At 36.6% G+C, this 57,671-nt stretch carries 59 protein-coding genes (2 of these 59 running past the window's edge); 31 read left to right on the top strand and 28 right to left on the bottom strand.

Annotation, left to right across the window (positions count from 1 at the left end):
* Both IPH52_09335 and rsgA read right to left on the bottom strand, forming a co-directional pair.
* Positions 1-316, bottom strand: partial view of a serine/threonine-protein phosphatase gene (locus tag IPH52_09335; protein MBK7055243.1) — the beginning only. It extends 1,124 nt beyond the left edge of the window; only the first 316 of its 1,440 coding nucleotides appear in the window; it begins with the start codon at positions 314-316; its stop codon lies off the left edge, out of view.
* A gap of 34 nt (positions 317-350) precedes the next feature.
* A complete protein-coding gene (gene rsgA / locus IPH52_09330; GenBank protein ID MBK7055242.1) occupies positions 351-1,355 on the bottom strand; it encodes a ribosome small subunit-dependent GTPase A in 1,005 nt (334 codons plus the stop codon).
* 62 nt (positions 1,356-1,417) lie between these two features.
* Between rsgA and IPH52_09325 the strand changes: the two genes are divergently transcribed.
* Positions 1,418-3,241 carry a histidine kinase gene (locus IPH52_09325; protein ID MBK7055241.1) on the top strand — a complete coding sequence of 608 codons (1,824 nt, stop codon included), beginning with the start codon at positions 1,418-1,420 and terminating at the stop codon, positions 3,239-3,241.
* Positions 3,242-3,304: 63 nt separating this feature from the next.
* Positions 3,305-4,582, top strand: coding sequence for a 1-acyl-sn-glycerol-3-phosphate acyltransferase (locus IPH52_09320; GenBank protein MBK7055240.1), 1,278 nt, complete (start codon positions 3,305-3,307; stop codon positions 4,580-4,582).
* On the opposite strand, the gene IPH52_09315 is transcribed toward IPH52_09320, so the two are convergent.
* On the bottom strand, positions 4,579-6,051 hold the full coding sequence (locus tag IPH52_09315) for a porin (GenBank protein MBK7055239.1): 1,473 nt from the start codon (positions 6,049-6,051) through the stop codon (positions 4,579-4,581). The two genes, IPH52_09320 and IPH52_09315, sit on opposite strands and share 4 nt — an antisense overlap.
* A 215-nt stretch (positions 6,052-6,266) precedes the next feature.
* Positions 6,267-6,800, bottom strand: coding sequence for a hypothetical protein (locus tag IPH52_09310; GenBank protein MBK7055238.1), 534 nt, complete (start codon positions 6,798-6,800; stop codon positions 6,267-6,269).
* A 248-nt stretch (positions 6,801-7,048) separates the two neighbouring features.
* On the opposite strand from IPH52_09310, the gene IPH52_09305 reads away from it, so the two are divergent.
* From IPH52_09305 to IPH52_09295, 3 genes are all read left to right on the top strand, one after another.
* Complete coding sequence (locus IPH52_09305; GenBank protein MBK7055237.1) at positions 7,049-8,185, top strand: leucine-rich repeat domain-containing protein; 1,137 nt, start codon at positions 7,049-7,051, stop codon at positions 8,183-8,185.
* Between the two features lie 72 nt (positions 8,186-8,257).
* Positions 8,258-8,527, top strand: a complete 270-nt coding sequence (locus IPH52_09300; GenBank protein MBK7055236.1) for a hypothetical protein — start codon at positions 8,258-8,260, stop codon at positions 8,525-8,527.
* Positions 8,502-8,849 (top strand): hypothetical protein, encoded by a 348-nt coding sequence (locus IPH52_09295; protein MBK7055235.1) that lies wholly within the window; start codon positions 8,502-8,504, stop codon positions 8,847-8,849. Before IPH52_09300 ends, IPH52_09295 begins: the two co-directional genes overlap by 26 nt.
* Before the next feature lie 49 nt (positions 8,850-8,898).
* On the opposite strand, the gene IPH52_09290 is transcribed toward IPH52_09295, so the two are convergent.
* Positions 8,899-10,521 carry a copper chaperone PCu(A)C gene (locus IPH52_09290; GenBank protein ID MBK7055234.1) on the bottom strand — a complete coding sequence of 541 codons (1,623 nt, stop codon included), beginning with the start codon at positions 10,519-10,521 and terminating at the stop codon, positions 8,899-8,901.
* Between the two features lie 100 nt (positions 10,522-10,621).
* On the opposite strand from IPH52_09290, the gene IPH52_09285 reads away from it, so the two are divergent.
* On the top strand, positions 10,622-11,224 hold the full coding sequence (locus tag IPH52_09285) for an SCO family protein (GenBank protein MBK7055233.1): 603 nt from the start codon (positions 10,622-10,624) through the stop codon (positions 11,222-11,224).
* Positions 11,225-11,278: 54 nt separating this feature from the next.
* Here IPH52_09285 and IPH52_09280 read toward each other — a convergent pair whose 3' ends face one another.
* The gene (locus IPH52_09280) at positions 11,279-12,088 is read right to left on the bottom strand and encodes a hypothetical protein (GenBank protein ID MBK7055232.1); all 810 of its coding nucleotides are present in this window, start codon (positions 12,086-12,088) and stop codon (positions 11,279-11,281) included.
* 112 nt (positions 12,089-12,200) lie between these two features.
* On the bottom strand, positions 12,201-12,710 hold the full coding sequence (locus IPH52_09275; protein ID MBK7055231.1) for a hypothetical protein: 510 nt from the start codon (positions 12,708-12,710) through the stop codon (positions 12,201-12,203).
* Between the two features lie 229 nt (positions 12,711-12,939).
* Between IPH52_09275 and IPH52_09270 the strand changes: the two genes are divergently transcribed.
* From IPH52_09270 to IPH52_09260, 3 genes are read left to right on the top strand one after another with little or no spacing between them, the layout of a single operon-like run.
* On the top strand, positions 12,940-14,862 hold the full coding sequence (locus IPH52_09270) for a hypothetical protein (protein MBK7055230.1): 1,923 nt from the start codon (positions 12,940-12,942) through the stop codon (positions 14,860-14,862).
* A 6-nt stretch (positions 14,863-14,868) separates the two neighbouring features.
* A complete protein-coding gene (locus tag IPH52_09265; protein ID MBK7055229.1) occupies positions 14,869-15,042 on the top strand; it encodes a hypothetical protein in 174 nt (57 codons plus the stop codon).
* Positions 15,043-15,053: 11 nt separating this feature from the next.
* The gene (locus IPH52_09260) at positions 15,054-17,420 is read left to right on the top strand and encodes a PAS domain S-box protein (GenBank protein ID MBK7055228.1); all 2,367 of its coding nucleotides are present in this window, start codon (positions 15,054-15,056) and stop codon (positions 17,418-17,420) included.
* Here the strand turns inward: IPH52_09260 and IPH52_09255 are convergent.
* From IPH52_09255 to IPH52_09240, 4 genes are all read right to left on the bottom strand, one after another.
* A complete protein-coding gene (locus IPH52_09255; GenBank protein MBK7055227.1) occupies positions 17,410-17,811 on the bottom strand; it encodes a response regulator transcription factor in 402 nt (133 codons plus the stop codon). The genes IPH52_09260 and IPH52_09255 overlap by 11 nt on opposite strands.
* Positions 17,811-18,518: a Crp/Fnr family transcriptional regulator gene (locus IPH52_09250; protein ID MBK7055226.1), complete on the bottom strand. Its 708-nt coding sequence runs from the start codon at positions 18,516-18,518 to the stop codon at positions 17,811-17,813. Before IPH52_09250 ends, IPH52_09255 begins: the two co-directional genes overlap by 1 nt.
* A gap of 254 nt (positions 18,519-18,772) precedes the next feature.
* The gene (locus IPH52_09245) at positions 18,773-19,423 is read right to left on the bottom strand and encodes a response regulator transcription factor (GenBank protein MBK7055225.1); all 651 of its coding nucleotides are present in this window, start codon (positions 19,421-19,423) and stop codon (positions 18,773-18,775) included.
* 45 nt (positions 19,424-19,468) lie between these two features.
* Complete coding sequence (locus IPH52_09240; GenBank protein MBK7055224.1) at positions 19,469-19,882, bottom strand: PAS domain-containing protein; 414 nt, start codon at positions 19,880-19,882, stop codon at positions 19,469-19,471.
* A 478-nt stretch (positions 19,883-20,360) separates the two neighbouring features.
* On the opposite strand from IPH52_09240, the gene IPH52_09235 reads away from it, so the two are divergent.
* The 5 genes from IPH52_09235 (at position 20,361) to IPH52_09215 (ending at position 24,325) form a co-directional block, all read left to right on the top strand.
* On the top strand, positions 20,361-20,606 hold the full coding sequence (locus IPH52_09235) for a PAS domain-containing protein (protein ID MBK7055223.1): 246 nt from the start codon (positions 20,361-20,363) through the stop codon (positions 20,604-20,606).
* Between the two features lie 158 nt (positions 20,607-20,764).
* Positions 20,765-21,481, top strand: coding sequence for a DUF4041 domain-containing protein (locus IPH52_09230; protein ID MBK7055222.1), 717 nt, complete (start codon positions 20,765-20,767; stop codon positions 21,479-21,481).
* A 482-nt stretch (positions 21,482-21,963) separates the two neighbouring features.
* On the top strand, positions 21,964-22,887 hold the full coding sequence (locus IPH52_09225; GenBank protein MBK7055221.1) for a hypothetical protein: 924 nt from the start codon (positions 21,964-21,966) through the stop codon (positions 22,885-22,887).
* 65 nt (positions 22,888-22,952) lie between these two features.
* Positions 22,953-23,807: a peptide chain release factor N(5)-glutamine methyltransferase gene (gene prmC / locus IPH52_09220; protein ID MBK7055220.1), complete on the top strand. Its 855-nt coding sequence runs from the start codon at positions 22,953-22,955 to the stop codon at positions 23,805-23,807.
* Positions 23,808-23,881: 74 nt separating this feature from the next.
* Positions 23,882-24,325 carry a peroxiredoxin gene (locus IPH52_09215; GenBank protein MBK7055219.1) on the top strand — a complete coding sequence of 148 codons (444 nt, stop codon included), beginning with the start codon at positions 23,882-23,884 and terminating at the stop codon, positions 24,323-24,325.
* A 201-nt stretch (positions 24,326-24,526) separates the two neighbouring features.
* Here the strand turns inward: IPH52_09215 and IPH52_09210 are convergent, their stop codons facing one another.
* On the bottom strand, positions 24,527-24,889 hold the full coding sequence (locus tag IPH52_09210) for a hypothetical protein (protein ID MBK7055218.1): 363 nt from the start codon (positions 24,887-24,889) through the stop codon (positions 24,527-24,529).
* A 79-nt stretch (positions 24,890-24,968) separates the two neighbouring features.
* Entirely contained in the window at positions 24,969-25,457 is a 489-nt protein-coding gene (sixA, locus tag IPH52_09205) for a phosphohistidine phosphatase SixA (protein MBK7055217.1), read from the bottom strand.
* Positions 25,458-25,528: 71 nt separating this feature from the next.
* Here sixA and IPH52_09200 point away from each other — a divergent pair, with 71 nt between their 5' ends.
* Genes IPH52_09200 through IPH52_09185 form a run of 4 tightly spaced genes read left to right on the top strand, consistent with a single transcriptional unit; the run spans position 25,529 to position 28,156 of the window.
* Entirely contained in the window at positions 25,529-26,443 is a 915-nt protein-coding gene (locus tag IPH52_09200) for an ABC transporter ATP-binding protein (protein ID MBK7055216.1), read from the top strand.
* Entirely contained in the window at positions 26,440-27,267 is an 828-nt protein-coding gene (locus IPH52_09195) for an ABC transporter permease subunit (GenBank protein MBK7055215.1), read from the top strand. Before IPH52_09200 ends, IPH52_09195 begins: the two co-directional genes overlap by 4 nt.
* Positions 27,264-27,737: an RNA pyrophosphohydrolase gene (locus IPH52_09190; protein MBK7055214.1), complete on the top strand. Its 474-nt coding sequence runs from the start codon at positions 27,264-27,266 to the stop codon at positions 27,735-27,737. The genes IPH52_09195 and IPH52_09190 overlap by 4 nt, the downstream gene beginning before the upstream one ends.
* Complete coding sequence (locus IPH52_09185) at positions 27,737-28,156, top strand: bacitracin resistance protein BacA (protein MBK7055213.1); 420 nt, start codon at positions 27,737-27,739, stop codon at positions 28,154-28,156. Before IPH52_09190 ends, IPH52_09185 begins: the two co-directional genes overlap by 1 nt.
* Before the next feature lie 80 nt (positions 28,157-28,236).
* Here the strand turns inward: IPH52_09185 and IPH52_09180 are convergent, their stop codons facing one another.
* The 6 genes from IPH52_09180 to thiS form a co-directional block, all read right to left on the bottom strand.
* Entirely contained in the window at positions 28,237-28,545 is a 309-nt protein-coding gene (locus IPH52_09180) for a hypothetical protein (GenBank protein ID MBK7055212.1), read from the bottom strand.
* A 122-nt stretch (positions 28,546-28,667) separates the two neighbouring features.
* Positions 28,668-30,062, bottom strand: a complete 1,395-nt coding sequence (locus IPH52_09175) for a radical SAM protein (protein ID MBK7055211.1) — start codon at positions 30,060-30,062, stop codon at positions 28,668-28,670.
* A 6-nt stretch (positions 30,063-30,068) separates the two neighbouring features.
* A complete protein-coding gene (gene pdxH, locus IPH52_09170; GenBank protein MBK7055210.1) occupies positions 30,069-30,725 on the bottom strand; it encodes a pyridoxamine 5'-phosphate oxidase in 657 nt (218 codons plus the stop codon).
* A 105-nt stretch (positions 30,726-30,830) separates the two neighbouring features.
* Positions 30,831-31,694: a WecB/TagA/CpsF family glycosyltransferase gene (locus tag IPH52_09165; GenBank protein MBK7055209.1), complete on the bottom strand. Its 864-nt coding sequence runs from the start codon at positions 31,692-31,694 to the stop codon at positions 30,831-30,833.
* Positions 31,695-31,705: 11 nt separating this feature from the next.
* Complete coding sequence (locus IPH52_09160) at positions 31,706-32,230, bottom strand: thiamine phosphate synthase (protein MBK7055208.1); 525 nt, start codon at positions 32,228-32,230, stop codon at positions 31,706-31,708.
* A gap of 140 nt (positions 32,231-32,370) precedes the next feature.
* Positions 32,371-32,565 (bottom strand): sulfur carrier protein ThiS, encoded by a 195-nt coding sequence (gene thiS / locus IPH52_09155; protein ID MBK7055207.1) that lies wholly within the window; start codon positions 32,563-32,565, stop codon positions 32,371-32,373.
* A gap of 51 nt (positions 32,566-32,616) precedes the next feature.
* Here thiS and IPH52_09150 point away from each other — a divergent pair, with 51 nt between their 5' ends.
* Together IPH52_09150 and IPH52_09145 are read left to right on the top strand one after the other, a co-directional pair.
* Complete coding sequence (locus IPH52_09150; protein ID MBK7055206.1) at positions 32,617-32,916, top strand: hypothetical protein; 300 nt, start codon at positions 32,617-32,619, stop codon at positions 32,914-32,916.
* Positions 32,917-33,121: 205 nt separating this feature from the next.
* Positions 33,122-33,553: a hypothetical protein gene (locus tag IPH52_09145; GenBank protein MBK7055205.1), complete on the top strand. Its 432-nt coding sequence runs from the start codon at positions 33,122-33,124 to the stop codon at positions 33,551-33,553.
* 49 nt (positions 33,554-33,602) lie between these two features.
* Here IPH52_09145 and IPH52_09140 read toward each other — a convergent pair whose 3' ends face one another.
* Positions 33,603-34,064, bottom strand: coding sequence for a peptidylprolyl isomerase (locus tag IPH52_09140; GenBank protein MBK7055204.1), 462 nt, complete (start codon positions 34,062-34,064; stop codon positions 33,603-33,605).
* A gap of 144 nt (positions 34,065-34,208) precedes the next feature.
* On the opposite strand from IPH52_09140, the gene IPH52_09135 reads away from it, so the two are divergent.
* Both IPH52_09135 and nadB read left to right on the top strand, forming a co-directional pair.
* Positions 34,209-36,029 carry a S41 family peptidase gene (locus IPH52_09135; GenBank protein MBK7055203.1) on the top strand — a complete coding sequence of 607 codons (1,821 nt, stop codon included), beginning with the start codon at positions 34,209-34,211 and terminating at the stop codon, positions 36,027-36,029.
* Positions 36,026-37,624 carry an L-aspartate oxidase gene (gene nadB / locus IPH52_09130; GenBank protein MBK7055202.1) on the top strand — a complete coding sequence of 533 codons (1,599 nt, stop codon included), beginning with the start codon at positions 36,026-36,028 and terminating at the stop codon, positions 37,622-37,624. Before IPH52_09135 ends, nadB begins: the two co-directional genes overlap by 4 nt.
* 137 nt (positions 37,625-37,761) lie before the next feature.
* Here nadB and IPH52_09125 read toward each other — a convergent pair whose 3' ends face one another.
* Entirely contained in the window at positions 37,762-38,775 is a 1,014-nt protein-coding gene (locus tag IPH52_09125) for an N-acetylneuraminate synthase family protein (GenBank protein ID MBK7055201.1), read from the bottom strand.
* Between the two features lie 110 nt (positions 38,776-38,885).
* On the opposite strand from IPH52_09125, the gene IPH52_09120 reads away from it, so the two are divergent.
* From IPH52_09120 to IPH52_09095, 6 genes are all read left to right on the top strand, one after another.
* Positions 38,886-39,443, top strand: coding sequence for a penicillin-binding protein activator LpoB (locus IPH52_09120; GenBank protein MBK7055200.1), 558 nt, complete (start codon positions 38,886-38,888; stop codon positions 39,441-39,443).
* Between the two features lie 43 nt (positions 39,444-39,486).
* A complete protein-coding gene (locus IPH52_09115; protein MBK7055199.1) occupies positions 39,487-39,807 on the top strand; it encodes an ATP-dependent Clp protease adaptor ClpS in 321 nt (106 codons plus the stop codon).
* 106 nt (positions 39,808-39,913) lie between these two features.
* Positions 39,914-40,666: a glycosyltransferase family 2 protein gene (locus tag IPH52_09110; protein ID MBK7055198.1), complete on the top strand. Its 753-nt coding sequence runs from the start codon at positions 39,914-39,916 to the stop codon at positions 40,664-40,666.
* 42 nt (positions 40,667-40,708) lie between these two features.
* A complete protein-coding gene (locus tag IPH52_09105) occupies positions 40,709-41,566 on the top strand; it encodes a hypothetical protein (GenBank protein ID MBK7055197.1) in 858 nt (285 codons plus the stop codon).
* 117 nt (positions 41,567-41,683) lie between these two features.
* A complete protein-coding gene (locus IPH52_09100; protein MBK7055196.1) occupies positions 41,684-41,998 on the top strand; it encodes a type II toxin-antitoxin system Phd/YefM family antitoxin in 315 nt (104 codons plus the stop codon).
* Positions 41,995-42,405: a PIN domain-containing protein gene (locus IPH52_09095; GenBank protein ID MBK7055195.1), complete on the top strand. Its 411-nt coding sequence runs from the start codon at positions 41,995-41,997 to the stop codon at positions 42,403-42,405. Before IPH52_09100 ends, IPH52_09095 begins: the two co-directional genes overlap by 4 nt.
* 10 nt (positions 42,406-42,415) lie before the next feature.
* Here the strand turns inward: IPH52_09095 and IPH52_09090 are convergent, their stop codons facing one another.
* Positions 42,416-44,617 (bottom strand): hypothetical protein, encoded by a 2,202-nt coding sequence (locus IPH52_09090; protein ID MBK7055194.1) that lies wholly within the window; start codon positions 44,615-44,617, stop codon positions 42,416-42,418.
* 259 nt (positions 44,618-44,876) lie between these two features.
* Between IPH52_09090 and IPH52_09085 the strand changes: the two genes are divergently transcribed.
* On the top strand, positions 44,877-46,268 hold the full coding sequence (locus IPH52_09085) for a hypothetical protein (protein MBK7055193.1): 1,392 nt from the start codon (positions 44,877-44,879) through the stop codon (positions 46,266-46,268).
* Between the two features lie 6 nt (positions 46,269-46,274).
* Here the strand turns inward: IPH52_09085 and IPH52_09080 are convergent, their stop codons facing one another.
* Positions 46,275-48,728 (bottom strand): DEAD/DEAH box helicase, encoded by a 2,454-nt coding sequence (locus tag IPH52_09080; protein ID MBK7055192.1) that lies wholly within the window; start codon positions 48,726-48,728, stop codon positions 46,275-46,277.
* A gap of 296 nt (positions 48,729-49,024) precedes the next feature.
* Positions 49,025-49,525 (bottom strand): DUF1564 family protein, encoded by a 501-nt coding sequence (locus IPH52_09075; GenBank protein ID MBK7055191.1) that lies wholly within the window; start codon positions 49,523-49,525, stop codon positions 49,025-49,027.
* Between the two features lie 372 nt (positions 49,526-49,897).
* On the opposite strand from IPH52_09075, the gene mnmG reads away from it, so the two are divergent.
* Together mnmG and IPH52_09065 are read left to right on the top strand one after the other, a co-directional pair.
* The gene (gene mnmG, locus IPH52_09070) at positions 49,898-51,790 is read left to right on the top strand and encodes a tRNA uridine-5-carboxymethylaminomethyl(34) synthesis enzyme MnmG (protein MBK7055190.1); all 1,893 of its coding nucleotides are present in this window, start codon (positions 49,898-49,900) and stop codon (positions 51,788-51,790) included.
* Between the two features lie 36 nt (positions 51,791-51,826).
* Positions 51,827-51,994, top strand: a complete 168-nt coding sequence (locus tag IPH52_09065; GenBank protein ID MBK7055189.1) for a Fic family protein — start codon at positions 51,827-51,829, stop codon at positions 51,992-51,994.
* A 77-nt stretch (positions 51,995-52,071) separates the two neighbouring features.
* On the opposite strand, the gene IPH52_09060 is transcribed toward IPH52_09065, so the two are convergent.
* The 4 genes from IPH52_09060 to IPH52_09045 form a co-directional block, all read right to left on the bottom strand.
* On the bottom strand, positions 52,072-53,268 hold the full coding sequence (locus IPH52_09060; protein ID MBK7055188.1) for a hypothetical protein: 1,197 nt from the start codon (positions 53,266-53,268) through the stop codon (positions 52,072-52,074).
* A 180-nt stretch (positions 53,269-53,448) separates the two neighbouring features.
* Positions 53,449-53,841, bottom strand: a complete 393-nt coding sequence (locus IPH52_09055) for an EF-hand domain-containing protein (protein ID MBK7055187.1) — start codon at positions 53,839-53,841, stop codon at positions 53,449-53,451.
* 79 nt (positions 53,842-53,920) lie between these two features.
* Positions 53,921-56,308, bottom strand: coding sequence for a SpoIIE family protein phosphatase (locus tag IPH52_09050; protein MBK7055186.1), 2,388 nt, complete (start codon positions 56,306-56,308; stop codon positions 53,921-53,923).
* A 144-nt stretch (positions 56,309-56,452) separates the two neighbouring features.
* Positions 56,453-57,671, bottom strand: partial view of a hypothetical protein gene (locus IPH52_09045; protein ID MBK7055185.1) — the 3' portion only. It continues 329 nt past the right edge of the window; 1,219 of the gene's 1,548 nt are visible here — the last part of the coding sequence; its start codon lies beyond the right edge, outside the window; it ends in the stop codon at positions 56,453-56,455.

Genomic DNA, 57,671 nt, shown 5'->3' with positions numbered 1-57,671 from the left:
AGGTAAGAATTAAATTTTTTGCGGTGGTATTTTCAAATTCACCATCATCTAAATGTTCTTTGTATAATTTTTCGAAGAAAGAAGGTCCGGAGGGAAATTCTCCGATTTCGTCATGAACGTCTTGCAATTGACTCAATAAAAAATCTTTGTAGGTATTCCCCTCTGCCATTTTACGCGTAAGAGTCTGGTGACTTTTTTTAAGCTCTCTTTCAATTACTCTTCCATATTCTTTCATTAGCCGCTTAAAGACCATCTCCCGTAAGGTTTGATCGTTTAGCTCTTCGTTTAAATTATGTAGATAGGCTAGATTACTCATGTGTTTGTTAGACTCTTTTTTTAGATTTCATAGTCTATTCTCTATCCCAGTGCCGATTGTTTTTTTGTTTTCGAAGTTTTCCGCTCTTTAAATTGCCAACGCGTATTCGATAAGGAATCTCAAGTCCTTCTAGCATTGACTCCAAGCTTTTTAGTCTTTCATCTTCTAGCTTGTCTAATTTTTCTAGCATGATACAGTCATTACCCGCATTGCAACATCCACCTACTCTGCATTTTTTTTTGAACTTGTTGATTTCGGGAAAAGTAGAAAGAATTTCTCCTTTACTAAGATGAAGAAGTCCCCACTCTTTGATTCCGGGCGAGTCAATGAGTATGGTTGTTGGGTTAACTACGATTATGCTCGAATTGGTAGTAGTATGCTTTCCCTTCTGCGTTGAGTGGCTAATGGTATTTGTCTTCTGCTCTGCGTTGTTTGTGATTAGGTTAATTAGGCTTGATTTTCCAACGCCAGAATTTCCTACCAGATAAGTAATCTTATCCTGTAGAGCCGCAAGTAATTCCCGAACTGAATCTAAATCCGTGCATGTAATCGGATAGACTTTGTAACCCAATGATTCATATTTTTCTACTCTACTAGCAAGTTCTTCTTCCGTGACTAAGTCTTTTTTATTAAAAATAATAATCGGAGTTACATTGGAATGATAACAGGCTGTGATGCTTCTATCTATGAAGCCATCTTTTGTTTCAGGTCCTGAGAGAGATGCTATGATTGCAACAAAATCTACATTAGCGCATAAGATGTGTTTGTCGGAATTGCTACTCTGACGGGTTAAAAAGCTAGTTCTGTCTTCTTTAGATAAAATAACCCAGTCCGCTCTTTCTGTGATCTCATTCTCAGCTTGAATTCTATCACCCACAACAAAAGGATGCCGGTCATCTGATTTATTGAGACGTAATTTCCCCTTCAGAGTGGCTCGTTTAAAACCTAGCTTGGGAGAATAAATTTCGTAGTAGGCTCCATAAATTTTTGAGACTAAAAAATTTTCTTTGACAGTAGAACTCGGTTTTTCTAAATTCATACAGCCTGCTCTATACTATGAAATTGAAAGACAAAATAAACAGCCCCATTCTTGTAACTTTTTTGACTCTTGTATTTGTCACAACGATTCAATATTCGCTTTTGTTTTTTTATACCGGCTATCTTGGATTTCATCCTACCTTTATCCAATCTGGTATTGAAATTTCTATCATATTTTTACTCAATCTCGTAGGTTATTCAATTACGCAAATTTATCGAAGAAAAGCCGAAAAAAAGAGATTCGAAATCATTCTACGAGAAGAAAGAGAGCGAATCAAAGAGATTGCCTATATCACAGGTCTCGGCAACTTAAAGAATCAATTATTTAGAATGAATCAAACGATTCGAATTTGTGAAGCACTCAATGAATTTCTGATCGAAATTTTCAATGTAAAGCATTCTACTATTTACCTCTGGTCAGAAGAACAAGGAGCATTTCTGCCTCATCCAATTTTAGAAAATAAAAATCGTTTTGCTGTCTATGATTCTTTCATGCTCTGGCTAACGGATAACGACCAAGTTTTAACGCGGGAACATTTTAATAAAGCACCCGGCTATGCAAAAATCAAAACAGATGCATTACGAATTTTAGATTCTCTAGAAGCAGAGACTGTAATTCCACTTACACTCAATGCAAGTCTTCTCGGTGTAATTTTTTTAGGAAATAAAAATGATGGCACACCTATAAAAACAGAAGAGTTAGACAGACTTTACGAAATTAAATCTACTTCTGTGATGTCTTTGTCTAATGCGATCTTTTATGCAAGATCTACTGCTCTCACTGAAAATCTAGAAAACAAAGTAAAAGAAAGAACCAAAGCTTTAGAAGAAGCACAATCCCAACTTATCATGTCAGAGAAAATGGCTTCTCTCGGTGTAATGGTCGCTGGTATCGCGCATGAGATTAATACTCCGGCTGGAGTCATTAACGGTGCCGCGGATAACATGGAAGTAAACCTACACCATTTAATTTTACAATTTCCAGAAGCAGTAGATTTTTTTCGAGATCCAGATTTTACAAAAACATATATTGAAATCGTGGATGGAATTTTAGCGGATAATAGCCGTGATACGCTAGACCCAAAAGAAAGATTCAAAAAGAAACGAGAGATTCGAGATAGAATTACAAGTCAGGGAATGAGCCCAATGCTTGCCGATGATTTTGCAAATTTTATAGTAGAAAAGAATTTCTTTAAAAGCGAAGAAGTTCTCTTAGGAATTGTAAAGACAGGTGGAATCAAAATCCTAGAACTTCTCAATCACACAACAGGCATTAACCGCAACTTGAAGAATATAAAATACGCAATCAAGAATATTGTTCGAATTGTTCGTGCCTTAAAATACTATTCCCACTTAGACCAAGCAAGTCACGCAGAAGCAGATTTAATCGAAGGAATCGAAAACACTCTCATCATATTTCATAACCAATTAAAAATGGGAATTACAATTGAACGAAATTTACAACCAATCCCGGTCGTGCCCTGCAATCTAGATGAACTGAACCAAGTCTGGACAAATATCATCCAAAACGCAATCCATGCGATGAAAGGAAAAGGAATTCTAAAAATATCTTCCTATCTAGAAGAGCCATATGTGTGTATTGAAATTCAAGACAGTGGAACAGGAATTAAACCCGAAATTCTAGATAGAATTTGGGATCCGTTCTTTACTACTAAGGATCAAGGCGAAGGCTCTGGGCTTGGTCTTGGAATTGTCAAAGGAATCATAGAAAAACACAAAGGGAAAATATCAGCTACGTCGATTCCGGGCGAGACAAAGTTCAAGATTCAACACTACCATTTTGTCTTGGTGGGCAATTCGGTGGGGGTGGGGGGACCCCTTTTTGTGAAAAAAGAAACTTTCTCTTTGAAAGTGAACAAAAATTAAAGTTGACTCGAAGTTCAAAAAAAATTTGCATAGTCTTTGTAGTATTTACAAGAGGATCACTAAATGGAACCATTCATACCCGCAGGCTTTAATCTCGCACTCAACTGGACTGCCGATTTATTATTTCCCGTTTTACTTCGGGCTGTTCAAAATATCAATGAAGTAGTTATCACTGACGAAGACAAAGCAATGCTTCGCAATTTAAAAAAGGATAGATTACTTTTTTTCACAAACCACCCAACAACCGCTGAACCGCCTATCGCATATCATATTGCTAACTTGATGGGAACAAGGTTCAAGTTTATGGCTTCGAGACAAGTTTTCGAATGGAATGGTGGAATGGTCGGAAAAGTCATTTCTGGAATTGGAGCTTTTTCTGTAATCGCTGGTATTCCAGATAGAGAATCTCTAAAAGCGGCAAGAAGTGCATTAGCCGCTCGTGAAGGCAAATTAGTATTATTCCCTGAAGGAGAACCAACCAGTGGGGAAAATGACAATCTAATGCCATTCCAACCAGGTCTTGCTCAACTCGGATTCTGGGGATACGAAGATGCAAAGAAATTAGATCCAAACGCAGATGTAACGGTATTACCTGGATTTATGAAATACATTGTAGATGCTACTGAAAAAGAAATTAGATCTGATCTAGAAGACTCTGTAAAGAAAATCGAAAAACATTATAGCATTGATCCAGGTCGTAAAAATATTCTACGTAGGTTTCTCACCATTGGCCGCTACATGATGGAAGAAGCTGAAAAAGAATATTCTATCAAAGACGGCGACAAACACGACTTTGACTATCGCGTTGGTCGTATTCGTCACGCGATCTTAGACAATTGCGCTGATAGATTCCAAATCAAAGGTTACAAGAGAGACGATGATGCAATTCATAAACTACGCCACCTATTTGCTGTGATGGAAATGGTTATGATTAAATATCCAGATGAAACTCTACCAAAACTTACTCCACAAGAAGTTGAATGGTTCAAAAGAGAATGCGTTAAAGCGTTTGACTTTATCGTGATTAAGGGTGATTATCTCGCGTCTAATCCAACTCCTGAGCGTTTCTATGAATGGCTTGCTCGTTATGAGTCTTATATCTTTGGAAAAATTCCGCGTGCTCTCGGTGGGGAAGCTGCTCATTTGCCGCGCAAAGCTTATATCACTTTCAAGAAACCATTTCATCTTTCTGAATACTACGGCGAATACAAAACGAAAAAGCGCGCTGCGATAGATACTATGATGGCTCGTCTTCGTGTTGATATGCAAGAATTACTTGATTCTTCTATGTATTTATCACGCCCACTCGTAAAACCATTCGACACTGAAAGTTTAGTTTAATACTTAAATGTCATCGCTGAGATGAACATTTTTTCATGGCGGGACAAATCGGAACTATCCGCATAATCGAAGATAGGATCCATTGACCGCCTGTATTTTAATTCAAATCGTAGCATAGCATATTCATTCGGAATATAATCTAGATTGAGCGAAATCGCACTTACTTGAAATCCATTTGGTTTCTTTCCGGGATGATAACCGTTAGTCGCAAAGACACTACTTTGTTTCACAACAGGAACGTTAGCTCCTTCCTTATCTACATACCGTTCTAATCTTCCTGCAATTCTCCATTCATTGAATAATTTATACACAACCCAAAGAGTTCCATCATACCAATGTTTGTATGCACCAGAACGCTGATTATAATACGGATAAGTTGTATTAACCTCCGGTGAAATAAATGGATTGTATACTTTTGAAATTCCACTCAGTTGAAATCCTATATCAAAGGAAGCCGCAATAGAAAATCGATCGGTCACATCAAAATGATAAATAAAGTTTTGGTAGTAACGAGTCTTTCTTGTATAAGGAGTGTAATCTTTAAAAGGATCAGTAGGATTTTTTATATCTTTGGAATACATATTGATAGTTTGCCCGATAGCGTCTGTCTTTGATGGAGCATTCTCTTCATTCCCTATAAAATTATTATAGGTAAATTTCATCTTCTCTGTAATCTTATATGCCACTTGCATTCCCAAAGCTTTGTCCTTGTTGTTATCTGTTATGTTCTGCCAACCATTCATGATATGAAGCTGAACAGAAAGCTTATCAGTAACGTCATGCGATAGACGAATTCCAGTTGAATAATAAGGCACGTTATCGAGAACGATTGCGCGGGTATACACCCAGTTATATGATGAGACCCATGCTTCAAACCCAATATTTCCCATATAAATCCCACCATCTAACCAAGTTCTTTTTCCAAGTTTAATTCCTACATAAGCCTCCTGAATATTTCTGACTGAGTTTTGGTTAGAATACGGTTGATTCTTTTCATTGCTATAATTTGCATTTACAGAAGTTCCTGTTTGCAAGGCAAGTCTCGCTCTAAATCGTTCCGCATCTAACTTTCCTTCAATATGTGCGAGGTTAATGGCAAACGTATTGTTTTGAATCGCCTGTGTTGTGTAATTCTGTGCAGTCGCACTTGGTCGATTCATATTCATATTATAATAACCATCTACAAAGACACCAAAATCAATCGGCAACTTCATATTAAGTTTATTGGGATCAATTTTTACTTCTTGCTCTTTGTCCTTTGGGTTTAACACTTCATTATCCGCAATAGGCTTAGAATCTTTTGTTGAAGTAGTCTCCATTGTTTTCGATGATTTGCTTTCTTCTGGCACGAGAGTATTGTCTTTCGGTTTTCGAGGAGTAGCCTCTTGCGATACAATGGTAGTAGTAAGAAAGAAAAGAAGAAAACAAATTTTAAATACGTTTATCTTTAAACTAAAAAAATAATTCATAGAAATTATGAACTCCAACTTCAAATAAAAAAATACTATTTTATTTTGGAAAAGAAATATGTAAATGTAATTCCAGAGTTATTAATCCTATTAAGATAGTTTGTTGCACTCTCGTCTTTGTTGCCATATAGCAGTTAGTATCTTTGATAGTATTCTTGGTATATAGGGGTGTAAAGCAAATGCGTATAAATAGAGCAATTTGTTCAGAAGAAAACTTATCTCCTTCTAATTTCGTAAAGAGTGATTGGACGAGACTTGCTCGTTTCATCTACCGTCTGACGTTTCTTTCTATCCGACTTAAAACCTTTAATCACTTCTAAGCCTCGAGAACGATATTCAGAATTTATATCTGAAACTCTCGGAGGACTCGTTTTGGGATTTTTTTCGACGAACTGGTTTATCTCTTCTTGTTTCACTTTGCCATTTGCCGTTATAATATCCCTTCCGGTTTCCAAATCATTCTTCGGCTTTGTATCGAGAGAAAAATCATACAAGAAATTATCATAGTCCTCTTCAATAATTTTAGATTCTAATTCTGGTTCAACGTCTTTAGAGGTAAATTCTTCGTAATCTTTGACACCCTGCATCACAATGGTTTTCTTCGCGTGAACCACCAAGTCCTCTCTTTTACAAACGCAGGGTGCGAACTTCACTTCATAGGATGTGTCGCTTAACGGTATAATCTCTTTCGTCTCTTCCGAGGAGCAGTTTAGGAGAACTAGGATTGAAGTCAGATAAATATATTTCATAAGTTACCCATTAAAATACAGTGTGAAATTAATGAAACTATCTCTCACAGAGAACACAGAGTCCGCAGAGAGCATTCATTCTTTCCTTTGTGCTCTTTGTGTGCTCTGTGAGAAAAGGGGATTTCAAAAGAAAGTCCATTTCTAATCATTATGCCCTATTCAAATAAATCTATTTCCTTAAAAAGTCAAGGCGAATTATTCTTTACAAAATTGCTGTTTTTGTCAAATTATTGCATAGTCGAGGAAATATGAAATCTATACTCTTTTTTCTAATAGCGCTAGTTAGCGCAAACCAATTAGTATTCGCTGATGCTTCCCTCTTTGATGCAAATGAATTAAAGAAAGAAAAACTTTTCTCTTCTTTAGAGGAAGGCATGCGTAGTCCAGAAAAAGTCTACAGGCTCAATCTAAGCAATACTCGTTTAAATGAAATTCCAAAAGAGATTGAAAAATTCATACATCTACAAGAACTCAGCCTATCCTCCAATAAAATTGAATTCATCCCTGACGAAATTTGTAAGCTAAAGAAACTCCAAAAAATAAATCTTAGCTATAACAAAATAAAGCTATTGCCCGCTTGTATTTCCGAATTAATAAATTTACAAGAACTGAATCTTACGGCTAACGAGATGATGGCACTCTCTTCAGAAATTGGAAGTCTCAAGAAATTGGAAAGTTTTTTTCTATTTGAAAATACGATTGCAGAAATTCCAAAAGAAATTGGTCAGCTTACAAATCTAAAAAACCTAGACATTAGAAAGAATAAACTAAAAGAACTACCCGAACAAATCGGAGAATTAAAAAATCTACAAACATTCAATCTAGCCTCCAACCAAATCACAAAACTTCCGAACGGATTCGGTGGATTATCCGCTCTTCGCTTTCTGGACTTGACTTCTAATAAATTAACAATGCTTCCTGAATCTTTCGGCAATTTAAACAACTTGGAGGATTTAAACTTGAGTTCCAATCATCTAGGACTTCTACCAATTACTTTCGGCAATCTCTCTGAATTAAAAAAAATGAACCTGGATAAAAACTCTCTCATATCTATTCCAAAAGAAGTCTCCAAGCTAAAAAATCTACAGAGAGTATATCTCAATCAAAACAGTCTGGATATTTTTCCAGAAGGATTCACTTCCTTAAGTGAACTTCAATCCATTGAACTCAGTCACAATCGTATTTCTACTATCACTGACTCTATCGGCTCCATGCAAAGATTGCAGATACTCAATCTTAGCTTCAATAAAATCACTTCTCTCCCTGAATCCATCGCTGACCTAAAGAAGCTAACAACATTTTACCTCAAACGAAATCCTTTCTCCAAGCCAGAGCAAGAAAAAGTAAAAAAACTCATGCCTAACTGCAAAGTCTATTGGGATTAGATTTGTTGTATAATGTGTCATTGGAAAAAATTTCTGCTTGAATTTCTAAAAATAAAGATATAATTTGACCATATGGTGACAATAAGCAAACAGCAAATGGCAGAATGGATTTTATTGGATTATATGGCAAGAACCCATTCTCTAAAAGAAAAAATTTCTGTTTATGTAAAGAAATACAATACTAATTTTGAGGACTTTGAAACACAAATCAAGACTAGCTCAAAAGAAGATTTCGAAAAATGGGATGATTACATTGAATGGAAAGCATTTCACAATTTTTATACATCCTATCTAAAACAAATAGAAGAAGTGAAGAATGGAAATTTTCAATTGGCTGAGTAATAATGAATTCATTACAGACTATCAGATTTTAGAATATTGGACAAAGACAAATGAGTCTTATCTCAAACTAAAAATTAATTTCATTGATAAATCAGAGCTTCATGTCAGAGAACATTTAGATTCTGAATTGAAAACTTATTCTTATCATTGGCAGAATTCAGAAAAAATTCTTATTGTAAGGTGGGATAATGCACCACATCACCCGGAAATATCTTCCTTTCCACATCATGTGCATGATGGTTCCGAGGAAACTGTAAAAGAAAGTCATGATATAACTATCGGTGATGTGATGAAATATATTTTTAATAGGATAAAAGGATAAGAATTATTTACCACAACTGAACTCTTAAGTAAATATTCTTACCATCCATTTAAAAACTATATTGAGCAAATACATTGAAGATTTGTCGTGTTGCCAATTGAGGTCCATTTAAGGTTTGCCACATAGGCTTTCCTGCTTCTACACCAAATCGAAATCCTTGCAGAATTCCACCTGTGACTAAGAAATTCACTCCAAGAAGAGCATCTGTTCGCATTCCTCCTTGTCTGTAAGGATCATTCTGGGGATCCATCTTTGGATCGAGAGATGTATCAGAGCCGGAGAGGTTAAGCCATCTTTGCTTCTGCATTCTAAACGAAACACTCCATGAATCAAAAATTAAAAACGAAAACCAAAGAGAGCTTTCATATCTATTTCCAAAACGATAATGGCTATCATTCTTTCCAACTCTCAGGGTTGCCTGTGAGAGGATACCCCAGCTTAGCCGCTTATGATTTCCGATATAACTAAATTGTGGCAATAGACTAAATGTTCCAGAGCCGGGTTGCATATTATAGGGAACCTTTTGTTTTCCCATCATAGGCATCCAATCTCTTTCATCGATAGAGCCAGTCGGAACACCAAGTCCCATTCCCCCAAATAAAGCATGTCTTTCGTTGTGAAAGAAACGATAGGCGGCACTGAAGCTAACATCGCCTAGCCCCGCGGAACTCATAGGAGCCTTATCTAAATTACTCGAAAGCAGTGTCATCTTATTATTCACAACAGGAACCATGAACATGAGCATCCAGTTTTCGGAAACGTTAGTCATCACGCTTGCCATATGCATTTCCATTATCATATCCGTTGGCACAGACATATAATTATAAGAATTTGCATTTAAAATGGGAAATGTATTTCCAAGTGGAGAGCCTGTAATCAAACTTCCAGAAGGCATTTGCACTGAAGGGTCATTGTATTTATAATAGAGAGTTGCATATTCGTTTAAAGAATTTTTTCCATTCTGAAGTCCCCACATATTCATTCCCATATAACGATAATCAAGCATCCACTTTCCTACTTCATGCATATGAGGAGCCATGATCCCCGCGGGAGAAATTGCATCTGCTCTATTGTGCATCGCATGAGAGGCATGTCCCTGGTGTTTTGCATGATCTACTACATTGGATTGAGTTTCCTGATGAGAGTGTGCCTCTTGCGGCTCATTGCCATTAGCCGATGTAGCAACATTAGAATCAGGTGAATGATTGTGATGATCGTGATCCATTGAAGATTTGTCTGCTTCGGAAACATCCTTAACGAGAAGTTCCATCTTTTCTTTTTGTCCATTGTCGAAATAAAAGGAAAACGCTTTCTTATCCTCTTTCTTTAACGCAGACTTGAGTCCAATGAGCATTATATGAAAACCGCCGGGCTTTAACTCTACAGAGCTATTGGCTGGAATTAGGATACTATCTATTTGACGCATCTTCATTACTCCTGCATCCATTGTCATATTGTGCATTTCAACCGAGTTAGAAACATCGGATTCAACTTTCACAAGTTTGACATCTTTATTGGTTCCATTCTTTACGCTTAAGAAAGCTACCGAGTTGGGGCTAACAGCAGGGACAATCTTAATGTAAGCATTTTCTATTGAAATACCTTTCTTACTATCTCTTGCAAAAAGCGAAATAGACAGTAGTATAAGTGAAAATGTAAATATTCTTTTCATAAATATTCCTTTATAATTTTTAATCACAGTAAATTGAATTACTGTTGTAGAAAATATCTTTCTTGAGAAACTGGCTTTCATTTTTAAAGAGAGGAAAACAATGATAAACCAAACATTTAAACTTTATTCTCAAAACCTTTATACGATGATGATTCTATTCTCTATTTCTTGCCTTTCCTTTATCGGATGCAAAAAAACAAATGAGATAGAATTGAAATCTGCACCCGTTGGTGGAGATTTTACACTGCAATCCAATACCGGCAACTATTCATTAACCCAATCGAGAGGCAAAGTAGTGTTAATCTACTTCGGATTCACTTCTTGTCCTGATGTTTGTCCAACGACTCTTTCCAATATTGCACAGGCATTCAAAGGACTTGATTCTAAAGAGATTATGAAAGTGCAAACATTGTTTATCTCCGTTGATCCCGAAAGAGACAAACTTGATAGACTCCAAGAATACGCAGCCTTCTTTCATCCACAAATCCTTGCTCTCACAGGCTCTCTCGAAGGACTACAACGAGTAGCCGCTCTCTACGGAGCTTACTTTCGAAAGGAAAAAGTCTCCTCTAGTATGGAATACACAATGGATCATACCTCTACAGTCTTCGTTGTAAATCAAGACGGCAAATGGGTAGACTCCATTCCTCACGGCACTTCTCCTTCCGATTTCAAAAAAACAATCCTCAAATACGTAAAGTGAGACTTTTAAAAGATTGCCACCGATGAACACCGATAAAGTTACGGTTAATCGTTTTTATTCTGTCTCAGAAAGAATATTGCCGACGGTGAAGGATGTAACGGTAGCGTTATTCAATACGAATCCAATCTTGGAGCCGGTTGAGAAACTTGGAACGTTCATCATTACCATGATGGGGTAATTCATCATACTCCCCCGCTCTACACTGGTTACATCCGAGCAAGCTTTTTCCCATCCATTCATATAACTCATTCCTGTGTTAGTATACTGAAAATCCAAACAATAGGTATACGTCGTATTTGCCGCAAATGTTGAAGTAGTAGCGGCGCTTCCTTTGCTCACAGACATATACATTCCATCTGTAGATTTCTTAAACTGTGGAGTTGAACCAACAGCAAGACGATAAGTAGGACCGGAAATACTTGGAGTTGTTCCTGAGCCGTATGCAATTACATCAAGACTAGAAGTCGAACTATTCAGTTTAAAAGTTACCTCTACATTAGTTCCGCCCCTTGCTGTTGCGATGGAAATATCTCCTGTAGAGGCTAATAAAGATGAGCTACTTGTTCCAGTTGCACCCGTTGTGACTGAAGACGCTGTAAGTCCAATGCCAGTAAAATCAGAAGCTCCACATCCACTGACTTTATACTGTGTCCTAGTTGGATTGGTTACCTGGGATAATTTGCTTGTTATTCCCGCAAGAGTTGCTGTCGCACAATTCGCATTAGCCGTAGATGTTGATCTAGATGCTAATAAAACTGCAAGTATACCTGTATTGTTGGTTGTGTCTTTTCCTTGCATTACTCCTCCGCAATTTGTTAAACAAAATGCAGATACGATCGTTAAAATAATAATTGATTGATACATATAATTTCCTTTGTAAGAAGTCATAGCTCGACTTCTCTAATTCATAATAAATTTGCCTTTCAAAACTTGACTAATACGTATTTGGCGCAATACGCTAAGTAATATCGGAAGGTTATATGCGTGGGGGTTTATCAGGAATAGGCGAAAGACCGGTTAGTAAATCATCCCGATCCATTAAAATTAAATAAGATAATTCGATATAGGGAAGAAATGAAATGGTCTGAAATCCAAGAAAGCTCGGATTGATTAACTGGGAATGAATAATATTGGAAGAATTCTTTTTTTTAGAGCAACTGCATTTATGAACTTCCTTCTTTTTAGCGGAATAACAATTCGGTAAATCTTTCAAAGCAGCTTCTTCTAAATGAGTAATAGCTGTTGCAAATAACGCTTCCTCGTCTCTTGCACTCTTAGCTGAATGAATTTCTTTCTTCGAGGAATGATTGCATTTGCAAATACTAGACTCTGCATAGATAGAGTAGGCAAATAATCCGCTTTCTAAAAATAGAACTTTGCTAAAAAAAAACAAAGTCACAAAGAAAGTCCACAAAAGCCTGGGACTTGGGCTTTTATTTGTATGCTTATGCTTTTTGTTTAGAAGTCTCAATACCATCGAATTCATCTACTCTACGCTTTCTATAAATCTCGAATTTTCTTTGTTGTAATGTCTATATAATGGAAAGATTTTTTTTACTTTGATATATATCAAGAGAGGCAAAAAAATCCTGATCGATTTTCTTATTTCAACAATCGCTTTGCTGTAATCGAAAGTTTTGAACAAGTATCACAAATAGCATGACGATAATTAACATGAGTAGTTCAACTAATAGATAGCCAAAGGAAGGAATAATATGGGAAATAAAAAATTTTCAGTAAGAGTCAGTCTCGTTACACTTGCCATATCAGTAATTCTTCTCTCCGGAGGGTTCATCAGTTTGATTTCCTATTACGGAAGTAAAATGTCCATTCACTTCTTAGTTGAGGGGCTAATGGAGAATATCTGCATTCATACAATTGATAAGACGTTCTCCTATATGCAGACCGCTCCGATTAGTGCCGAGATCACAGAATTTATGTTTGAGGAAAAATTATTAGACCTAGAAAAAAAAGATGTCCTATCTAGATTCTTCAAAAGCATAATCGAGGCTAATCCTCAGATTGTGTCTATATACTATGGGAATGAAAAAGACTCACGCTTTCTAATGCAGAGAAAAATGGAAGATGAAAGCATTAGCGAAAAATATATACATGAGGTAGATGAGAATGTTTTAACTGAATGGAAGCATTCCAATCCTGCTCATGAAAAAGATTTTCCTAACACAGAAGAAAAATCTCCCGGCACTTATGAACCAAGAACAAGACCTTGGTATGCAGATGCACAAAAAAAGGGAGAACATATCTGGACAGATATTTATTTATTTGAAACAGATAAACTTCCTGGGCTAACATACAGCACCCCCATTTTTTATAAAGAGACTTTGAAAGGTGTAATCGGAATTGATATCAGCATTAAAGGCTTATCTTATTTTTTAGGTGAACAAAAGATTGGAAAATCAGGAAAGGCATTTTTTATCAATAAACAATACCAGATAGTAGCTCATCCATTATTAAAAGATGAAAAATTTCATGCAATAGATGAAAAAGCAATGGATGAAGAAGATCATGAAATTGTAAATTCAATTCACTCTTTCAGAGACAAAGTAAAAGGTCAATCCTGGGCGGACATTAAAAAACAGCCTGTATTTTTTGTGCATGAGCATGAAGGCGAAACACTAATGAACATGTATTGCCCTTTTCCGGGCGACAAGTTTGATTGGGTAATAGGAATTGTTGTTCCCGAAGATGAATTCATGTATTTAATCAAACGCAATAATAGACTCATCTGGGGTAGCTCTGCGGTTTTGATTTTTATGGCTGTCTTTGTGGGGCTAATCTTTGCTAGGCGCATCTCAAAGCCTCTCTCGTTATTAGAAAAAGAAATGGATGAAGTAAAAGCATTTCGTTTGATTTCAGGAACGGATATTCGCTCTTCTTTACTTGAAGTGGATAATATGGCGAAGTCGTTCCAGGGGATGAAGCACGGATTACAGTCCTTCCAGAAATATGTTCCCGCTGATTTAGTCAGAGAATTAATTTCTATCGGCAAAGAGGCAATACCCGGTGGCGAGAAAAAAGAACTCACGATTTATTTCTCTGACATCGCTAATTTTACTTCCATATCGGAAAGTCTTTCACCAGAGGACTTAGTAGATTTACTCTCTGAATATTTAGATTCAAGCAGTCAGAGAATAACTGACCAGCACGGCACAATTGATAAATACATCGGCGACTCTATCATGGCATTTTGGGGTGCTCCTATTCCATTGGAGACTCACGCTCTCAATGCTTGCTTAGCCGCACTAAGCGTTAAGCGCAATCTAAAAGTATTAGAAACTAAATGGCAGGGACAAGGTAAACCAATTCTAAAAGATAGAATCGGAATTAACACCGGCGAAGTAATCGTCGGAAACATAGGCTCTAATTCCAGAATGAATTACACAGTAATCGGTGACAGTGTAAATCTAGCAAGTCGCATCGAAGGATTAAACAAATACTACGGCACTGAAATTCTAATCAGTGAATCCACCTATCAAAAAGTAAAAGGGGATTTGTTCACCAGAAAAATCGATATAGTTTCCGTCAAAGGCAAACAACAAGGAACCGCTATCTTTGAATTGATTTCCGAAAAAGACAAAGCAGATGCATTTCTAAAAACCTGGGTTGCTTCTTATTAAGATGGATTGAATTTCTACTTAGAAAAGAAATGGGAAAAAGCAATTGCATCTTTCGAGAAAGCTATCCAAAGCAATCGCTTAGATGCTGCTTCTATAGCCTTCATCAAAAGATGCCAGTTATACAAAGAAACCCCTCCACCAACGGATTGGGACGGAGTGTTTAAGATGGCTTCGAAGTAAGATAAACAATCATGCAATGGAAATTTCCAAAAAAGCAAACGATTCGGAATATACTGGCAATCCTATTACCTTTTCTTAGTTTAACTATTCAGTTTGCTCTTTGGGAATTTCTAAATCCATATATCTGGATTCTTTTTTTCCCAACTGTTTATATAAGTGCATGGCTCGGCAACAAACGGAGTGGCTTTATTGCTGCTACCATCTCTGCCTTATTAGGTCTTTGGTTCTTTGCTGCGCCAACATTTACCCTGGTAAAAGAATTTCGGCAGTATATTGCGTCTATCGTTTTCTTAATCTCTGGTTTCGCATTTACAATCTTTCATGATCGATTGAGAAAATTAAACGAAAAGCATTTAGAGCTAATGGAGAATACCCGCTCAGCAGAAAAAAAACATATCGAAGAAATTCTAGCTCTTAGCGAATACAAGTATTCTCTCATTTTTGACAAATCCCCTTTCGCTATAGCCTTAGCTAAGTTCCCGGAAAGTGAAATGGTGGCAGTAAATGATGCATTCCTATCTTTATTCGAATACACAAGAGAGGAAGTTATCGGAAAAACAACGCTGGAACTGGGATTAAATACGACTGACTCATTAAACGAAGTTCGCAAGATAATGAATGAGAATGGGATTATTAAGAATTTCAAAACAGTTCGTCGGACTAAAAACGGTAAAGAAATAAATATGGTGCTTTCGATGAGTTGGGTTGAGATTTTAGGAGTAAAGCACTCTCTCTCCACCATACAAGACATCACTGAGCAGAAACAAGCGGCAATTGCATTAAAAGAGAGCAAGGATATTTCTAGGACAATCTTAGATACAATACTTGATTGTGTTATTACAATCAACGAAAAAGGAATCATACAATCCATAAATCCATCCACTGTGGCAACTTTCGGTTATACACAAGAGGAGCTAATCGGTCATAGCATTACTTTACTAATGCCAGAAAGCCATGCAGCAGAACATCCCAATTATCTACAAAGATACTTTAAAACAGGAGATATGCGGATAATAGGGATTGGTCGTGAAGTAAGAGCAAAGCGAAAAGATGGAACGACGTTTCCGATTTACCTTTCTGTCGGAGAATTTGTTTTAAATGGAGAGCGCAGTTTTGTTGGAATCATAAGAGACATTACCACAATGGTGAGTGCCAGAGAAGAACTTAATCTTCACAGAGACAATCTAGAAGAATTAGTAAAGAACAGAACAAAAGAATTGCAGACAATACAAAAGGACTTATTAATTGCAAAAGAAAAAGCAGAACACGCAAGTGCATCTAAAACACAATTCCTTGCTTCTGCTAGTCATGATTTGAGGCAACCATTGCAAGCAGCGAATATGCTTGTATACCTTCTCGGTGAAAAGGTAATAGATGCAGAATCTACAGACATAATCAACAAACTTAAGTCTTCCCTAGATTCACTAGGAGAGCTTTTAAATTCGCTCTTAGATATTTCTAAACTAGACGCAGGTATGATTTATCCGGATAAGGTTGGTTTTCCGCTATCAGCCATTTTTAAAAAAATTGAAAACGATATGTCGGTTATCGCTGATGCAAAAGGACTTGCTCTAAGAATTTTTCCTACGGATGCAATTGTCTATTCTGATCCAAAACTTCTAGAACAAATCATACGCAATTTAGTTTTCAATGCGCTTAAATATACAAAGACTGGTAGAGTGCTCTTAGGAGCAAGAACAAGAGGAACAAGACTTTTAATTCAAGTATACGATACTGGAATTGGTATTCCAAATGATAAACTAGATAAGATATTCGAAGAGTTTTACCAAGTGAATAATTCTGCAAGAAATAGAAAGAAAGGTCTAGGCTTGGGACTAGCCATTGTTAGACGCCTTGTAAAACTAATGGGGCATACTATTGAAGTTAAATCCAATTTCGGAAGAGGAACTAAATTTGAAATCACAGTTCCGATCAGTGAAGTCGCTAAAAGAAAAAATTGGTTCAATACGAGAAAGACAAATCAGAATTCTTCCTCTAAAGTAATTGTTGTGATAGAAGATGATAGCCAGAACTTAGAAACTATGAAATTATTATTAGGGCAATGGGGTCACACAGTTATCACTGGCTCTTCTGCCGAAGACGCTTTAACAAACTTATATTCCTCTCAAGCTAGACCAGATTTAATATTGGCAGACTATCGACTTGAAAACGAAAAAACGGGAATAGAGGCAATTACTCTTATCCGCTCTAGATTTAATCCATTTATTTCGGCGCTTCTCCTTACGGGAGATACTTCACCCACTAGATTACGGGAAGCAAAGGCAAGCGGATTAAAGATTCTACATAAACCAATCAACCCAATAGAATTAAAAACTACAATTGACAGCTTTCAGAATATTCAGGAGGCTAATAAATAAGATCCTCTGAATAATAAGTTCCGCCGTCTCGAATCGCTTGGATTGCAATTGGAATAACAGAAAAATAATCATCTTTTAATAGTATTCCCTGAACACCCGTATCTAGTAGACGCTCTATATGTTCTTTTTCATGACTGGAAGTATAAATCAGTATTTTAACTATGGGGTATACTTTCTTTATCTGCGAAAGTATTTCGTATCCATCCATATCAGGCAAAGCAGTATCCATCCATACAAGATCGCATGAGGTCTCTGCTAACTTATTTAGAAGATTGCTCCCCTTATTCGTTTCATCTATAACTTGCATCTCAGGCATTCTGCTTATCATAATTCGCACAGCAGATCGCAAAATTGCATTTTCATCTACAATGATAATTTTATAATTTTCCATTAGCCGCTTTCCACTAATCTTATTAAAGATTCTTTGTTTAAAAGGAAAATCTTATCCCTATAAACATCAATCCAACCTCTATTTTTGAAATCAGAAAGTGCTCGAATGATGGATTCTTTTGTAGTTCCAAGTAAGCTTGCTAAAACTTGACGGGTAATAGGAAGGTTTAATTCTATAGGAATTGACTTTTCTTCTTTATTTGCGAATTCTCTTTTTTCTAATTTTAGCAAAAATTCTGCTAGTCGTTCATAGATTTTGCGCCCATTTAATGTATAAATTCTTTCTTCTGACTCTGTCCAACCTTTGATCATTTCTTGAATCAATACAGACATGAAAGGGGGATTCTCTTTCATGGCAAGACTCAGACTTGAATTCGGGAAGCGGTAAACTGTTGTTTGACGCAATGACCTTGCATCGTGTTGATAGAACCCTCCACTGAGTGCATCTCGATATCCAATCCATTCACCAGCGCCTAACACAATTAATGAATGCTCTTTATGATCTAAACTAGAACGAAACAATTGTATAAAACCAGACTGAACAAAATAAATATACTCCGCCTGTTCTCCCTTTCGAAACAGAAAATCACTGCGTTCATAGTTCAAAATACACTTGCTTTCTTTTAATTGCCCCATCATAGTTTCTGAAAAATCTGTGTATTGAATTTGGTTTGATTCTAATTTATTTGGAACTTTTGTAGTAGTCATTTCTTTCTCCTGTGAGACTTTGCAAAAAAGCTAACCACGAAGTCAGATAACAATATAAGGATAAATGGAAAAAGATTTTTTCTGCTGAGCCTTCGTGGTTAGAAATGAGCTTAACATAGTCCCTATGCTTTATGCCATTGAAGCACAAAAAAAAAGATTCGTCAATTGGATGTTGCTCAGAAATTTCTACGACATTTGTCGTAGAAAAAAACATTGCCGCATGGTGGGAAACCAAACTGCACTCTATAGTTGTTCTATAACAGTCCGTGGGTGTAGGCGAATTTAACTAAGTCGGCGGTATTTTTTAGTCTAAGTTTTTCCATAAGGTTCGTTCTATGTGTTTGGACAGTGCGGGGGCTAATATCAAGTTTGCCGCCAATTTCTTTATTGGTAGAGCCAGAGGCTATCATTTTCAAAATTTCTCGTTCCCTTTTTGTAAGAAGGTCTAGTATTACTTCACTCTCACGGTTAATGGTAAATTGATCTGCTAAGTATAAAATCAGTTCTGAGGAAAAGTATTTTTTACCCGATCTGATTTCTCGAACAGCCTCCAGTAATTTTTCTAGATTCTCATCTTTTAAAATATATCCATTTACGTTTTTAGTCAGCGCCTTGCGAAAGAATTCTTTTTCTTTATGCATAGAGTAAATTAAAACTTTGATATAGGGAAAACGTTGACGTAATAAATCTAATGTCTTAAATCCATCCATTCCTGGCATTGACAAATCAAGAATAACCAGATGACAGCTTGCTTTTTCTAAAGAGTCAAGTAAATCCTGACCATTATCCGCTTCTCCAACAATTATAAAATCAGAATCTTTTGCGAGCAGTGTTCTTAAGCCAAAACGCAAAACATCATGATCATCAGCGAGAAATATTCTGTAAGGTGAACGCAGAGAATTCATTTGATACCCAAAATATCATTTGGAAATATTTAGAACACAAAATTTTTAGGTTCCATCTTCCTTTTGAACTTCTGAGGTAACATTCACATGAACCACAATAAACTGCGTAGTGTCCTCTTCTCGATAAGGGGTTACAAGTGCCTGAAACCATCTTTTTTCAGTCGGAGAATGACAGGGATACTGAATGGAAAATTCCATTTGTTCGCGGTTAATAACCGAGCGGATACCAGCAAGCATTTCCTCAGCTTCCTCTGAATTATTACCTTTTGCTTTTTCGCAGACGGATAAATAGTTACTTCCTTCTTGAGCTGCTACTTTTAAGCCCTTGGGAGTATTGCTATCGCAAAACATTCTCCATGCACGGTTTACTGCAAGGATAACTCCATCTCCTCCTAATATGGCAACATGCGCAGAAAGCGAATCTAGTATTGAGTAGGCAAACTCTGTTGGTTCATGCATAGCAATTCTCCTTTTAGATGGTTTTATTATACTCTAACAATGGTAATCCGCCAAAACATTTTTTAGTTAAGCACCAAATATAGTTTCACCGAAACAATGTCAAAAGAAAACGTCAATGATATTTTTACCAAGGAAAACTAATTGTAAAAGGATATTTTCTACTCAAAACTAGATTTTTATACTTATAAAAGACAAAACTTTTTTGAATCTAATTATCAACTGCCCCGTTTTCCATTTTTCTTACACCAATTTTTGCGATTAAATGATCCAATATTTTGGTGATAAATATCACCTATGTCTAGACAACACCTATCCGCAACTTACTAAGACGATTAGCAGATAATACATTTTATCCTCTTCAAAGACTTTGGTGATATTTAATACCGTATACTATCGTTCAGATGATTGAAATGGATTTGACCGTGCAACAAACAAAATTTTCCCTTTAGATGTTGAAGCTTTTTAAAAGGAGTATCGAATGAAAGACGACTATCCACTTTTCGAAGTTATTCTAGAATTTAATCCCAAAGGGATCAAAAGGCTTGAATTACATTCTTCTACTATAACAGATTGTAATGAAGAATTTGCGGATTCTATCGGTTATGCGCGTGAAGAATTAATCGGACAACCATTAAATACAATCACTCTAAGTGAGGATGTGGAAGACTTTTCTAGTTTGATTCTTAAAAATGGAAAAACTACTCAGAGTCAAAAATTAGACTAACATTGATTAGCCAATTGCTTTCCAGGTGAGGAAAATCACTTAAATTCATTCCATCAAAAGGTTTATATGTATTGAAAGATAAACTTTTAGGTAGAACGTAGAGATAGAAGAAATTTAGCGACTATCGATTTTAAAAAGATTTTTTAAAAGAGGAACCTATGAGTTTTCTAGACAAAATTACCAATAAAAAATCTAAAAATGAGAATATAGTTTTTTCGAATTCAAACAATGAAATCAGTGCAAATGGATCAATAGAAATCATAAAGAACATCAACCAATTAAGAGCAGAGCAAGAGTTATTAACCCAAAATAAAGAAGCTCTAAAACAAGAAATAGTTGAATTGGAAAAATTAATTGTTGATAAGAAAAAAGAAATCTTAGTTTTCGATGAACAGCTTGTATTAGAAAGTTATGGAATCAATATTCCCAAATTTGATTTTACTTCTAGCGTAGCGTATAAAGACCTATTAACCACAATACGAGATGCGCAATTAGACATGGTTAAAAAAGAAACGGCAGTTGAATTCGATGAACATTGGATGACAAATAGAAAAGTAATGGAACCGGATGCAGAAGATGAATTGCTCGATCGTGAAAATATTAAATTTATATTGCGAACCTTTAATCAAGAATGCGATAACTTTGTAGATAGTATTCATTGCAATGATCTAAATAAGACGATAAAAAAAATTCTTAACTCCTATGAAATACTAAACCGACTTGGAAAAGTCTTTGGAATTCGAATCAATGAACACTATCTAAAATTAAAATTGCAAGAACTCAATCTTACCTACGAATACCAACGCAAAATAACAAAGAAGAAAAAAAATAAAAAGAGCAAAGCTAGTTTGAACTACTGGTCAATTCTTTTCTAATCGAAGGAAATAATCGCATTGAGGATAATGCTGTGTATATACTTCCGATAAGATGACGTTTTACCAAATATAGGGTAGCAATGGGTTCAAAGATATACTAGGAATAGGTTCCCTATGCCCCCTGAACCTATATTTAAAGTATACGGGAACCCACTCCTACCCTATGTTATGTGCATCGTCTTCTTATAGAATGGTAAAAGGAAGCAAAAGACTGTTTATTTATTTTAAACTTAAATAGATTTGTGGCAATATGCAACGATTGCAACTGCTAAATACAAAGAGTGATAGTCTAAAAGAATATGCAATTAAAAATTTCGATTTATCGACTAGAATCTTATGTCTCTAGAAAAAATAAATTACATTTCTGAAAAAAACTTAATTAAGGATTGACCTTGACCTAGCTATTTCCGATATAATATTCAGGAAAATACATCTATATGTATTTTCTAAAAAATATTGAAAGAGACTTAAAGGTATAAACAATGAAAATCATAAAAGGTATATTTATTCTTTTAGTGTTGGTTAACTTAAACCTCTTGTTCGCTCAAGCTAAAGAAGCTCCTGCTGCTGCACCTGCTAAAGACGGTGCTGCTGTTGAGCCAAATGAAGCTGGCGATACAATTAAGGGCGAGTTAGTTCCGGATGACGATACAGATGCTAGTTTATCTGAGAAAGAAAGAAAAGACAAGAAAGAGATTCTTAGACAAGAAGCAATGTGGAAGAATCAAGATTATAGTGGCTACAACAAAGCTTTCGAAGATTTACACAAACTTTCTAAAGCATTTGCTAACAACAAATACAGACTTGCTCTTTCTTCTTATCAATCTGGAATGAACACAATCTTAAAAATGAGAGAAAGTGTTGAACAATACAGAAAAGAACAAGCTGAGAAGAAAAGACTCGATGAGAAGTGGTACTGGCAAAAAATCGATCGCAAAGCAAATGAAGAAAGATACATTGCTCGCGAAAAAATGTCTGCTAAATTAGCAGCAGTTACATATTTCACAAAAGCAATTAATCATCTGGACGACATCACCAATCCTGATCTAAAAGAAACTGATGCATACAAAACGCTTCTTTCTTCTGTTTACAGATCTTGGATCATGGCAGAATACGATACACAAAACTTCCCACAGTGTATCCCAATCTTAGAACTCTACTTAGAAATCAAAGAAAACGAAAAAGAATATCCAGCTCACAAATATCTTGCTAGCTGCTACTCTTTTGAAGAAAACACTTTGAAAAAATACAAAGCTGGTTCTGATGATCAAATCCAAAAGCTAAAGTACAAAAAGAACGTTCATCTCTTAAGAGCAACTGAATTAAAATATGGAAAAGGTACTGTAGAGTACAAACACATAGTTGATTTAGTTAATAAAGATGAAGTTATTTCTGTGAATCCTTAATCCAAAACCACTCTTTCAATCAAAATAAAACTATCCCAAATGGGGTAGTTTTATTTTATTGAAACTTGATGGAAAAGGATACAATTCTATACGTTTTAACAAAATCCCAAGAGTATCTGGGAAAAAGACAAATTCCAAATCCAAGACTAGATGCTGAACTAATTCTTTCCGACGTTCTAAACCTGGAAAGAATTAAGCTTTACTCCAACTTCGATAAAAAGCTTACTGAACCAGAGAAAGACATTTACCGTGAAAAGATTAAAGCACGCGGTGAATTTAAGCCTGTCGCCTATATCATAGGTAAAAAAGGCTTTTATAAATCCATTTTTATTGTAAATGAGAAAGTATTAATTCCGCGCCCTGAGACAGAAGAACTCATTGAATGGGTATCGAAAGAAATCAATAAAGAAACTGCTTTTACTGTCTTAGATCTCTGCACGGGAAGTGGATGTATCGGAATTAGTCTAAAGAAGGATTTCCCTAATCTCCAATTAACACTGAGTGATATTTCAAACGAAGCACTTGGAGTTGCTCAGGAGAATGCAAGAGAAATTTTAAAAGACCAAGTCCTTGCATTCATTCAAAGCGACTTATTCGAGTCCATTTCCGAGGATACAAAGTTTGATTTCATCTTATCTAATCCACCTTATATCCCGATTCAAGAGAAATCAACTATTATGGCAGACGTGCTCAATTACGAGCCGCATTTGGCTTTGTTTTTAGATGAGCCTGAAACTTTTTATAAGAAGTTCTTGGCTGGAGCAAAAGAGCATTTGACTGACAATGGATCTCTATATATGGAAACACACCAAGATTGGGCAGGAAGGGTTTCTCGCTTAGGTCTAGACCTTGGATTTAAATCTAGCATAATAAAAAAGGATTTGAGCAATAAAGAAAGGTTTATTAAGTTAGTAAAATAAATCAAGCACTGAGAATCAAAGGCAGCTATCTTTTATCTCTAAAGCATAAAAACTATACTAGGAAAGGATGATATATGAGTCTATTAAATGAAAAGGCACCTGAATTTACTTTACCGGATTCAGAAGGAAATAAAGTCTCTCTTTCTGACTTTAAAGGAAAAAAACTCCTCATTGTGTTTTACCCCGGAGACGAAACAGCTGTTTGCACAAAGCAACTCTGTTCTTATAGTAGTGGATTTGAGGACTTTCAGAAACTAGGCATTGGAATTGTTGGAATCAACGTAGATTCCATTGAATCGCATAAAAAATTTAAAGCAAAGTATAAGCTTGCTTTTCCCTTACTTTCTGATTCAGACGGGAAAGTATGCGAGATGTACAAAGCAAAAGGATTACTAGGAGTTAAGCGATCAACCTATCTTCTAGATGAAAATCAAACGATTATTTTTGAAAATGAAGTGCTTCCTTTATTTTATAAAGACAAAGACGATATAATAGGTGCCATTCAAAAGTTGGTATGAAGATTCTCTAGTCACAGAGACACTGTGGTTAGTGATGTTTTGCAATATTTTTATTCATTTGCTTTGTTTGTGAGAGATGCTGATGGAAAAAACTGGATTCAAAGGAAATTTCTATAATTGAATCACAATAAACCTGAATTGCAAAAACAAGCAGAGCTTGCCCTTCTTCCTACCTCTCAGTGCCTCTGTGGCATAAAAGGATTACTTCTTTAAATGTAAAGAGGCAAGTTCTCTAGGTCTTTCTTCTTCCTCAATATAAGCTGGTTCGTATTCGATTTCTTCTGTTTCGAATTCGTATTGTTTCTTTGCATCGTTCTTCTTTTTCTTCTTCAGCTTACGGTATTCTAATATCTTTGTTTTTTCTTGGGCTTTGATTTGAGATATTTCATCTTGATTCAAGTCTTTGTAGATAATCTTTAAGACCTCTTCTCTTGCCAATATGCCCGACGTACCATCATCTTTCTTCTTATAAACGATAGTAAGCAAGTTCTCGTCTAGAAGGTCTACCTTCAATATCTCACCATCTTTAAGAATGATGGTAGTATCTAAAGCAAACGCTGGCATAGTACACAAACAGATTAAAATGAGGAATATTGAAGTTCTCATGGCAGTGTGCATTGTACTCACCTGTATATTTTGTCAATTAGGTTTTCAAAAATTCGGGCGAAATCATCCAAATTATCTGTCCCATTAGAAAATTTTCTTTAGCGATATTGATTGCAATCGTACTGCCAGGAGAAAAAACAAGACTACGAGAAATGGATTCATCTCGAATCAGTCGCGCAGCAAAGAAACTTACATCTGGGTTATGACCAATCAACAACACAGTATCGGAATTACTCAATTGGTTAAGTTTTGGAAGCAAATCTGAATAATCATTGGATGGTAATAATTCGTCCGCAGGCGTAGCCACACCCTTAAATTGCAGCGTAGAGGAATAAATATCTGCTGTCTCTTGAGTGCGCAAATACGGACTATAAAGTATCTGAGTAACACGCAATGGACTATTGTAAATAAAATTGGCCATTTTTACCAAGTCCGTCTTTCCATTCTCAGTCAACTTTCTGTCTCTATCCAATCCAGTTGCGGAGAAAGACTCCGCTTCTCCGTGTCTTGCTATAATTAGCTTCATAAAGAAATCCTTTCTAATATATCCTTTTTTTCACTAGCCATTACTTTGTAATCAGAAAAATTTGTAATAGAATGAATGAAAATCCGATTCACACACTAGAACTTTACAAAGAATACGATAACAAGTCCGTTGCACTTAAAAACCTATCCCTCACCATTAAATCCGGTGAAATTTTTGGTCTTATAGGACAAAATGGGGCAGGTAAAACTACACTAATGAAAATTCTTTTAGGTTTCTCAGCTCCCACAAAAGGCAAAGTAGAAATCTATGGAAAGAAGAATTCCATCGAATTTAAAACTCGCATAGGATACCTACCCGAAAAGGTAATGATTCATCCTTTCCTGACTGCGTTTGAGTTTCTATATCTATGCGGGAAGCTTTATTTTCTAAATAAAAAGACATTAAAAGAAAAATGCATTTCCGTTTTAGAAAGAGTTGGACTTGGCGACAAGCTAGATATAAAAGTGGGAACTTTTTCGAAAGGAATGACGCAAAGGCTCGGACTTGCACAGGCAATTATCCATGAACCCGATTTACTCTTTTTAGATGAGCCCGGCTCTGGACTTGATCCTCTTGGGATGATTGAACTCAGAAATATTATTCTAGATGAGCATAAGTCCCGTAATGCGACGATCTTCATTAACTCGCACAGACTACTCGAAGCAGAAAAGCTTTGTTCTAGAATTGCAATTCTACATAGAGGAGAAATGGTAGCCAGTGGATCGATGAATGAATTGACTCGGACAAAAAATCAAATCAATGTCAAAGTCGAAGCATTAAGCGAACCACTCGAAAAATACTTCGGCTCTATTGGAAACCAAATTCATATAGAAGGAAATGAAATCTCCTTTGACCCAAAAGAATCTGTGGAGTTAAAACAAATTCCAATGCATATCATTCAAAACGGTGGCAATATTTTAAAATACGAAATAGTCAATGAAAACCTGGAAGAGATTTTCCTTCGACTAACAGGCGGGGAAAAATGAAAAAAATACTAGGTCATATTTTTTCGAGCATCTTTACAATTGCAGGATTAACTATACGGGAAGCATTGCGCAAACGGATAATATTTATTATCCTTTTAATCTCAAGTTTTTTCTTGCTCATGAATTTCTTTTGTGAATCTGTTACCATGCAAGCAAACGGCGAGGAAGTAAAAGATAGTGCGATTGGTCCGATTTTCATCTTTGTCATTGTTACTGTTTGGAGTCTTGTTATCTCAGCCCTTGTTACCTCTTCTCTTTTAGCCGATGAATTTGAGAACAAAACCTATACAATGATTCTCTCTAAACCAATCTTTAGACTGAGCTATCTCGCCGGCAAATTTTTAGGAGTATTCATTCTAATTATTCTAAATGCAGTCATCATTCTAGCTGCTTATAGCCTAATCAGTATTTTGCGCTCAGGGAGTGTAGACAGCGGGTTGTGGTTCGCGGCGGGGACTATGCTCTTATCTTATGTGCTTTTGATTAGTCTTGTTCTTCTATTTACAATATTAATCAATCGAACGGCGGCAGTTCTTTTATCCTTTGCCCTTGTATTACTTACAAGCATTGTAAATTATCCTATTTATGAATCTGCCTTTGAAAAAGTAATAGATACAAATTCTTCTAAGAAATTAATTCTAGAGATAATCTATTGGGTAATGCCACAGTTTGGGACAAGCCTCTATCATTCATTATCTAAAGTAGCAAAGTCTTTTTCGCAAGTTCACTATCTTGGTTTATACGCCTATGCACAAATTTCAGTCTGGATACTTATTGTCTGGATTCTTTTGTATTTTAGTTTTAGAAGAAGAGAACTAGAATGAAGCCTTATCGTAAAAATGTAGGCGTTGTTATTTTTAATTCACTGGGAGAAGTCCTTGTAGGAGAGAGAATTGGACTCGATGGTTCTTGGCAATTCCCACAGGGAGGAATTGATGATAACGAAGACACAAAGAGCGCGGCTTACAGAGAGTTATACGAAGAAGTAGGAATCAAAGAAGCAGAATTAGTCTACGAAATTCCAAATTGGATTAGCTATGATTTCCCCCAAAATTTCAAATCTCCAATGGCAAAAAAATACGCAGGTCAAATCCAAAAATGGTTTTTACTGTATTGGGATCATCCGGCTAATGAATGTAATCTACATGTGCATGAACAGGAGTTTGAAAGTGTAAAATTCATTCCTCTTTCTTCTTGTGTAGACTCAATTGTAAGTTTTAAAAAAGATGTATATGTGAAGTTAGTTGAATTATTAGAGCCAGAAATCAAATCTTATTTAGGGAGAAGAAAATAATGGAAAGAGAAATCTATGTGCCGCCGGGTGGACCACCACAACATCCTCCTTTAAATCCAAATTTATTTAAAAATTTAGGAGAAGAAAAGATTCGGCGGATAACAGCCATTTTCTACAAGGAGATAGCCGAGTCCCCTATTCGTTCTATGTATCCTGAAGATGATTTAAAACTCAGCGAAGAAAAACTAGCTGACTTTATGGTGCAAGTATTAGGTGGACCGGCATACTATGTGCGTAAATACGGACCGCCTCGTATGAGGGCAAGACATTTCCCATTTGAAATAGATGAGAAGGCTCGCCGTGTTTGGCTTTCTAGTTTCAAAAAAGCATTAGACTCAGTCGAAATGGATGATACTGATAGAAAGGATATATTTGCTTTTTTAACTAGCTTCTCTGCTTGGATGGTAAATAAGGCTTAGCCGCTACAAAGAAAAGTAAAAGGCGCAGCAATTTCTTCTCTGCGTCTCAATGCCTCAGAAGTAATCTATTCTAACAATTGTTATTGTTTTAGTAGCAATCCGGTGAAGCAAAGAGGAAAGCCGATGAGCAAAATAATGAGTAGACTCAAGAGATAAGATTTTCCAAGCTCATTGTTCTTCTTAATAAAGTGGATAATACTTAGAATTCCATTCACTACTACTTGCAAACCGACGCTCATCATAGAAAGTATCATGAAGAATACGCCTGTGTATCCGTCGGCTGTATTTCCCATCATTAATTTAGCAGTGATCAGTTCTAAAAAACTAACTCCAAAGTAAATGATAAGATTCCATTTAATAATTTTTCCAAGATTTGATTTTTCTTCCATTGTAATCTCCTTACGTCAGTTGCCGTCAGCACTCCCATGCTGGACTTGTGCGCCTAGCGGCGGGCTTGCTACCGCAGGTTATATAGGAGTAGAGACAGGTCTCATACCTGTCTCTACTCCTATTACTTCATCTTTCTTAATTCTTCTAACCGTTTGACTTTATCCCCTCGATAAAATAAATTCATGGTTTCAAAGGGAATAATCTTTCCACTTGTATCATTTATAATATGAACACAAGAGCGCTTGATAGCACGAACATCAAAGTTATACGCGTCTATAAAATTCATGATGATGATACGAAATACATTTTCATAAGTAAGATTTGGTGCGGCGACGCTGGGAAGACAACAGAGCATCTTAGACAACTCAGGTGTAATCGCATCTACTGATGTTGCGGTGCTGAATACTTTTAAAAGATGACCTTTTAGTTTTTCGTCTCTTTCAAATACGATTGTGTTTCCTGTGTTCTGTAAAATCTCTTCGGGGTTAAGCATACTTGTCAGCGGAAACACTTGATTATCCAGCTTTAGGGCATATCCCATTACTAACGCATCTGGATTACAGGGAACAGGAATTAAATCTTTTTCGGTGAATACATTCGTTTGATTGAGTATAGCAGAACGAATCTCTGTCATCGTATAACGGTCAGTTGCAGGATTGAAATTATCGAGTCTACCTGCAATTTGTGTGGGTTGAAAGGTTACTCCCCGTAAACACTTCTTAGTGAGTGCATAATCAATAATAGCCCCGATTTCATTTTCATTGACTCCTTTTTGAACAGTGACGACAAGAGATGTAGATATATTGAATTCATCTAAATGCTCGATTGCTTTTTGTCTTACTTCTCGCAAGTCTTCTCCCCGAAGTCTTTCGAGTGCTTCTTTCTTAAAAGAGTCAAATTGTAGGTATACTTCGAATCCTATTTTATACTCAGCAAGCTTTCTTACAAATTCCTTATCCTTCGCAATTCGTATACCATTTGTATTGAGCATAATATGACGTATCTGCTTAGACTTAACAAGAGAGATGATTTCAAATATCTGGGGATGAATTGTCGGTTCTCCCCCACTAATCTGAACTACATCCGCATATCCCTCATTAGCCACTATGATGTCTAGCATCGCCTCAATTTCTTCTAGTGTCTTGTGACGTCCATGACTGGGACTTGATTCTGCATAACAGGTCGGACAAGTGAGATTACATCTATCTGTAATTTCTAAAACAGTAAGACAGGAATGCTGCTCGTGGTCAGGACATAGTCCACAGTCATAAGGACAGCCATATAGAGTTTCTGTATTAAACTTAAGTGGAGATTCTCCTGGCTTTAAGAAATTTCTACAGCGTTTATAATATTCTATATCATTTGCGATTAATACGCGCTCTTCGCCATGCGTTGGACAAGTTTTCAGCATAAATACTTTTTCATCTTCAAAAATTATCTTCGCACTAATTCGCTTCAGACAATTAGAACAAAGGCTGATTGTATAATCGTAATAGGTATACTTCTTCGTAGGCATACGTTATTAAGGAGAAAGCCTTTCTATTTTCCAAGTTTTATTTTTCTTAGTATATTGAATTCTATCATGCAAGCGGCTTGCTCTTCCTTGCCAGAATTCAATTTTTGAAGGTTCAAGAATATATCCGCCCCAATGCTTTGGCATAGGAACCTTTTTGCCTTTGTAAGTTTCTAGTAATTCTGAATATTTCTGTTCTAAATCATCTCTTGATTTAAGCACATAACTTTGATTTGACGCTATAGCACCAATCTGACTCTCGAATGGTCTCGAATGAAAATACAATTCAGAGTCTTCTAGAGAGATTTTTTTTATCTTTCCTTCGATGCGGACTTGTCTTTCTAATATATCCCAGAAGAAAAGAAGAGTTCCTTTTTTGGTCTCTGCAATTTCTTTTCCTTTGCGACTCTTATAATTCGTAAAGAAAATAAATCCTTTTTCATCAAAGCTTTTTAATAAAACAATTCTTGCAGTGGCTAATCCTGATTTATTGCTCGTAGCGAGTGTCATTGCGTTTGGTTCGATGATTTTAGATTTTCGAGCATCTGTAAACCAATTGGTGAATTGATCTATTGCAGTTTCTTCTAAGTCTTCTTCTAGAAGTCCGTCACGCGTATAATTGCGTCTCATATGAGCGATTGGGTTATCTGTTAGTTTTTGTTTCATACGTAGAACTTTATTTTTCTACTTGGAAATGCAAGCCTAGAAAATTTTTACATTATTATAGAAAAGATGATTTTTATCAGAATGGGGTTCAGGAAGTTTTAAATTCTATTCAGCGGAATTAGTTTCAGCGGCTTTACGCTTAGCTTCTCGTTTCATTTTCCAGTTTTCTAATTTTACTGTGAAAAAGAATTGAACCATATGGTAGAATTTATCTACACGATACGGTCGGGCAAAAATTCTCCAGATCCAAGTTAGACCACGTAGTTGGAAATAATCAGGAGCCTTTTTAACTTGCCCTGAAAGTGTATCTAAATTTCCCCAAGCACCGATTACTATTGAATTACCAAAATAGCCGGTATTATTTTCAATCCAAACTTCTTGACGGGGAAAATCCATTCCAATAAAAATAATATCTGGATTGGTTTTACGGATTGCTTCTTTGACCATTAACTCGCGGGCATCATTCAAATGACCGGAGTGCCTTCCTACAATTCGAATTTCTGGGAAGTGACGAATAAGGTTAAAAAATAATCTCTCGATAATATCTTCTTTGCTTCCTAGAAAGAAAAGAGTGAGTTCTTTTTTTTCGGAGTAACGAATTAAATCCATCATAAGGCTAATTACTGATATGCGCTCTTTTAGTTGAAAACCTAACTGATCGGCAGCCCATTCAAGACCACCGCCTTCTGCTAATACCAGGCTTGCCTTTCTAGCAATACGATTTAGCTTTTTTCCTGGTCGCATAGACATTAAGCGAATTGGATCAATGAATAAAATATGATGAAAGGATTCTTTTTTCTTGTGAAAATCTAGAATATTTGCAATCGCTTCATCGCGAGTCATATTGTCTATATCAACTCCGAGAATAGAAATCTTATCTCGATTTGTGATGTCGACATTTTGGTATTCTAATACATAATCTCTTTCTTCTTTGGACGAGTTATGAGTAATTTCTTTGGGATCTTTCATACTGAATAGGATTATCTTACAGCGTGAGGATGATTCCTTATAAAGTCAACAATCTTTACAAGACTTTTTTCCTCTGCCATCATACTAATAGAGGCAGGAAGAATCTTACCATATTGAAAAAGAGAAATAAAGTTTTCAGAGTTAATTCCTCCTATTGGGACGAGCGGGATTTTTGCCTTAACCAATGCTTTTTGCAAGGACTCCGCTCCTAAGGTTGGATTTGAAGTTTGCTTTGTGTTAGTTGGAAAGATAGGTCCAAAACCTGAATAGTCCCAGATATCCAATTCTAGATTTTGCAAATCCTCGATATTATGCGAAGAAGTTCCTTTCCATATACTCGTAGCATTTCGTAGACAAGCTCGTTCTTCTTGCGATGTGGATAAATAATCCTCTTTCCCAATATGAACTCCGAATGCATTTGCAGAAAGACCGAATTCCCAGAAATCATTTACTATTATTTCTGCGTCCGAAAATTCAGACTTTATCTCCGAATAGAATTTCTCATATTCTAAAACAGAAAGAGACTTGGCTCGCAATTGAAAAAACGAAATACAATCGGGAAATTTCTTCCATATCCGTATCAAACTCTGAGGCGAAATCTTTTTACTAAAACAAAAATCAAAATCTAGTATTGGATAAAGCCTTGCGGAATTAAAAACAATTTCCTTTTCCAGATTCAGCCTCCTCCAACAAACTTAATGATCTCAAGCTTGTCATTTTCTTGGAGAGTGGTTTCTGGCCATTTTTCTCTAACTAAAATTTCTCCATTCCATTCAATCGCAACTGTGCCAGGATTTATTTTTAAAGAGACTAAATACTGTGCGATCGTTTGACCGGAATTGAATTCGACTTGTTTACCATTTACCTTCATAAACTTCCTTTTGATAATTGACATCTTGTATTATAATTAAAATATGAAACTATGAATCGATTCGTCAAATTTTTATTTATTTTATTTATTCCAGTTTTATTAATTAACTGTCCTACCCACAAAGACAATACTCTACGAAATGGACTAGCATCTTACATGCTCAACTGCACTGGCGGTTCTGTGTCAGCATGTAATTCTGGATGTAATAGCTACTGTGGCGCTCCCGATACCACTCCTGTTACCTCAGAAAAAGTGAATTGCATTACAACCTGTCAATCCTCTTGTGCTTCTAATTGTAACATCAGCACTACCTTGCTTTTATACTTAGCAAATCATCCAATCAAGAAATAATTTTTCAGTCACAAATAAAAAGAGGAAATAAGTCACACGCTCTGCGAATGCATGAATATTACTATCAATATTAGTCTTTAGTATAGTCTTAAATATAGTCACAAAACCAAAAACACTATAGATGATAGTATGCTTGATAATAACTCTGATAGTATCTTTGATGCAAAGTAGTTACGGGAAATAGATATAAACAGGAGAATTCTTCATGAAATCAATTTTGCTTGCGTTACTCATTCTACTGAATTTACAGTATTTAAATTGCACAAGTAAAGATAAGAGCAATAACAACAAAAATTTACTCCTTGGCGGTTTACTCTTACTAAGCTCGCAAAACAAAGGTGTGGATTATAACTGTAACACATCGCCCTCTCCCAAACCTTTTTCTGAATTCAAAACAGCAATTGATACCCTAAACACATCGGCATACAAATGCAGTGATTGCCATGGCATAAATACAGCTCAATCTAATTTTATCATTACAAATTACAGTTCTGTCCTAGAGCGGGTAAATCCCGGTAGCCCCTCTACGAGTGTATTATACTTTAAAGTAAAGCCCGGAGGAGCAATGAATGGTTACTCAAATTCTAATTTAAATCAGGCAATCTATTGTTGGATATTAAATGGAGCAAACCCTTAAGGCTTGTGCAAAAGAATTGTTTCTACACAAACCTTGCGGCTAAATGGGATTATTCTTCAACAATCGAAATTTCTTCCATGATTACTTTTTCAACTGGCATGTCTTGAAATCCTGTTTTCACATCAGAAATTTTCATAACTAAATCAGATCCTTCAATTACGTGACCGAACACCGCATGTTTATTGTCTAGATAGCCGTTATCTCTCACGTTAATAAAAAACTGAGATCCACCTGTATTAGGACCTGCATTTGCCATAGAGATTGTGAGTTTTTCATTTTTTAGATCAGGATGAAATTCATCTTTAATCTTATAACCGGGACCACCGGTTCCGTTGCCTTTAGGACATCCACCTTGGATCATAAAGTTTTTGATGATTCTATGAAAGATAAGTCCATTGTAAAACCCATCCTTTGCAAGCTTAATGAAATTACCCGCTGTAATCGGAGCCTTGTCAACAGCTAGTTCAAGAGTAAAGCTTCCTTGATTTGTTTTGAAAATTGCTTTTGTCATTTTAACCTCAGTAGTTTCCAAAAAACAAAGGAGAAGCCTACGTTCAAGAAAAATAAAACACCTAAATAATGCAGTTACAAATTTATTGACACTCTTAGGTATAATTTTAAATTGAGAATACTCATATTGAGAGGGTATAAAGTTTTGAAAAGAACATCTTTATTCGTAACAACCATTTGTCTCACCTTCCTTTTTTCCACAGTTGCCTACTGTGAGCCAACAACTAAAAAACCAGTTCGCACTACTAATTTTACTTATAAAGATTTTGAAAGTGTAGTTCAGGCAGTAGATAAACACTACATCGACAAGAACATTGATGTAGATAGAGCTTACACAGATGCAGCAGTCTTCGCGATGATTTCGCTTCCTCACTCTTTATACCTTTACCCCGAAAGTTATTTCAAAGAAAGAGAACAATACGAAGAGAAAGATGATATTTTGCCCGGCTCCACTTTTAAATTATCGGAGTCAGACCAATTCATTGTATTTGATCCCAATTATAAAAAAATTGATGAAATCAGAAAAGCACGTGCAAAGAACGAAGCCGCAAAACCAAAACTCTCTAATGATGAACTTAAAAAAATTATTGAACGTGAACAAATCAAAAAATCAATTCTCGCATCCCGTTGGGAACAAATCAAATTTAACAAAAAAGATTTTGACAGAGTCATTACATTCATCACAGAAAATCTAAGTAAATACAAAACGCAACCTCTCAAAGATGCGTATGAATCAATGGAAGACGAGGATGAGGCAAAAGAAGAATTCAGTGTGAAAGATGTTTACCTTGCAGCGGCTAATGGCTACTTAAACTCACTCGATCCACACTCAAACGTATTTTTAAGAGAAGCATGGGAAAAATCAATGAAGTCCATTGAGGATTCTAGCTTCGAAGGAATTGGGGCAGTTCTAAGTGGTGGCGGTAACAGAGAAGTAATCGTAGAAAATCCACTCGAAGACAAACCGGCGGTCAAGGCAGGAGTGAGAGCCGGAGATGTTATCGTAGCAGTAGATGACAAAAAAACAAAAGGCGTAATGCTTGATAAAGTAGTAAAAAGAATCAAAGGTAAAAAAGGAACCGCAGTCAAGCTCACGATCAAAAGAAAAGGAGTTGCGAAGCTAATTGATATTTCGGTAGTAAGAGCTAACATCGAAATCAAAAACGTTTCCAAGCGATTGATTAAAGACCATGAACAGATCGGCTACATCAAATTATCAGGATTTGTAAAATCCAATACTGAATCATCTGACACTGAAATCAAAAATGCATTTAAAGACTTAGAGCAAGAAGCTACTCAAAAAAATACTAAGCTCAAAGCACTCGTTTTAGATCTTAGAAATAACGCTGGCGGTTACTTAGATTTAGCCATTGACATCAGCGATATGTTTATCACAAAAGGTCTTATCGTTAGCACAAAAAGCCCGAATAGAGAAGCAGATGAATCCTATGCTCGCATGAAAGACCTTACTGATCTACCATTAGCTATCTTAATCAACGCAAAGTCTGCATCTGCCAGTGAGATCGTTGCAAGCGCTATTAAACACCATGGTAGAGGACTACTTCTTGGTGAAAGAACATTCGGAAAAGCAACTGTTCAAAAGCTAATGGACCTACAAGGTAACAGTGATTATGTGCTAAAAATTACACAGTCCCGTTATTATTCTCCTTCCGGTAAAACGATTCAAGTAGTTGGAGTGGAGCCAGATATTCAAGTATCAGCAGAAGAAGATGGCAGTTTTCCATTTCAATATCGTGAAGAAAATATGTGGCATCATCTACCTAAAATTCCATCCGAAGGAAAGCACAAAGATTATTTTAATGTAGAAAAACTAAAAGATTGGGTCACAAAGAATGGAACTGGTGAAAAATATCTAAAAGACCATAAGAACGATCCAATCAAACCGGACTACCAATTGATTCGTTCCATTGACTACGTAGAAGCAATGTTGAATGCAAACCAATGAAAACTGATTTTCTAGTCATAGGTAGCGGAGTAGCAGGATTATTCGCTGCTCACAAACTGTCTGCCTATGGCGAAGTAACAATCATCACTAAAAAGTTTGACTTTGAGTCAAATACGAATTATGCACAAGGTGGAATTGCTTCTGTATTTTCAAAGACAGACAATCCTGAAAGCCATCTAAAAGATACGTTAGACGCCGGAGCTGGACTCTGCGACATTGAAGCAACTCGTATCTTAGTAGAAGAAGGACCTTCGAGAGTGCAGGAACTTGTAGACCTGGGAGTTCCCTTTGTCAAAGACAGCAAGGGAGACTTGGACTTAGGACTAGAAGGCGGACATAGAAAAAATCGAATCGTTCATGCATTTGACAGGACAGGACGTGAAGTAGAGCAGACTCTTCTTTCAACTGTGAAAGCAAATGTAAATATTAAAATCCTAGAGCATCATACTTGCGTAGATTTAATTACAGGACATCATCTTAAAAATAAACCGCAATCACAAGAAATAAGTTGTTACGGAGCTTATGTTCTAAATTCAAAGAATTCTGAAATCTTTCCAATCCTTGCCAGACAAACAATATTAGCCGCTGGTGGTGCAGGACAAGTCTATCTTCATACTACAAATCCATCTATTGCTACGGGCGATGGAGTCGCTTGCGCCTATCGCGCAGGAGCAGTCATTAAGAACATGGAATTTTTTCAATTCCATCCAACTTCACTCTATCATGAGTCCGGCGAATCTTTCTTAATCTCTGAAGCAGTGAGAGGAAAAGGTGGGATTTTAAAACGCATTAACGGTGAACCTTTTATGAAAGAATATCACCCGATGGCAGATCTCGCGCCTAGAGACATTGTTGCACGTGCGATTGATAACGAACTCAAAAAAAGTGGCGAAAGTCATGTGCTACTCGATGTAACACATTTAATAAAGCCTGAAATTATAAGTCATTTTCCATCCATTTATGAAAAATGCAAATCGCTCGGTCTAGATATTACAGAAACTCCAATTCCAGTCGTTCCTGCCGCTCATTATATGTGTGGAGGTGTGGCGACTGACGTTATGGGACGCACTAATATCAATAGCCTCTATGCTTGCGGAGAAGTTGCCTGCACGGGTGTTCACGGCGGTAACCGGCTAGCATCGAATAGCCTCTTAGAAGGATTGGTATTCTCACATAGAATTGCCGAGCACATAATTTCAGAGAAAAAAGATTTCACTCCCGAACACAAACTGATTCCAGAATGGAACAAAGAAGGATTGAAGAATACAGAAGAATGGGTTTTAATTTCCCATGATCTAAATGAAATCAAATCCATCATGAACGACTATGTGGGGATAGTTAGAAGTAACCTCCGCCTAGAGCGCGCCCATAGAAGAATTGAACTCATCTACAAAGAAGTTGTGGATTATTATAACCGAACCATTATTACGAACGCACTCCTTGAACTTCGCAACCTAGTGCAAGTGGCTGACCTTGTTATCCGCTCTGCCATGATGCGAAAAGAAAGCCGTGGTCTACACTATTCTACCGACTATCCAGAAAATCGAAACCCATCGAGAGAAGATACAGTAATCGTAAATCAAGACTTAGATTGAGATGGTTATTTTGCCATGGTTCGACATGCTAATTTGGAAGTTGCTGCTCAACATAAACGCCGGCACCGAGACACAGAGGTTTATGGAATTGTGTCAAATTTATTCATGTGCATCATTTGAAAGAGAGCTTAAGTTTTTTACATATCAAGCCGGATTGGTTCACCTGGTTTTAGTTTATTAAAATCTCTAACCTTAAAAGTCAAATGACTCCATGCATCGACTGAATAATCATCTTTGATATGAACTGCTGGTCGCATAGCAATTGGTTTTGCTTTTTGTTCATGAAGATAAAGAGAACGTCTTCCAAAAAATCTTCCATTGAATTCGGCATCTGTGACTTTCTTGGTTTTCTCACCTTTCATTTGGAACGCCAAATTACAATTATCCACTAAGAGTTTCATTTCTTCAGGATTGACAGAGATTGTGTGATCGGGACCGGGTAATTTCTTATCGAGAGTAAAATGCTTTTCGATTACGCAGGCTTCATAGCCGATTGCGATTGCGGCACCGAGTGTTCCCGCAGAGTGATCAGAAAATCCAATCGGAAAATTATACATACTAGAAAAAAGCTGAATTGTTTTTAGATTGAGATTTTCAGGAGGAGTTGGATACAAAGAAACACAATGCATCAAACAGATTTCAGAAACTTTTTTAGAATCAAGAAAATCAATAGCACGTGTTACTTCATGTAAATCAGCAGCACCAGAAGAGATAAAAAGCGGTAAACCAGTAGTAGCCACCTTTTCCAATAATTCAGAATTTACAATATCACCGGAGGCAATTTTTAAAACAGGAACTTTTAATTGAACCAATAAATCTACACTCGATACACAAAGTGGTGTAGAAAAAAATATAAGTCCTTCCTCATGAGCGGTTTTTTGAAACTCTCTATGAAAGTATTCAGATAGCTCGTATTGTTTGAAAATATCAAATAAGAATTTTGCATCTGAACTTCTGGGATCAATAAATTCCTCTGTAATATACGATTGGAATTTAACAGCGTCTACGCCTACCTTTTTTGCTGCGGCAATTGTGCGTTTTCCTACATCTATATCATTATTGTGATTGAGACCAATTTCTGCAACAAGGAAAGGTTTATGATTCTGGGAGATTCTACGTCCACTAAGATTTATTTCTGTTTTAAAATTCATTGCTCACCTTATATTTTTAATCAATCGTTAATCTATTCATCGGAATATTTGAAGAGAATGGATAATTTTTTCATCTTGCTTTTTGTTTTCCCTGCAAGAAATTTGAATTCATGAAATCTTTTTTAATCTTTTTCTCTTTATTCTTTTTATCCTGTGCTAGCACGCGTTACGTTTCCCCAAGGGAGGCAGAGCCGAGTAGAGAATGGGGACCGACTGAAGTAAGCGCCACGGTAGACTTAATGGTTGCCTCTGCACAATCATATTTTGAAACATCAAAAGAACGACCATTCATTGAATTAAACAAAATCCAAAACAAAACTTCCGAGCATATCAACACAAATATGCTTGCAAATGAAATCGCAACAAGTCTCATCAAACGTAAAATTGTTTTTGTAGACAGAAGTCAAAGAGCAGACGCGATAAAAGAAATGGAACTCAGCCAAAGAGGAATGGTGAGCGCAAACTCTGCTATTCCCACGGGTGAATTCGTTTCGCCTAACTTCAAGTTAAGCGGAGAAATAACGGATAATGTGCGTTATGTGGACGGAGAAAAAAATCAATACATAGTTGTAACGCTTCGACTCTTAAAACTTTCCACAGGTAGTATTACCTGGCAAGAGGAAAAGAAGTTTTTGAAAGTATCTAAAAACGCTACCTTCGGCTGGTAAATTAAGACATGACAAAATAGCCGTTATACGAAAAACTTGTGGTATGCCAGCAACAGTTTTACCGGATATAGACATTGACACTGAATTGAATCGTAAAGAACCGGGTGGACCTTGGAAGGTTGTTCTTTGGGATGATGATTTCCATACGTATGATTATGTAATCGAAATGCTTATGGAGATTTGTCAGATGTCAATGGAAAAAGCGTTCCAACATGCAATAGAAGTAGATACAGAAAAGAAAACCATTGTGTTTGAAGGAGAACTCGAACATGCAGAGCATGTGCAGGATAGAATTCACGCATATGGACCCGATCCACGAATGGCAGATTCCAAAGGACCGATGAGTGCGACTCTCGAACAATAAAAATAGATTGCCTTTTAAAGTAGAATTATTTTTCTCTTTAACTAATGACCTTTTCTGAATGTGATTTCAAATTGGCTAGGTCGAATCTAGAATAAGAAGTAGAGTGATGATTAATAAAAAGAAAGTAGTAGTAGTTCTGCCCGCATACAAAGCAGCCCTTACCTTAGAAAAAACTTACAAAGAAATTCCATTTGATATTGTGGATGAAGTAATCTTAGTGGACGATGCAAGTCCTGATAATACAGCAGAGGTTGCAAAGAAAATAGGTATCAAGCACGTTGTCGTTCATGAGAAAAACAAAGGCTATGGTGGAAATCAAAAGACCTGTTACAATACGGCGCTCAAACTAGGAGCGGATATTGTCATTATGCTGCACCCTGACTACCAATACACTCCCATGCTTATCACAGCGATGGCAAGTATTATCTCACTTGAACTCTATCCAGTTGTATTTGCATCCAGGATACTAGGCACTGGAGCGTTAAAGGGCGGTATGCCGCTATACAAATACTTCTTTAACCGTTGCCTTACCTTATTTCAAAATATTCTAATGGGTCAAAAGCTTTCCGAATACCACACAGGCTACCGTGCTTTCTCAAAAGAAGTTTTACTAAAAACAAACTATGAAGTTAACTCTGACGATTTCGTTTTTGACAATCAAATGATTGGACAAATCTTCTACGAAGGTTTTGAAATCGGAGAAGTAACTTGTCCTACTAAGTATTTTCCAGAAGCATCTTCTATTAATTTTAGCCGTAGCGTCAAATACGGATTAGGCGTTCTAAGCGTAAGCATCATCTACCGCCTACAAAAGATGGGACTTGGTAAGTTCAAAATTTTCGAAAAGAAACAAGCTTAATTTCCCATTGACATATTCATGAGAATACTCAAAAGTATTCTCATGAAACCAATTACATTCCTACTCCTACTCTCTCTACTCAATTGCTTTACTGTTTATAAAAAAGACGAAACTGTTCTCGAAAAAGAAACGCTTGAAACAAAGGATGTAAAGGAAGAGAGAGACGTATATGTCCTAACGCATTCTCTAACGCCGAAAGGGCTTTATTTATTTCTAGATGCATATCGTGTGGAAGAGAAAAGCAAGATTGATTTCATTCGGGAGAAATATAAAGAGAATAAAGATTATAAATTTGATGACCAATATATAAAAGGGTGTAGAGATAACGGTTGTTTGATTGTTTTGGCAATTGCGATTCCAATAACGATCTTAATCGCACCTACAATACCACTTCAGATGAGATCAGAACCGCAAGAAAGAATTCGTGAGGAAATAAAAAAAGGGAAGGTAGAAAAAATTGGAATTATTCCGACGAGTAATATTTCTTTTGCATTACTAGATCGAAAACCTTCGAAGAAATTTTCGTTTAAGAATGATAAATTATCTATTGCGATACAAATCTTAGAATTAGATTCTTTTACAGTAAAAAGTCTTCCTTATAAATTAACAAACGAAGATAATAAGAATATTCTCCTAAAAGGAGAATTTGATTTTTCTGAGCTTGCAAACAAGGATAAGGAGATAATGAGTATTATTCAATACAACAATGAAACAAAGGAATCAGCTAAGTGTAACACGCAGTATCCTGAAATGCTAAAGCAAGATTTACCTTCTAATGAACAATTCATATACAGAAAGTATTGTGGAGAGGAATCAACACCCTATTGGCAGAATTGGAATCACGAACAATGCACTGAAAGAGTGGAAAAATGTTATAAAATTACAAGACCAATTGAGTAATAAAATAAACCCCATCGTATCCTTTAACGTTCTTTTATCGGTGTGCATCGGTGGTAATCTTTTTAAATTTCTCAAAAAAAACTTGACAAAGATAATTTTAGCTATAATTATAGCTATATGATACTGATAGATGAAAATTCGATTTTACATACGGCTAATTCCAGCAAAAAGCTAAACGTGACGATTGCGGAAGCGAAGAATCATTTGCCTAAATTAATTCACAATTCAGAGACGCATGGAGTTATTCCGATTAGCCGTCATGGAAAAGTGGTCGCCTATTTAGTTTCCGAAAAAGAGTATCGCAGACTAACAACGAAGTCAAACCAGTTCACAGAAAAATTAAAAAGTTTTAGAGATAAAAACAAATTATCCTCTAAGGACATTTGGAAGGACATTCGAAGCAAAGAACAAGGACGTGAGGTTTCTTTGTGAAATTTGAGTTTGTGCTTGATACAAATATTCTTTCTGAATTTACCAAGCCAAAGCCTGACGAAAAAGTTTTACAATTCCTAGATAAAGAGAAAGATAATTTTTGTATTTGTGCGCCTGTATACCAAGAGATAGTTTTTGGAATTGAGCTTCTCCCTCCATCTAAAAAGAAAACGATGTATTTGTCTTTTCTTAAAGATGTAGTCGATGCACTCGAAGTATTGCATTACGATGAAGCCTCTGCTCGTATCCATGCAAAGTTACGAGCAGAGCTACAGAAGAAAGGAAAGATGCTTCCTTATATAGATACAGAGATCGCATCAATTTGTATGAGAGACGACGCAACGTTAGCCACAAAAAATGCACAAGATTACAAAGGAATCAAAGGACTAAAGTTAAAAGTTTTCTAAATTCAATAGTCTAATAACATCCATATTTTGAATTAGGAGCAAAGACTTTTAGTTTAATTCTTCGATTCAGTTCTCGATTCTGCTTGGTATCCTTATCAATAAGTTCAAATTTGCTGAGCCCATAAGCGGTATATTCAAGTTTGCCATTAAATAGCTTTGCCTTTGCAGCAATATAATTTCTAAAATTGGCAGCGCGTAAATGGGACAAAGCAATATTACCCTCACAAGGCTTGGGACATTCTTTTATAAGAGACTGGTAATTTGGGTCTGTCGGATTCAAACCTTTTTGAATTTTCTTTTTGCAATCAGGAAAGGTGGCATCCACATCATCTGTAAATCCAAGGATATGCAAATTGAATGCACCTTGATTGAGAGAATCGCGAAGAATTTCTAAGAGTTGGATAACTTCAATAGCAAGCTTGTCCTCATCGGGCGCTTTATATTCGCAAAGATTATAAAGTCCGCGTATTTCGAGGCTTAATTCTATTGGCTGAAAAGAACAAATCGCAGAGCTTGAAACTATTGCATTGAGTTTATCTTTCTTTATAATTATATTCTCATTCGACGAGCAGAGTTTACTAGGCGTTAGCTCCGTTATCGGACTTGATTTAATTTCTAAAACATAGCCTGCACTCTGCATTTTTTTTAGCCAATTTGTGCGCTCTGTTCTTTGTTCTTCTAATTGACCGGTGCAGCTAGAATTTAAACTATGAACAAGATCATTGCGTAGAACTCGAACTGTAGATTGGAGTTCTTCCATTTTTGCAAGAAGTGCATCGTTTGCATCAGAAGAAGAATTGTTCTTTTCAAAAAACTTATTTTTATAAAGAATAAAATCTTCCATTGTATTTACAATAGAGGAAGAATGCCATATACCCCAACTCATGTCCTGGTTTATCATTTCCCAGGAACAGTCTGAATACCCAATGCATTTTTTTACAGACTCTGCTAACAGTTTTTCTTTATCGATACTCGGTGATGCAGGGCATTTGCCTTTATCCTCTAAGCATTTATCATAGGCAGGAATGATTTGGTCAGTCAAATTTGCAGACGGAATAGAAGGTAACAGAGAGTTTTTAAGAATACTCTCAGAGACTTGTTTACAATCATCGGTATTACAAATAGCTATTCCACCAGTCATTAAGCTTTGACTAGATGATATTTTCTTTAAAAATTCGTCCTTCTTTTTTTCTAACTTTTCCAAGCCAGCTCTTTTGCCAAGTTCAGCCTCTGTTTGAAGTCCCAGGAGATTGTTGAGATTGTAGATTTTGGTCAAAGAATAATCAGAATTATCCTCTTTCAGAAATCGCAGAATAGTTCGTTTTAATAAACGATTTGATACTCCGGGAGTAGTTTCGTATTTCTTGTAAATCTTGCAACTTTCGCGTGTAATATCAATCGGGTTAATCAATTCTTTCTTTTCAATAAAGGGAATGAGTATTTCGACAAGTTGTGCCAATACTTCGGCAAGAATTTCTCTTGCAATGCTATGCATTACAATTCCAAGAGTTCCTAATTTTTCTAGATGTTTATCTAAATCTTTTTCGACTTGATTTGCATTATGGATAATTACAACAAGAAGAGACTGGGTAAACGAGAGTTTGAGCGCATAACTTATATTAACCTTACCAGTGATTAATTCTGAAATGGTTTGTTTAAATTCAATGATCTCTTTCGATACATCTTGGCCGGCTTTGATTTTCTCTTGGATTTCTTTTTTATTCGCAATCCAGGTTTTGTATTTCATTTCCCATTCATATTTTTCTTTAGAAGGCAATTTCTTTTTTTCATTTTCAGAGAGACCGAGGAGATTACCAAGATTATCCAGTTCGCTACTCCCAATTCGTCCTTCTTCTAATTTTATATTCGTAAATGTATTCTTTAACAAATCAGTTCGACTTTTTTCAAATTGGTTTTTCAAATCTCCCATTTTTCCAATATAATTTACAAGATTATCCTGATTCAAATTTAAGTTTCCGAAATCTTCGCAGATTTTTTGAACAGCTTCCGTTTCTTTCATGCGCTCTGATAGAAAGTATTCTATACGATTTTCAGTGGATTCACAGGAGAGATTTAAAATGAATAGGATACAAAGAGGAAAGAATGTTAATTTTGATTTTGCAGACATATTTGCAGATTTTTCAAATGTATTGCAAATAAAAGAAAATTTTTTATCGCTCGAAACTCTTTGTTGCAGATTTTTTTCTGACAATTAATTGTTAGCCAATGCGGGGTTAATGCAAATAAAATAATAACAATAAGCATTTCTCTAGTATGAACACTATTATTTAAAAATACAGTGTAGCTTTTCATACTAATAAATCATTGACTTTTTCAAAAAAATCAATTTACTTCTCGGTGAGGTTTTTATGTTCAAAGGCTATCACTCAATTTTCAATCTTTCAAAAGCGTTTATTTTTATAAGTTTATTTCTAACATGTCAACCACTTAAGATTGATTTGCTTTGTGATATGGATTCAAAAACTTTTCAAGCTATACTTGCATTAAAAATAATCGGGAAAGATGAAAGCTCATTCTGCGGTTACAAGCCAGTTACCAACACATCTGCCTCGGTCACAAATACACCACCATCAAGTGCTCCCACAACTCCACCCGCAACACCAACTGCGCCTAGTTCTTTTACAATAGGAGGAAGCATTACTGGTCTTACAGGGTCTCTTACTCTGACAAATAATTCTACTGATACGATAACAATTTCACAAAATGGCGCGTTTACTTTTACACGGCAGTTAGCGAATAATTTATCTTATGCGGTGACTGTAACAACAAACCCAGTCAATCAGGGATGTAGCATTGGGAATGCCTCCGGAATAGTGCAAAATGCGAATGTGACCAACATCAATATTACTTGCGCTGGTAATTCAAAAGTATTAACAGCAATTAACATCCCATCCTTAAGTATCACAGGCAGTTTCAATGGATTGGGGGTAATAATGATTGCCCCTCCGGCAACTACTAATTTAACAGGATTAATTCCTACATTCTCACATACAGGAGTATCTGTAACTGTAAACGGCACAGCCATAACTAGCGGCATATCGGCAGTAGACTTCACTAACCCAGTTGCGTTTACAGTTGTAGCAGCAGACGGAAGCACGCAGATTTACACGGTCGCAATTTATGCACCAAGAGCAATTAATGGAATTGGACTTTGGCTTCGAGCTGACTCAATGGCTTTAGCGAATGGAGCAAGTGTTAATCCATGGAATGATTCGAGTGGAAACGGGAATAATTTTCCAGGGAGCGGAGGTGCAACTTTTCAAAATGCGGTTATCAATGGTTTGCCGGTAGTTCGAGTAGCTGGTTCTGGATTCGGTCGAGGATCGGGATTTCCAACCGGATTGTATGTGGATGACAGTGGATCTTTTTTCTCGGTATCGAAATTAAATGGGGCACCGGGAGCAGCAGTATCCATTCTAACCATGGGAGGTTGCCCAAATGGAGGAAGAGGATTTATATTCTTAGCGACTACAGGAACATTATCTCTAACTAGATATTGCAATGCAGACAATCTTTATTTTAACACATCACCGGGCTTTACCAATTTTCGAATTCACTCGGTTTTACAAAATGGGACGAGCTTAGTAAATGGTTATTTAGATGGAAGCTTAGATGCGACTAATAACACGATTACCGCCCCAGGTCAGGGGTATAACAATTTTGGGAGCGGAAATTATGTTTATTATATAGCAAATTCAAGTGGGGGCACTGACTTCGGAAATATTGATATTGCAGAAATGCTTTTTTACAATGTATTTTTAAATGCGACCGATATGAAAAAAGTCCACTGTTATCTTAGCATTAAATACGCATTACCCCTAAATGGGGTAAGTTGTCCTTAGCCGCATTCAATAAATCCGATCTCTTTTCTTTTGTAAAATAGAGGATGCACGATGCAAACGATTTTCCAATTTTATCTTTTCGGGATCGGGTGCTACTTGCTCTACTTTTTTGGGAGAGGGATGCTTATGCAAAATAATCTCAGGTAATTCAAGATTACCCGTTAATAGAACTCGAATCAAACTACGAGTGCAGGCTACTGACGCATTAGACTCCTCTAACAAATCCTGCAAGTCGCGATTTTCAAGTCCGGTTGGATTGGCTGTGACACAAGAAGGACAGCCGGCTTCACATTCACACTCATCAATAATAGCGAGACAAAGTTCTAACGCATCGGTAATTTTATCGTAAATTTTCTCTGCATAACCTACTCCACCTTCATGAGCGTCGTATAGATAAAGAGCAGATTTCCACTCATTGCGAGTTACTTCGGTGAGAGAAACGTCAGTGTGTATATCAGAAACATCTGCCATACAAAGACTGGGTGCAGAGCGTTTCAAAATATAACTCAAACCATAAAGGGCTGCTTCCGAATAACGCTTGTCAACCGCTTCGACAGCTTTTAACCAGAGTGGTGGTGGATAAAGGCAAAGACCTGTTGTATCATAAATAAAAGGCGGTAAAGTAATCGGACCATAGCCAATGTTTTCATGTGAGCGCTCTTTGATTTTTTTGTAAAGCTTGGGTTGCTTATTCACATTGACTTCACCAAAATTCAACAAAGCACCTTGCACTTCTTTGGTCTCATCAATTTCAGTCATATTCAGCATGGTTTCCCAAACGGCTTCGGTGTAATAATCTACATTGACAAGATCGACTTCACAAAGTTTTTTTTCTAAGTCGAGGTTAAGCGATATATACCTACGACCTAGATGTTGGTAGATTGCATCTTTATGTAAGGCAGCACGGGCACTAATTGGATCAATTTCTCCAATGACTTTTCCATCGTAGTAGATATCAACATTGTAATCCGTCATTCCGCGAAGATTTACACCCATGGCAGGATAATTTTGCAAGTTATAACGAAAGGATTCATGATAAGGCTTTAAGGTTAAATTTTTCACAAGAACATCTACCGCCGAATCGTAAGTATCCCCTGCATAATGAGATTCTTCCATTTGAAGCGGATACTCATAGGCGGCGCAGGGAAGATGTTGTAGAATGATATATGGATTATGCGACGACAACCAGGCTTCCTCGACGGGAGCACTTGTAACAAACTCGGGATGATTCACCATATACTGATCAATCGGTGAATCCTTGGCAATAAATACGATAGACGCTCCCTTACCTTTTCGACCAACGCGTCCTGCCTGCTGCCAAAAACTCGCAAGAGTTCCCGGATGCCCAGAAAGAATACACAAATCCAAATCACCAATATCAATTCCTAATTCTAATGCGTTAGTGGAAATAATGGTATTGATTTTTCCAGAAAATAAATCTTCTTCTATCTGGCGACGCTCATTTGGTAAGAGTCCACCGCGATAAGGTTTAACCTTCGAGCGAAGATGTGGTGCCGAATCAACAACAGCGGTATACAGTCGTTCTACCTCTTGACGTGCACGACAAAAACAAATCGTGCGAATATCATTTTCAGCAGCAAAGCGTATCAATGGAATAGAAAGAGAGGCGGGACCTTTGCGATACATTTCTCCACCATTGCTTTTAAAAAGAGATGGATTCATAAAAAATATATCTCGCTTAGGACGAGGCGAAGTATCATTGTCGATAATTCGAAACGATCTTTGAAACAAAGCCTCGACATGCTCGGCCGGATTACCAACAGTAGCCGATGAACAAATAAAAATTGGATTTGCTCCATGCACACGACATATTCGTATTAGCCGACTAAATACATTTGCAACGTGCGAACCGAAAGATCCTCGATATGTATGCACTTCATCGACTACAATGTATTTCAAGCGAGAAAGAAAATTTTTCCATTTGCGATTGTGATTGGGCAAGATTCCTGAATGCAACATATCAGGATTTGTAATAATAAAATCAGCATTATCCTTTAACTTTTCCCGCTCTTCCTTTGGAGTGTCGCCATCAAAGGTTCCCATCTTTTTGCCCTTAGCCACTTCATGCATGAGTTTGCCGAGAGTTCCTTCCTGATCACGAGAAAGCGCCTTCGTCGGATAAAGTAAAAGTGTGGTAAATGGCTGTTTTGCGGTAACATAGTCATCCAAAATCGGGAGCAAAAACGAAAGCGTCTTTCCACTCGCCGTCCTAGAGACCATAAGCGTGTCTCTGCCCGACGAAATCGATTCGAACGCCGAAACTTGGTGACCGTATAATCGCTGTATACCACTACTTCCTAAAACATTTCGCAGCGATCCATGCAAACTCTGCGGAAAATCAGAATATACTCCCTCCTCCGCCGACAAAATTCTGTGTGCCTTGATATTGTCAAAATAACGATCCCGTAGAAAGGAAGAGAACTGAGAAAATTTATCCATGTAAATAGAATTTTACTACTCATTCAAAGGGTCAAGAATTTTTGGGCGCGTCTTGTTGGCTCGGCATTTTCCTTACGCATAAGCTTCCTCGATAGAAGGATCCAACAAGATCGGGCTATCCGAGGGTTCCGTTTTTCGCTCGATCGGGTATACTGCTCCCCGCTCTCACAAAAAAACCAAGCCTCTCCTATCCCTCGCGCTTGGGGTTGTTTTACTTTTTTTGGGTATGGCTTCGCTGGTTGGTATTTAGTTCTTTGCTTGGTCTATTCGTGAAAATGGGTTTTGGAGTTTCGTAGCTATACTCTAACGTAATACTCTCGTGCAAAAGTTGACCTTACACGCTCTAAAGTCCATGAAACTCGTAGGAGTAATTGAATATGGGTCGGAACTGCATCATTTAATCCCGACTCCAGTAGCATTTCCCAAAATCCGGTAAGATCTAGCTCAAACAAAAAAGTAAAAACCCAACAGCGAGATTTACCAAATGCTAAAGCCAGTTCCCCAATCTCAACCCAATCCGCGTTCGGCACACGAAAGCTAACACGTCTTAGCTCCAATCCCTCTTCTTGGTATTCAGTCTTAATTTTTCTAGGATCGGGTAGCATACCGGAATGAGTTAAAGTCCGATACTTCCAGAGAAGATTCCGAAAATAAATGACAAGACTCTTACCATGCTCTTTCTTTTTTTCCTTCAAAGCCGCGACTAGATGAGCGGGAACTAGGAGAGTCGAAACAGTTTTATCTTTTTTCCAAAGCTCTTCAATTGGAAACGATTTAGAATTTCGAAAAGTAATCATACTAATACTAGGTAAAAAAAGTTCTCGAATGTGCGTTTAATTGATTTTTTATTTAAAAAATCTACAATTTTAAAGAAAACTTTTCCCTTTTGTATTTGGCAAAAAAGAGCATCGAGTCTAGGGATTTTTACTAAATACAACTATGTCCCATATCTCCGAAAAATCCTGCGATAGCGATGTGAGGGCTTGGTCTTATTTTGAAATACGAGCCGGCAGCGAGCATTTCAAAATAAGACGGAACCCACGAGCAGCGCGGTCGGTGTAAATCGTGTAGGGGTTGAATACTTTCAACCCTATTTCGATATGTCCGAATCGCCCAAACCAAAGTCAAAAAATGGTTTATACCTAGACGGTCTAAGAATTAATAACATTATGAATTCTTTTTTTCCAAACCGATTTGATTGCATCGTCGTGGGCGCGGGTCACGCTGGCTCGGAAGCCTCGTATATCGCCGCACGTGGCGGCTTACGCACATTACTCATCACAATGAATATGGACACCATCGGGCAAATGAGCTGTAACCCCGCCATTGGTGGAATCGCAAAGGGGCACATGGTGCGCGAAGTCGATGCGTTAGGCGGTTTAATGGGGCGCGTGACCGATGCAACAGGAATTCAATTTAAAATGCTTAACACTTCTAAAGGACCATCTGTCTGGGCACCACGCGCACAAGCCGATAAGAAGGAATACCAACTCAAAGTAAAACACACTTTGGAAGCCGAACGGCTACTTTCGATTCGCCAGGACACTGTCGAAGATGTCTTGATTGAGAATAATCGCGTCATTGGTGTTCGCACTGGTCGCGGATTTGAAATTTTTACGAATCATTTAATCTTAACAACCGGAACTTTTTTACAAAGTATCATTCATATCGGGACTTATCAAAAAGCTTCCGGTCGTCTGGGCGATGGAACCGTGCAAGGTTTGTCAGAATCACTGCGCGCAGTCAACTTTCGACTCGGTCGTTTGAAGACGGGCACACCGCCGCGACTCAATAAAAATTCTATCGACTACTCTGAATTAGCCATTCAAGATGGCGATGAAGATCCGACTCCGTTTTCTTTTTCTAATGATCGCATTACTCGTCGTCAGATTCCTTGTCATATAACATATACGAATGCTGAAACTCATAAGATCATCAACGCCAATTTAGAATTATCCCCTATGTATTCGGGACAAATTAAATCTACGGGACCGCGCTATTGTCCTTCTATTGAAGATAAAATTGTTCGTTTTGCCGAGCGCGAGCGTCATCAGATTTTTCTCGAGCCTGAGGGTTATGAGACGATGGAAGTTTATGTAAATGGAACTTCGACTAGTTTGCCGGAAGAAGTGCAGTGGAAATTAATTCGTTCTATTAAAGGTTTGGAGCAAGCTGAGATTATGCGCCCCGGTTACGCTGTCGAATATGACTTTGTAGATCCTACTGAATTAAAGCCCACACTCGAAACTCATCGCGTCAAAGGTCTTTACCACGCAGGTCAAATCAATGGCACTACCGGTTATGAGGAAGCAGCCGCTCAAGGTCTAGTTGCGGCTTACAACGTTATACTCTCTGTTCGTGGACTTGAGCCTATGATTTTTTCTCGTTCTGAAAGTTATATTGGCGTTCTTGTCGATGATCTCGTTTACAAAGGTGTAGAAGATCCCTACCGTATGTTCACTTCTCGCGCCGAACACCGATTACTCCTTCGCCAGGATAATGCTGACAAGCGGCTAATGAAATACGGGTTGCAGTTAGGCGTTCTTAGCCGCGAAGATTATGCTCGTATGGAAGAAAAATACGCCCGCGTCGATGATCTCCGTCAAAAGATTTATGCCATGAATTTAAAGCCTTCTCCTGCCTTGACTGAGCTTTTACAATCGAAAGGAATTGATACCATTAAGTTTGGCTCTGATATGGATTCTTTTATTCGTCGTCCTGAAATTTCACTTTTAGATTGTAAAACGATTATTCCTGGCTTAGACTCCATCAGTGACAAAGAAATTAAAATCCTCGAAATGGAAATCAAATACGAAGGCTATATCAAACGTGAAAACCAAACCATCAAAGAGCGCACTCGAAACCTCTCTGTCAAAATTCCGGATAATTTTGATTATTCGCAAATTACTGCTTTGAAAACCGAAGCCATTGTGAAGCTAACAAAGCATAAGCCGCTCACCCTTGAGAAGGCTGCGCAAATTTCTGGTGTAGATCCTTCGGATATTGATATTTTGTTGTTTCATTTGACTGATAGAGCAAAGCAGGAAGCAAGAGTATTATAATTTAGCCCGCGGCAGCGAACCCACCGTTAGGTGTAGATTCATCCCTTTACTGATGGTAATGGTCGCACTGCGCGGCTAATACTGAACTTGCTCTTATTTCAGTTTGGATATCCACCTGCTGTTATTAAAGTAATCGAGCGTGCTAAATATTTAGATGCAATTGATGAATGGGATCGAAGTGGAGATTTCATGCCTATTGCTTGAAAGAAAGTCTTTTGCTTTATATCGAAACCATTGAGAAGAAGATTATTTGGAAGTGAAATGACTGCGTAATCCTTATCTCAATTCAAAAGACTACTCGCCATTCTCCGCTTCTTTAATTCTTCTATTGTTGCCTTAGCATTCTTTCTTAACAATTCCATATCAGGTTGGCGATTACATTTGTATTTTTCACAAATCGCTTCGATTTCTTTTGTTTTAAATTGAATTCCATCTTTAGTAAGGAAATACTGATGCAATTCTTCATAATTCGTAATTTGAAAATCGAGTGCAGCGGCAAATTCATCGAAACCGGGAAGTCTATTTTCTTTGTCGTTGATTAGAACATAGTGAGTTTCATTTAATAATTGTTCGCTCCCAGAAAATCTTTCCTCATAAAAACGTATTTTCTTTTTGTGTAAAAGTTCCTTTGCAGTATCTCGATCGTTAAGTCTATAGCTAAAATATTTATTCCCAATCGCAGCAAGCATAATCAATGCAACTCCTTTTGTATAGATATCTGATGGGTAGCCGGAAATATTCTTTATTGTTAAAATTAAATATGCAATAAACCAAGTCCATTCTGTCACAAATGTCTCTTTCGCAGTCGCTAAAACGACATCCTTCGTAAAATCAGAATACTTTTTTGCTGTAATAGTTTTTCTCTTATAAAGATCCGATTTGTCTTCTTCTTTTTCATTTGCAATCGGAACTCGAATTCTATTTTGCAGTAAACTAATTCTTGTCGGGCGATCATGTTTTTGTGGATCGTCTAAATCTGCTTTTGTTTTTCTTACAAGTTTTAGAATATCATCCAAAATAAATTGATTCTTTTGAGAAACAGAATTGCAATCTCCTCTGGCCTCAATTGGTTTTTTATAATCAAAACTTTTTTCTAATATCTCTATATTTACATTCTTTGTAGATATATAGCGATTAACCCTTTCCACCCAATCTTTACTTGCACTTATATCCCAATCGGAAATGTTTTTACATATCTCTTCTGCAAATTGTTCCGTAGAATTTTGAATTAAAATATATTCCTCTTGAGGTGTTTCAATATCTCTTCCAAATATATTTCTTTCAACCAATGGTTTTAACTTTCCGAATTCAGAAATAGAAGATTCAAATATCTTATCTTCTTGCTGTATCATCCAACTCCATTTTTCTAAACGAGTTGCGTTTTCTGTTGTTGTGCAATTGGAAAATAAAAGTAGAACGAGGATAATGGAAAATATTCTAAAATAAAAACGATCATTGAAGAGCAAATTTTTATGCATGATTCCTTTATTTTTACTCTGTAAAATTTAGTCAATCAATCTCTGAATACTAGATAATTTGATTCGTTATAATGGATGTTTTTTCATTAACCACTGATGAGAGAATTGATTTATTAAATTGAAATAGGGGCTACCACCGATAAACCGCATTCGGGTTTATCGGCGGCAAATATTGATTATTTACTTCTTTTCGGACTCTTTGTCCTTTTCATCTTCTTTGACATTTTCTTTGTCATCAGTTTTATCTTCGTCTTTGTCCTTATCCTTTCCCTTTGCTTTTCCTTTGTTCTTTCCTTTTCCCTTACCTTTGTTCATTTCTTTGCCTTTTTCTTTGTGGTAAGTTTGGATTTCTTCTTCGGTCAGGGAACCGTCTGTGTCTTTGTCCATTTCAGTGAATTTAGTATCATGAAATTTTTGGAATTCTTCTTTAGAAATTTTTCCATTTCCGTCAGCATCCATTTTTTTGAAATGCTCTTTTCCCATATTCCCGCCTTTACCTTTGTGGTCATGTGCAGAAATCGAAAACGTTCCGATTATGGAAATTGCTAAAGCTATGATTAAAAATTGTCTCATTATTTACCTCTTTTTGAGTTCTATTCAGTTAGAAACAGGATAATATAATAAGGTTCCAAAAAAAACAAGTCATTTTTTATTATCCGATCACATCAATAACAATGAGAGCAATATCATCTTCCAATTTTTCTTTGCCTCTAGACCAATTAATTACTGTATTAAGTAAATAATCTCCAAACTCTTGAGCGGATAATCCGCTATTGTCTCTCAACATTTGAGAAAGTCTTGCCTCTCCAAATTGTTCATCTTGCTCATTGATTACTTCGAAGAGTCCATCTGTATAAAGAAAAATCCGATCTCCTTTTTCTAACTGAAACTCTTCTGATTTATATTCTGGATCTTTAAAAACGCAAAGGGCTGCTCCTTCTGGATTTAGAGAAAATAACTTTTCATCTTTCTTGCGATAAATGAGTAAATCTGAATGACCTGCATTTCCAGTTTTTAAAATCTTGCGTTTAATATCAATATACCCATAACAGGCAGTTACAAATTCACCACCTGATTTTCCTTTCAAAATTTTATTCATATTAGAAAGCAATATTTCTGGTTTAGGAAAATTCTGATCTTGAAACCAGAATGCAGGCTTAGGCATCATCTCATCTTGAAACCAAAATGCCGTTTTGAAAGTGGACACTATAAGTGCAGCAGGAACTCCATGTCCCGATACATCTGCAATTATGAATCCTAAATAATCTCCCTTTCTTTGAAAATCATAAAAATCCCCACCTATACTCTCCATTGGTCTATACCAAGCGGCAATATCTAATCCTTCCACTGTTGGAGTTTTATTTGGAATCATAGATTGTTGAATTTTTTTGGCAAGGTCCATTTCATTTTTAAACACACTTAGTTCCGATGCAATACGGAATGTCTTTCTGATCGAATCAATCGACTCCAATTGTGCTTTCTCTAATTTCTTCTGCGCTTCTTTAAATTCAGTAGTATCTTCAATGATACCATCCATATAATCATATTTGTTTTCACTATCGTAATATATTCTAGCAGTTAAAGAAGCGGAAAACAATGAATTATCTTTCCGTCTCAATAATAATTCATATTTGTGACATTCTTTTTTTTCTTTCATCATCTCTACAAATCGAATTCTTTCTTCTGGGTTTGCATACAAGTCAGAAACATTCATTTTCATAAATTCTTCTACACTTTCAAATCCGAACATGCGCGCTATAGCGGGATTAGCCTTTAAAAATATTCCTTTCGAGTCTCCTGTATTTCTATATGCCCCCACGCTTAAATTATTAAACAAAGCAATATACTCTTCTTGCGCTTTTTCCTTTTCTCTTTGTAAAATTTTTATTCTATCAGCTAACGCAAATGAAATTAAAATTGATTCAACGGCTACTCCTATTTGCACCGTATTCTCCGTAAATACATTGACAGGAACAATCTGAAAACGATTAAATGCGAGTAATGTTGCACCAAGTAAAAAAATACACCATGCGAGCAAATAGATCTTAGCCGGCCGATATCCTTTCTTTGCAATTAGAAATGCTGTAAGCATAGATAGAATCGATGAGATTGCAGTGAATAACATTGCCAATTTAATAGCCTTTGCATAAGATATAAAAAAACAAAGTGCCACATTGATAATCGAAAAAAATATGATTGTTAAAAATATTTTATAAAGTAGAGGCAAATTGGTCTTTATCCTCAAAAACGAAATAATGAATGCAGAAATCCCAATATTGGATAGGGCAACAAAAACTGGAATAGATATTTCATTCCAATAAGTATATTCTCTCCAGAAGAATTGGTAACTGATACCATTTAAAGATGTTTCGAATAACGTTACTGAGATTAAGTAGAATATATAAAAGAAATAAGTTTTGTCATTTAAAGAAATTCCAAGCAGTGCGTTGTATAAGATCATCGCAGCCATAATTCCTAAAAAAATCATTTGCAAAGAAAGAAACTTTTGCTCTCTCTCCCAAAAATGTATTTGCTTATGTATCGAAACTGGAAATTGCATAGAGCCATCAGTTTTTACTCTAAAGAAAACTTTTCCCTGCGAGCTTCGGTCATGAAGAGAAAAAACAAAGTTTCTATGATTAATTTCTCTTTGCGCAAAAGGGAGAGTATCCCCGACTATCTTATGAACCCACTCTCCATGACTATTAATAGAAGAATAAGTGACATTATCCAAAAGTGGATATTCTATTTCAAGCAAGTAGGTATCCAAAATCTCACTAGCCTCATAGTCAAAATAAAACCAATATACAGAAGGAGTTATTCCAAAACTTGGAACTTCTTTTTTATTTATTTGGAATTCACCGAGTAGCTTCGGACTTTGCACATCTTCAATTGTAAGCTTACCTGTATTATCCTCTAAAAAATGAATATAAGGACTGAGTTTATAGGTATTGTTTGTCCCATCTATGATAAGCGGATCAGCTAGAATCGCATTCATGCTAAGTAAAATGCATCCTACAAGAAAATATATTGTTTTCATTTTGCGACTCTAATCTCCAATCTCTATGATAGTCTACTTTAATTAAGAGTCACTCCATTTACCATTGTTTCCGTGAAAAAACTTGCGCCTAACGTTCCCATCTTTGAATTGTATTGGAATGTAAAATCAAAATTTGCTAATGTTTTATTTTACTTCTAAGACTTTACCAGACACAAAGCATGTAAACGAACCATTGGATTTTAGAAAATTCCGAATTTGTGCTGGATCCAAAACTAATAGTTTAGGAATATTTTCTTTCACCACAATCGTTTCAGCAGGAATATTCGCAAAACCGTTCGCACTGAATTCATCTTTGATAAAGCTAGCTCGTATGGAAACATCCTGATTTTCTAAAGACTCACCGGAAGAATTAAGGGTTAGCCAAAAAGATGTAGATCCCGATTTAATTAGAATTTTACTTCCCGTAAAGTTTAATGCTCCGGACTTGCTTTGAACAATTCTTTCGATAATAGATTCAATGTTAGACTGTATAGTCTGTCTCTCAATTAATCTTGTTCCCTGGACTTTTTCGTAAACATCACTCATATTATCAGGATGCGGGAAATCTACCTTACCCAGCACTCTTCCTTCTTCGAGCACTCCCATTTCTTTAAAATCCAATTCTTTTGGATTGACTTGTTCTGATTCATCAAAATAAATACTTCGATCGTAGAGGTAAATAGTTCTATACCCCTTCGTCGTTCCTACTTTTTGGAAATGTGTGATTTGCTGTAAATTATTTCCGGCGGACTTTGCTGCCTTCTTATGCATACTCATGGATTTGAAATCAAAAAAGGATCCTGTTACGATAAATGTTTTATATCCCTGCTCTCGAACTGTTTGAACAGCGGATAAATATCCGTAGTCGCTAGAAGAATTGCTCTTTGCATCTGTTATAATAATGAACTTCTTCTTAGCAATCTTAGTCGTCCCTAACTCTGACCTGACCTTAACCAATCCCTGTATAATCCGATCAAGCCCAACATCGCCACTCTGCTTAATCCTACCAAATTCTTCTTTGAGCTTTGCATGATCGAAAGAAGGCTTAACTAATTTAATTGAATTCTCTCCTACAAAGACAGCTCCGATAGAAAGATTTTTTGAACCAGTGATAGATTGAATATAATGAATGGCAGACTTCACTTCTCGCGTCAATGACCCCGAAAGATCAAATAAGAATACAATCTCTTCTTGTGCATTTGCTTCTAGCGCAATACTTGTTTTATTCTTTGGAACAAGAAAGCTCAAAGTCTTCTTTGTATGTTTTTCCATCGCCAAATAGAAGTTATCCTTAAACAGGCTTTCATTGGAAGCGACTACCTTTCCTCTACAATTGTAAACTTCGGACAGGATTGAAATGTTT

The sequence above is a fragment of the Leptospiraceae bacterium genome (assembly GCA_016708435.1).
In the GTDB taxonomy this organism is placed as follows: Bacteria; Spirochaetota; Leptospiria; order Leptospirales; family Leptospiraceae; genus UBA2033.
The sequence above is the reverse complement of the archived record's forward strand: the minus strand, read 5'-3'. Positions and strand labels throughout refer to the sequence as shown.

Coding starts and splice junctions, on each gene's coding strand:
- IPH52_09290 (MBK7055234.1), bottom strand. CDS start 10,521: ATGAAAAGAATATTTACATTTTCACTTATACTACTGTCTATTTCGCTT.
- IPH52_09195 (MBK7055215.1), top strand. CDS start 26,440: ATGAAAAAAATACTAGGTCATATTTTTTCGAGCATCTTTACAATTGCA.
- IPH52_09240 (MBK7055224.1), bottom strand. CDS start 19,882: ATGCATGAACCAACAGAGTTTGCCTACTCAATACTAGATTCGCTTTCT.
- IPH52_09145 (MBK7055205.1), top strand. CDS start 33,122: ATGAAATCAATTTTGCTTGCGTTACTCATTCTACTGAATTTACAGTAT.
- IPH52_09100 (MBK7055196.1), top strand. CDS start 41,684: ATGATACTGATAGATGAAAATTCGATTTTACATACGGCTAATTCCAGC.
- IPH52_09165 (MBK7055209.1), bottom strand. CDS start 31,694: ATGAAAGATCCCAAAGAAATTACTCATAACTCGTCCAAAGAAGAAAGA.
- IPH52_09140 (MBK7055204.1), bottom strand. CDS start 34,064: ATGACAAAAGCAATTTTCAAAACAAATCAAGGAAGCTTTACTCTTGAA.
- IPH52_09055 (MBK7055187.1), bottom strand. CDS start 53,841: ATGAGACAATTTTTAATCATAGCTTTAGCAATTTCCATAATCGGAACG.
- IPH52_09310 (MBK7055238.1), bottom strand. CDS start 6,800: ATGAAATATATTTATCTGACTTCAATCCTAGTTCTCCTAAACTGCTCC.
- IPH52_09105 (MBK7055197.1), top strand. CDS start 40,709: ATGAAACCAATTACATTCCTACTCCTACTCTCTCTACTCAATTGCTTT.
- IPH52_09180 (MBK7055212.1), bottom strand. CDS start 28,545: ATGGAAGAAAAATCAAATCTTGGAAAAATTATTAAATGGAATCTTATC.
- IPH52_09230 (MBK7055222.1), top strand. CDS start 20,765: ATGAGTTTTCTAGACAAAATTACCAATAAAAAATCTAAAAATGAGAAT.
- IPH52_09075 (MBK7055191.1), bottom strand. CDS start 49,525: ATGATTACTTTTCGAAATTCTAAATCGTTTCCAATTGAAGAGCTTTGG.
- rsgA (MBK7055242.1), bottom strand. CDS start 1,355: ATGAATTTAGAAAAACCGAGTTCTACTGTCAAAGAAAATTTTTTAGTC.
- IPH52_09280 (MBK7055232.1), bottom strand. CDS start 12,088: ATGTATCAATCAATTATTATTTTAACGATCGTATCTGCATTTTGTTTA.
- IPH52_09085 (MBK7055193.1), top strand. CDS start 44,877: ATGGATTCAAAAACTTTTCAAGCTATACTTGCATTAAAAATAATCGGG.
- IPH52_09225 (MBK7055221.1), top strand. CDS start 21,964: ATGAAAATCATAAAAGGTATATTTATTCTTTTAGTGTTGGTTAACTTA.
- nadB (MBK7055202.1), top strand. CDS start 36,026: ATGAAAACTGATTTTCTAGTCATAGGTAGCGGAGTAGCAGGATTATTC.
- IPH52_09120 (MBK7055200.1), top strand. CDS start 38,886: ATGAAATCTTTTTTAATCTTTTTCTCTTTATTCTTTTTATCCTGTGCT.
- IPH52_09320 (MBK7055240.1), top strand. CDS start 3,305: ATGGAACCATTCATACCCGCAGGCTTTAATCTCGCACTCAACTGGACT.
- IPH52_09115 (MBK7055199.1), top strand. CDS start 39,487: ATGCCAGCAACAGTTTTACCGGATATAGACATTGACACTGAATTGAAT.
- IPH52_09150 (MBK7055206.1), top strand. CDS start 32,617: ATGAATCGATTCGTCAAATTTTTATTTATTTTATTTATTCCAGTTTTA.
- IPH52_09270 (MBK7055230.1), top strand. CDS start 12,940: ATGGGAAATAAAAAATTTTCAGTAAGAGTCAGTCTCGTTACACTTGCC.
- IPH52_09060 (MBK7055188.1), bottom strand. CDS start 53,268: ATGCATAAAAATTTGCTCTTCAATGATCGTTTTTATTTTAGAATATTT.
- IPH52_09285 (MBK7055233.1), top strand. CDS start 10,622: ATGATAAACCAAACATTTAAACTTTATTCTCAAAACCTTTATACGATG.
- IPH52_09245 (MBK7055225.1), bottom strand. CDS start 19,423: ATGAATTCTCTGCGTTCACCTTACAGAATATTTCTCGCTGATGATCAT.
- IPH52_09260 (MBK7055228.1), top strand. CDS start 15,054: ATGCAATGGAAATTTCCAAAAAAGCAAACGATTCGGAATATACTGGCA.
- IPH52_09295 (MBK7055235.1), top strand. CDS start 8,502: ATGGAAATTTTCAATTGGCTGAGTAATAATGAATTCATTACAGACTAT.
- IPH52_09255 (MBK7055227.1), bottom strand. CDS start 17,811: ATGGAAAATTATAAAATTATCATTGTAGATGAAAATGCAATTTTGCGA.
- IPH52_09190 (MBK7055214.1), top strand. CDS start 27,264: ATGAAGCCTTATCGTAAAAATGTAGGCGTTGTTATTTTTAATTCACTG.
- sixA (MBK7055217.1), bottom strand. CDS start 25,457: ATGAAGCTAATTATAGCAAGACACGGAGAAGCGGAGTCTTTCTCCGCA.
- IPH52_09235 (MBK7055223.1), top strand. CDS start 20,361: ATGAAAGACGACTATCCACTTTTCGAAGTTATTCTAGAATTTAATCCC.
- IPH52_09110 (MBK7055198.1), top strand. CDS start 39,914: ATGATTAATAAAAAGAAAGTAGTAGTAGTTCTGCCCGCATACAAAGCA.
- IPH52_09315 (MBK7055239.1), bottom strand. CDS start 6,051: ATGAATTATTTTTTTAGTTTAAAGATAAACGTATTTAAAATTTGTTTT.
- IPH52_09185 (MBK7055213.1), top strand. CDS start 27,737: ATGGAAAGAGAAATCTATGTGCCGCCGGGTGGACCACCACAACATCCT.
- IPH52_09300 (MBK7055236.1), top strand. CDS start 8,258: ATGGTGACAATAAGCAAACAGCAAATGGCAGAATGGATTTTATTGGAT.
- IPH52_09125 (MBK7055201.1), bottom strand. CDS start 38,775: ATGAATTTTAAAACAGAAATAAATCTTAGTGGACGTAGAATCTCCCAG.
- IPH52_09080 (MBK7055192.1), bottom strand. CDS start 48,728: ATGGATAAATTTTCTCAGTTCTCTTCCTTTCTACGGGATCGTTATTTT.
- IPH52_09275 (MBK7055231.1), bottom strand. CDS start 12,710: ATGAATTCGATGGTATTGAGACTTCTAAACAAAAAGCATAAGCATACA.
- IPH52_09210 (MBK7055218.1), bottom strand. CDS start 24,889: ATGCCAGCGTTTGCTTTAGATACTACCATCATTCTTAAAGATGGTGAG.
- mnmG (MBK7055190.1), top strand. CDS start 49,898: ATGAATTCTTTTTTTCCAAACCGATTTGATTGCATCGTCGTGGGCGCG.
- thiS (MBK7055207.1), bottom strand. CDS start 32,565: ATGAAGGTAAATGGTAAACAAGTCGAATTCAATTCCGGTCAAACGATC.
- IPH52_09250 (MBK7055226.1), bottom strand. CDS start 18,518: ATGACTACTACAAAAGTTCCAAATAAATTAGAATCAAACCAAATTCAA.
- pdxH (MBK7055210.1), bottom strand. CDS start 30,725: ATGAAACAAAAACTAACAGATAACCCAATCGCTCATATGAGACGCAAT.
- IPH52_09175 (MBK7055211.1), bottom strand. CDS start 30,062: ATGCCTACGAAGAAGTATACCTATTACGATTATACAATCAGCCTTTGT.
- IPH52_09200 (MBK7055216.1), top strand. CDS start 25,529: ATGAATGAAAATCCGATTCACACACTAGAACTTTACAAAGAATACGAT.
- IPH52_09215 (MBK7055219.1), top strand. CDS start 23,882: ATGAGTCTATTAAATGAAAAGGCACCTGAATTTACTTTACCGGATTCA.
- IPH52_09050 (MBK7055186.1), bottom strand. CDS start 56,308: ATGAAAACAATATATTTTCTTGTAGGATGCATTTTACTTAGCATGAAT.
- IPH52_09305 (MBK7055237.1), top strand. CDS start 7,049: ATGAAATCTATACTCTTTTTTCTAATAGCGCTAGTTAGCGCAAACCAA.